Source organism: Dyella solisilvae (assembly GCF_003351225.1).
In the GTDB taxonomy this organism is placed as follows: Bacteria; Pseudomonadota; Gammaproteobacteria; order Xanthomonadales; family Rhodanobacteraceae; genus Dyella; species Dyella solisilvae.
In genome coordinates this window covers 1,564,276-1,618,883 of record NZ_QQSY01000001.1, presented here as the reverse complement: position 1 = coordinate 1,618,883, position 54,608 = coordinate 1,564,276, and the positions used below count along the sequence as shown (strand labels likewise).

Below are 54,608 nucleotides of genomic sequence, written 5' to 3'. Positions count from 1 at the left end.
AGCGAGGTCGCGGGCGTGGTAACGGAAGCCCTCCTGCTGCTTGTAGGCGCCGTCGTGCTCCTCATCGACCACGATCAGCCCGGCCTGCGGCAGCGGCGTGAACACCGCCGAGCGCGTTCCGAGAATCACCTTTGCCTCGCCCGAGCGGGCGCGCAGCCAGGCGCGCGCGCGGTCACCCTCGGCCAGGTTGGAGTGCAGCACCTGCACGGCGACGCCGAGGCGCTCGCGCAGGCGGCGCACGGTCTGCGGGGCCAGGCCGATCTCGGGCACCAGCAGCAGGGCCTGCTTGCCCTGAGCGATGACCTGCTCGATCAGCGCGAGATAGACCTCGGTCTTGCCGCTGCCGGTGACGCCATCCAGCAGGAATGGCTGGAACCGGCCCAGCGCCTCGCCGACGGACTGCACGGCCTGCCGTTGTTCGTCTGTGAGGGCGGGGGCGGCGGTCGTGGGGGCGGGCAGGGCGCCTGTTGTTTCCGCGCGTTCGATCAGGCCCGCCGCATCGAGTCGCCGCGCCGCATCGCGCCAGCCGGGCAGCATCTCGTGCAGCAGGTCGGCGCTCTGTGGTCCGCGCGCCAGCGCTTCCAGCAGGGCCCGGCTGCCGCCCCGGCGACTGCCGGCGTCGAGCGCACTGCGCCCCGCGGCGGTGAGCGCCCACGCTTCTTCCCGCAGCTCGGGCAGGGGGCGATCCTCGCGCAGGGCCAGCGGCAGCGCGTTGGCGTAGGCCTCGCCCGGGGCGCCCAGCCAGTAGTCGGCGGCGCGCGCGAGCGTGGCCATCAGTTCGGCATCGAGCAGCGGGGCGTCGTCCAGTACGCGCAGCACCCGCTTGAGCCGGGTGCTGCCCACCGCGGCTTCGGCGCCAACCTCGACCACCACGCCTACCGCCTTGCCTTTGCCGAACGGCGCCAGCACGCGACTGCCCACTTCGGCCTGGCCCGCCGCGGGGGGCAGGTAGTCGAACAGGGTCGGCAAGGGGACAGGCAGGGCGACGCGAAGGACAGCGGGCATGGATACCTCGTGGCGGCTCAGTGTAACCGTCCTGTTATCCAGCGCGGCGGTACGGGGAGCGGCGGCAATGCGGTGGCGAATGGTGGGGCCGCCGGGGCTTGCCGGGGGTTGCTGCCGTGTCATCTAGGAAGCGGACCTAAGTGGCTCTCCCTAGGGCGCTTTTGCGTTTATCCACAGCACCTGTGGATAAGTCTGTGGATCGTGCGTTGAAGGAGGCCTTTCAGGCGCATGAAATCGCCCTTCATGACGTCCTGTACAACTTTTAACCATGAAAAAAGACAGCGAAAATTCAGTGACTTACACGGGCCAATCGGCTGGCGTTCATACAATTGCCATAGGCGGGAGACCTGCCTTGACAGGTACATGACGCTGTGTAAAACCCCGGCCGGGCGTGTCGAAAAGCCGTCGCAAACCCGCGCCGTTGCGCGGTTTGTGTGTGATTTGTGTCACAAAAGTGGCTGGGCTGGCGCTTCAGTTCGTCATACCCAGCGCGGCGGCGCAAACGACCGCAACGCTGACCATCGTGAAATAGACCCAGCCCAGGAAACCGTACTTCACGAGGGTCATGAACCAGCCCTGGCGATACACGCGTTTCTGCATGAGCAGCAGGTAGAGCAGCGACCAGATTTCCAGCGCCCATCCCATGACCCGGAACAGTCCACCCGACCAGGCAGCGTGGGTGGCTACCCAGCCGTGCAGCAGGTACAGCAGCATGCCGAGCAGCAGCGTCAGGAACAGGAATGCATGGCTGTGCAGGGCCACGATGAGGTGTTCCATGTACAGCCGGCGCTTGAAGATATAGGTGAACTTCAGCAGCAGGGCGAACAGCGGCATCAGTACGAACATGGTCTGCGGCAGCACGTGGAACGTCGAGGCAACCATGCGCTCCCTCGCCTCGGCGCCTTGTTCGCCGCCGTTCTTCATGGCCATCACATTGGCCGCTGCACGGGCGGCAGAGCGAGTGAGGCTGTGATTGAGTGCGTCGGGCAGCCAGCTAATATTTACTGGTTTCGATTCGAAGCCGATGTCCGGGTTGGACTCGGCGGGGATTGGTCGGGCGCCCAGCTCGGACAGGCGATGGTTGGCGTGATCGCGTTCGATCTCGACCAGCTTGTTGAATACCTTGTTGCCAGTCGTCGTGGATTGCCCCGACTGCTGCAACATATCCTTGCGCTCCTGCTCGAAACGCGCTCGCACGTCGCTGGGCGTGAGGTCCTTGGCGAAATTGCCGGTACCGGCGCTGGCCTCCGTCTGGACCTTCATGATGTCCAGGTTGTCCACCGCCAGGTGGCACACGAAGAACGCCAGCAGGGACAGCACGAACATCAGGCGGAACGGCGCCACGTAGCGCTGCCGACGCCCGGCGAAATATTCCATCGTGAGGAAGCCCGGACGCAGGAACAGCGGCGGCAGCGTGTGGAATACGCGGCCGTCCACGTGAAACACCATGTCCAGTGTGTCCTCCACCATGTGATGCATGGGGCGCAGCACGGTATGGATGGACTGTCCGCACTCATGGCAGAACTCACCCTGCATGGGCGCACTGCAATTGGCGCAGTGCACGCCCTCGAACGACACCAGTTCCTTCTTCATGTGTCTCCCCCGAGCGGATCAGCCCGGGATCTTGGCATAAGCCGGTGACAGCGGCAGCTGCCGGCCCGCCCGGATCGCCTGGTTGTGACCCAGGCCCGCCGGAAGGCCCCCGGCATGACTCCTGTAGACTGTCGCCTCCAGGAGTCTCCCCTATGTTGTCTTTACGCCCCGATCGCGCCAGGGTGGCGCACGAGGTCGGCGCCACGGTGCGCCTTGCCCTGCCTCTCATTGCCGCGCAGCTTGCCGCGGTGGGTCCGAACTTCGTGGACGCCGTACTGGCCGGTCACCTCAGCGCGCATGTGCAGGCGGCCGTCACCACGGCCGTCAGCATCTGGGCGCTGGCCCTGGTCAGCGGTCTCGGCATGATGATGGCGGTGCCACCGTCAGTAGCGCAGCTCGATGGCGCCGGCCGCCGCCACGAAGTGGGCGCCGTGTTCGTGCAGGCGCTGTGGCTGGCCTGGGGCATGGGCATCGTCATGTGGTTCCTGGTGCGCAACGCCACACCGATGCTCGACTGGATCGGCGTGGTGCCGACCTTGCGCACCGATGTCATGCACTTCCTGCACGCGATCAGTTGGGCAGGGCCGGCGCTGACCAGCTATTTCGCGCTGCGCGGCCTCTCCGAGGGCCTGTCGATGACGCGCCCCTCGATGTATTTCAGCTTCGGCGGACTGCTGATCCTCGCGCCGCTCGGCTACATCCTGATGTACGGCAAGTTCGGCCTGCCGGCGCTCGGCTCGCTGGGCAGCGGCATCGCCACGGCGACCGTGCTGTGGCTGGAGATGGCGGGCTTTGCGCTGTATGTGGCGCTGCATCCGGCTTACCGCGACCTGGGCCTGCGCGAGGGCATCGCCTGGCCGAAGCCGAAGATGCTGCTGGATCTGCTCAAGATTGGTGGTCCCATGGCGGTGACCCTGCTCGCCGAAGGCGGCCTGTTCGTGGCGGTGGCGCTGGTTATCGCAACCCTGGGCGAGACGGTGGTGGCCAGCCACCAGGTGGCGCTGAGCGTGGCCACGGTGGCCTTCATGATTCCGCTGGGCCTGTCGATGGCCATCACCGTGCGCGTGGGTAATGCAGTGGGCCGCGGGGACGCGCGCGGCGTTCGCTACGCCGGCTTCTGCGGCATCGCGCTGGCGCTGTGCGCGCAGACCGTGTCCTCCTCGGTGATGCTGGGCATCCCGCATCTGCTGGCGCGGCTGTATACCCACGACGCGGCGGTGATCGCGCTGGCCGCGCAGCTGATGCTGCTGGCAGGTTTCTTCCAGTTCTCCGATGGCATCCAGGTCAGTTCCAATGGCGCCTTGCGCGGCCTCAAGGACACCCGCGTGCCGATGGTGATCACCTTGTTCGCCTACTGGGGCGTGGGCATGCCGGTGGGCTGGTGGCTGGGGTTCCGCCAGGGCCTGGGCGCGCGCGGCATGTGGATGGGGCTGATCGCTGGCCTCAGCATGGCGGCGGTGCTCTTGTTCACCCGCTTCTGGCGCAATGCGTTTCGTGAGAAATGGCGAAGGCCGGCCTGACGAGTACCACATGACCTTCGCAGCGCGAAACGCTACGCTGTTGCAGGCCTCCTGAGGAACCTCGCATGACGGAACGTCGCCCCAACGGTTTCTGGGCTTTTCTCCGCGCCCTCGGGCGTGGCATCAACGTGGTCAGGCTGATCATCCTCAACCTGGTCTTCTTCTTCTTCTTCTTCATCCTTGCGCTGCTCGTGCTCGGCGGTTACCTCGGGGCCCGCGGCGCGCGCTATATCCAGAACGACACCGTGCTGGTGATCAGGCCCAAGGGCGAGCTGGTCGAGCAGTACAGCATCGATCCGCTGCAGCGCGCCCTGGCGCGCCTATCCGGCAATGCACCGCGCCAGGTGCAACTGCGCGATCTGGTGGCGGCCATCGACACCGCCGCCAAGGACAACCGCATCTCGCGCATCCTGCTGCTGCCCGATGACCTCGAGGGCGGCGGCTTCGCCGCGCTGCGCGAAGTGGGCGCGGCGCTCGACCGCTTCCGCGCCGCCGGCAAGCCGGTCATCGTGTGGGGCGCGAGCCTGGACCAGGGGCAGTACTACCTCGCCGCGCATGCCGACCGCATCCTGGTCGATCCGCAGGGCGGGGTAATGATCACCGGCCTGGCCAACTACCGGCTGTTCTACAAGGACCTGCTCGACAAGCTCGGCGTGGACGTGCACCTGTTCCGCGTGGGCCAGTTCAAGAGCGCGGCCGAGCCTTACATCCTCAACCACGCCTCGCCGGAAGCCAAGGAAGCGGACAGCTTCTGGATGGGCGGGCTGTGGGACACCTACATCAATGAAGTGGCCAAGCTGCGCAAGCTCGACGCCGCCACCCTGCGCACCGACATCGACAGCCTGCCGGCCCAGATCGCCAGCTCGCGCGGCGACCTCGGCCAGCTTTCACTCGACCAGCACCTGGTCGATGGCCTGGCCACGCCGGCCGAGCTGGAAGCGATGATGCGCAAGGAAGGCGTGCCCGCCGGCAAGAAGGGCGAGAGCTTCCGCCAGGTGTCGCTGCAGAACTATGGCGAGGTCGTTCCCGACGACAGCGCCGGCATCGCGCCCGGCGTGTCGGTGGTGGTGGCCGAAGGCGAGATCTCCGGCGGCAAGCAGCCGCAGGGCGAGGTGGGTGGCGAATCGACCGCCGCGCTGGTGCGCGCCGCGCGCGAGGACAAGCGCACCAAGGCGCTGGTGTTGCGCGTGAACTCGCCGGGCGGCGAGGTCTATGCGGCCGAGCAGATCCGGCGCGAAGTGGCGCTGACCCGTGCGGCCGGCATTCCGGTGGTGGTGTCGATGGGCAACGTGGCCGCCAGTGGCGGTTACTGGATCTCGATGAATGCCGATCGCATCTTCGCCGAGCCGAACACCATCACCGGTTCCATCGGCATCTTCGGCATGGTGCTCACCGTGCCGGGCACGCTCGACAAGCTGGGTGTGCGGAGCGACGGCGTGGGCACCGCGCCGCTGGCCGGCGCGTTCGACATTACCCGTCCGCTGGATCCCAAGGTGGGTCAAGTCATCCAGGCGACCATCGACAAGGGCTATCGCGATTTCGTGGGCCAGGTGGCCAAGGCCCGCGGCAAGGCCTACGACGCCGTCGACACCGTGGCGCAGGGGCGCGTGTGGACCGGCCAGCAGGCGCTGGATCGCGGGCTGGTCGACCAATTGGGCGGCCTGGGCGACGCCATCAGCGAGGCGGCCAGCCGCGCCAAGCTCGGCAAGGCGTATCCGGTGCGTTATGTCGAGGAGCCGCTCGGTGGCCTGGAGCAGTTCCTGATCGGCCTCAACGAGAACGCGATGGTGCAAGCGGCGCAGGTCTATGGCGTGCGCCTGCCGTCTTGGGTCGCGCACATCGACACGCTGGCCCCGGAACTCAAGTTGCTGCGCAGCGCGCAGTCCGGACGGACGAACGTCTACGCGTACTGTTTCTGCTCGCCGCGTTGAGCACCAGAAGCGGGAGCGAGTGAAGAAGAGTGAGTAGCGAGAGCGGCCGGAAGGCTGCTCTCGCTGCTTGCAGTGCTCGTCTTACCCTTCGATGTGGGCGCTGTAGTAGTCGCCCGTGCGCCGCACCTTCACGGGCATGCCGAAGGTGTCCGAAAGCGCGGCGTCGGTCAGGACCTCGTCCTTGTCGCCATGGCGGAGCAGCCGGCCGTCGCGCAACAGGACGACGTGCCTGATCTCCGGCAGGATCTCTTCGATGTGGTGCGTCACCAGCAACAAGGTGGTCCCGTGCCGCGCCAGTTCGCGCAGGCTTTCCAGGAACTGGCGTCGGCTGGCCAGGTCCAGTCCTGCGCAGGGTTCGTCCAGCAGCAGGGCGCGGGGGCGATGCACCAGCGCCCGCGCAATCAGCACGCGGCGCGCCTCGCCAGTGGAAAGACTGGCCATGTGGCGGCCGACCAGGTGTGAGGCGCCAGCCTGCACCAGCGCCTCGTTCGCACGCTCGCGCATGGCGGCGGTGACGCGATGATCGAGCCCGAGCCGCTGGGCGGCGAAGAAGTTCGACAGCACCGCCTCGGTCACTTCCAGCGTGGCGTCGCCGGTGCAGTCCTGCTGCAGCGAGGGCGACACGATGCCAAGCAGGCCGCGCAGCTCCGAAACCTGCCAGCGATCGCGCCCAAACACCCGCATGGCGGCGCGCCCGTCGCCACGCGCAAGCGGATAGAGCTCACGCGTGACCAGACGCACCAGCGTGGACTTGCCGGCGCCGTTGGCGCCGAGGATGGCCGTGTGTTCGCCCGCGCCGATGCGCAGGCTGAAGCGCTCGAGCACCAGGCGATCACCGCGCATCACGCTGGCGTCGTCTATGTCGATCAGGGAGGTGTCGTGAAGGAGGTCGGAAGGATGGGCGTTCATCCACCCACCATGCCCCGTCGCTGCACCCTTGCCAAGACCCTGCAGGAGCGCACGCCGCGCGTGACAGACGTAGCGGTCAGCGTTTGCGCCCCATGATCGCGCAGAGAGTGCTCCTCTATAGATGCGCTGCGAAGCTTATTGCTCCTGCGCCTCGATCTGCTGGCGCTGCTTCTCCGCCTGCTGGTCGACGGTCTTCTGCACGTCGCGGGCGCGTTGCTCGTCCTTCTTCATGTCATCCCACGGCGTGGCCACGCGCGCGGTGCTGGCGGCGGCAGGGTGGGACTCGGGCGCCGGCGGCTTGCCGGAACAGGCGACCAGCGCACACGCGCACCACAACACGGCAAGCCTTTTCATGGATGAGCCTCCCCCGGGAATGGCGCCAGTGTCCCGTGCGGGGCAGCGGCGGGCAAGCGTGGCGCAGGACACGGACAGGCTCTAAGCTCGCGGCATGAATGCACGCATCGACGCCTGGCAGCTGCAAGGCCACACCGCTCTGATCACCGGAGCCAGCAAGGGCATTGGCTACGCCACTGCCCGCGAACTGGCGGGGCTGGGCGCGAACCTGTTGCTGGTGGCGCGCGATGCGGATTACCTCGAACAGGTTCGCGTGGAGTTGCTCGACGACTTCCCGGGCATCGAAGTGCTCGCCTTCGGCGCGGACCTCAGCGAGCAGGAAGAGCGGCTTGCGGTGTTCGACTGGATCGCCGACCTCGCCGCGCCGGTTTCGCTGCTGGTCAACAACGCCGGCGGCAACCATCCTGCCGCCACGCTGGCCTACCGCGAGGACGAGTACCGGGCGATCTTCGAGCAGAACCTGTTCTCGGCTTTCGAGATGTGCCGCCTGGCGCATCCGCAGCTCGTGCAGCACGCGCATGCGGCCATCGTGAACGTGGGCTCGGTGTCCGGCGTGACCCACGTGCGCACCGGCTCTCCGTATGGCATGACCAAGGCCGCCCTGCATCAGCTCACCCGCAACCTGGCTGCCGAGTGGGCCGCCGATGGCATTCGCGTGAACGCGGTGGCGCCGTGGTACATCCGCACCCAGCGCACGGATCCAGCGCTCGCCAACGACGAATACCTCGACGAGGTGCTGGACCGCACGCCGCTGCGGCGCATCGGCGAGCCCGAGGAAGTGGCCGCCGCGATCGCCTTCCTGTGCCTGCCGGCGGCGAGCTATGTCACCGGCCAGGTGCTGGCGGTGGACGGCGGCTTCCTCAACTACGGGTTTTAGTTACCACCACTCGCCGCGCATCAGGTTTTCCACAGCGGATGTGGACCGAGCTGGGGCAAGCCTGTGGATAGATGCGCCAAGTGCCTGCTGGCGCATGCGTTTCATCATCCTGGGCAAATTCGCAGCAGCGCGTCGTGGTTTTTCCACAGGCGATGGGGAAAGGCTGGTGGCAAGCCTGTGGACAACCGCGCGAAGCGCTTGCCTGGCAGGCACTTGCATCCCATTGCGCAAAGAGTGCTCAGCGCTTCAGCAATTGCGCAGCTGGGCGAGCAACTGGGCTTCCCGCTCCTCCAGCGGTGGTCGGTCACTCTTGAACGCGCGCTTGAGCTTGGTTTCGTTCGCGTCGTAGGCGTTGCGCAGGGCGTGGCAGGTTTCCGCGTAGGTGAGCGCGTGGCATTGGTCCTGCACCCAGACGTAGTTGTTGGCGATCAGGCCTGGCCTGATGCGACCGCGGTTGAGCTCGGGCGCCGAGGCGCCGGCGCTGTTGGGCGGTCCATACACGCTCGATAGCGGCAATTGCGAGGCGCCGAGGATGCCGTAAGGCACCTGGTAGGGATCAGGATTGCCGTTTTCGCTGAGATAGTGCTTGCCGTCGGTGGCGCTGATGCAGGTGTACATCACCGGCAGTGGCGTCTCCGGTTCCGCGGGTGGCGGTGGTGGCGCAGGCTCCGCGACGGCGCGGACGGGCGGCGGCGCCGGCGGTGGCGCGATGGTGGGCTGCGATTCGTCGAGCTGCAGCGTCTGCTGGCGCTGGCCGGATGCGCATGGCTTGTCCTGGTAGGACACCCGGCCATCGGCGCCCGTGCATTGGTAGGTGATGGCGGCCGAGGCGGGTGCGCTGGCGATGACCAGCAGGAGCAGGGCGCAAGGTCGGATCATGCGGACACCTCCTGTGGCGGCCCCAACCGCCGTGTTGGCCTGACTCAGAATTCGGCGACGTGTTCCTCGGCGGCGAAGCCCAGCGACACGGCGCCCACGCCGACGTTGACCATGCCGGTGATGCTCATGGGCGCTTCCATCAGCTCCACGCCGCACTCCTCGCAAGCCGTGCGCAGCGCCGTGTAGCCCGGCAGCTTGGCCAGTTCGGACACGTCGCCGCCATAGCTCACGCACACCACCGGCACCAGCAGGCCTGCGTGCACGCGTTGGGCGGCGTAGGCGAACAGGGTCTCGGCGCCGTGCTCGAAGCCGCGGACCTTGCCCACCGGGCTGGTCTCGCCGCGATAGCCGCGTAGCAGCGGCTTGATGTCCAGCGCCGAGCCGAGCATGGCGCTGACCAGGCCCACGCTGCGATCGCCCCGCTTGCGCGCGCGCGCGCGCAGGTAGTAGAGGTCGCGCGGCAGCATGTAGCCGTACGAATTGTTGGCGACGTAGGTGAGGCGTTCGCGGATCGCCGCAGGCGTTTCTCCGGCCTCGATCAGGCGCATGGCTTCGACGATGGCGGGGGCCGAGCCGGCGAACAGGCTGCGTGTGTCGATCACGCGCATCAGGAATGGGCCGGCGACGCCGTGCTTGTCGCGCGCCGCGCGGTAGTTCTTCAGCACCGCGAAGCTGGCCTTGATCACGTGGTCGTTGATGGCGCTGCGGGTGGCGGTGATGGTGAGGCAGAACACGCAGTCCTGCTCCAGCACCAGCTTGTCCAGGAACAGGTGCTGGACGTCCTCGATCGAGCACGGGACGGTCTCGGCCGAGTGGCTGCGGCTGCCCATGTCGCGGTCGAGGAAGCGGTGCAGTTCCACCTGGCTGCGGTCATCCATGAAGACCTCGTCATCGACGCGGATGCTGATCGGCATCACGGCGATGTTGTGCTTCTGCAGGAATGCCTGCGAGACGTCGCAAGCCGCATCGATGGCCAGACCCATCCGCATCGTGTTTCCCCCCCAAGAATGGCGCAGCCAACATAACATGCGTCTCGATGGCTGCCGACCCCTGCCTCCGGCGCGATCGCTGCACGATCGTCATGCACTGCAACATGCACGTGGCATCCATCGATGCTTATCGACGAGGGAGACGTCGACTTGAATCGTCGTGTCGAGCATCCGGATGGCGGGCTCGGGCGTCTCGTCCTGCACGTGGGTAACGAGACCGTCGATGCGTGCGGGTGCGGCCGCTCCATGGCGCACTGCACGACATGAGCCGGCGGTGGCGCGCCTCATCGCCGTGGCGCTCGCTCATGCCATGCGTCAAGCGGGAGAAGCGGGATGCCGCGAGCCCGACGGGTTATCGCGACGACCATCTGGTTACAAATGCAACCGCGCCCTTCGCGAATAGCAGTCCATATATATGCATGCGTACGCGACATATATATATGTGCGCGCCCGGCATCGCTCCGACGCCTGACCGCAGGGCCACGACTTGGTGGCAGCGTCCCCCGGCAAAGGCGAGTACAGCGAAGGCCTGCCGCTCGGGCATGCAGTTGGATGCAGGCATGCGGTCGGTTCGCCGGAGCGGCCACCGTCACGGAACGGCAGGGAAGCTCCACGCAACGGACCCCCTTGTTGGCCGACCGGCCGTGGCGACCCGCTAAGATGCGCGCACTACCTTTGGCATCTTGCCGGCGTGGCGTCGCCGGTAACGCGCAGTGAACGACACGCTGCGCCGACCTCATGGGGTCTTATGAAGGAAAAACACGAGATCGTCTCCAACTGGCTGCCGCGCTATACCGGCACGCCGCTGGAGCAGTTCGGGCAGCACATCCTGCTGACCAATTTCGGCCACTACGTGGATCTGTTCGCCCAATGGCATGGCGTGGAAGTGCAGGGCCGCGACCGGCCCATGCCCAATGCCACCGCCGACGGCATCACCCTGATCAACTTCGGCATGGGCAGCCCCAATGCCGCCACGGTGATGGACCTGCTCAGCGCGATCCGCCCGAAGGCCGCGCTGTTCCTCGGCAAGTGCGGTGGGCTCAAGAAGAAGAACGCGATCGGCGACCTGGTGCTGCCGATCGCCGCCATCCGCGGCGAGGGCACCTCCAACGACTACCTGCTGCCCGAGGTGCCGGCGTTGCCGGCGTTCCAGCTGCAGCGCGGCGTCTCCACCATGATCCGCGACCTCGGCTACGACTACTGGACCGGCACGGTGTACACCACCAACCGGCGCGTGTGGGAGCACGACGAGCAGTTCAAGGACTACCTGCGGCGCACCCGCTGCATGGCCGTGGACATGGAGACGGCCACCATCTTCGCGGCGGGGTTCGCCAACAAGATCCCCTGTGGCGCCCTGCTGCTGGTCTCCGACCAGCCGATGATTCCGGAGGGCGTTAAGACGGAATTAAGCGACCGGACGGTGACGACGCAATTTGTTGAACGCCATATACGCATCGGGATCGAGGCTCTGAAGCTCGTCCGTCGCAATGGACGCAGCGTAAAACACCTGCGTTTCGAGGACGACGCGGCGCTGGACTGATCCGTCGCCAAATCAGCGGCCTGGCCCTCGTGGGGTGCTTCAGGCCGGGCCGCTTTCACTCTGGCTTCACCGGCCTTAAACGATGTTCAGCCTGTCGAGATGAAGGACGGGGTCGCAGGGAGGGGCTTGGAATACCCGATGGGTATCGCAAGAAAATACGATTACTGTCAGGTGATGGTATTTTCTTGCTGTATAGATTTTATTGACTATCTGTAAGTAAAGCGTGATAAATGCGCAGCGCTGTAGACCTTAAGGTCTACCCCTATTTGCTTTGGGTGACTCGGGCGCGGGTTTGAGGCGGGGATCTCTTTCAAACCCAGTCATAAATAAATAACGGGAGGGTGTTCTCATGAAGTTCGGGGAAAACAAACTGTGCACGTCGGTGCGCCTGGCTCTGTCGCTGGGCATGCTCGCCGCTAGCGCCTACGGCACCACAGCTTTCGCGCAGGACGCGCAGTCCAGCACCACGCCGCCGCCGGATCAGGCCAAGAGCAAGACGCTCGAAACGGTCACCGTCACCGGCTCGCTGATTCGCCGCGTGGACGTGGAAACGGCCAGCCCGGTCGTGACCATTGACCGCGCCGCCATTCAGGCCACCGGCAAGCAGACGCTCGGCGACCTGGTGCAGCAGCTGCCGGCGATGACCGGCGGTAACGTCAACCCGCAGACCAACAACGGTGGCGGTACCGGTGGTTCGTCCATCAACCTGCGCGGTCTGGGCTCCAAGCGCACGCTGATCCTGATCGACGGCCAGCGCCTGCTCAGCAAGGACCCGAACGCCATCCCGGCCGATGCCATCGAGCGCATCGAAGTGCTGCCGACCGGCGCTTCGGCGACCTACGGTTCTGACGCCATCGGCGGCGTGGTGAACTTCATCACCCGCAAGAACTACCAGGGCGCCACCTTCACCGCCAACGTCGGCCAGTCCGACCACAATGACGGTGAGCAGAGCGGCTATACGTTCACGTTCGGCCAGACGTCCGACAAGGGCTGCATCATGGCTGGCCTGAACTACAACAAGCAGGACGGCGTCGAGTCGGCCAACCGCGCATTCTCCAAGAACGCGCTGAGCCTGTCCGGCTCGACGGTCAGCATCGGTGGCTCGTCTTCGACCCCGGTCGGCCGCATCCAGATCCCGGGCGTTGACCAGAGCGGCAACATCATCGCGGGTACGCCGGCGGCGACCTTCGGCTGCGACCATGTTTCGCTGAGCGCCGGTGGCAACCCGACGGTGCTGAGCCCGGCGAACTATCACTGCTACAGCGGCAAGGACAAGTACAACTACGCGGCGGTCAACCTGATCATGACCCCGCAGGAGCGCACCGGCGGCTTCATCAACGGTGACTACCACCTCGGCGATCACGTCACCGCCTATGTCGAAGCGGTCTACCAGAAGACCTCGGCCAACTTCCAGCTGGCCCCGGCCGTGTACGGTTCGACCTCGACCGGCGCCTCGGTGGATCCGGCCAATGCGTTCAACGTGTTCGGCCAAGGCGCCGGCTACGGTACGGCCAATGGCCTTGCCTTCTCGCAGCGCCTGACCTCGGCCGGCAACCGCCAAGCGTTCAGCGGCCGCACCGACGCCCAGATCAATACCGGTTTCAAGGGTGACTTCACCGTTTGGGACAAGAACTGGAACTGGGACGTCGGCATGAACTACGGTCACGAGAGCATCGTGACCACCACGGAAGGCCTGGTCGACCAGACCAAGCTGTACACCGGTCCGTCCACCCTCAACGCCGACGGCACGGCGACCTGCCCGGCCGGCGTCGATCCGGTGGCCTGCCAGTTCAATCCGTTCCAGCCCAATGCCACCGCCGCCAGCGCTGCTGCCGTCAGGGCCGCCAGCGTGACGGCGCCGTCCAACAGCTACCTGATCGAGAAGACCTGGCACGCCGGTCTGAGCGGTGAAGTGTTCAACCTGCCGGCAGGCGCCGTGCAGCTGGCTGGTGGCTTCGAGTACCGCACGGAGTACCAGCGCACCGTTCCGGCTCCGCAGTTGGTCATCGATCCGACGACCGGTAGCTGTATCCTGGGCAGCCAGTGCCTGAGCGCGGTGCAGGGTGGTTACAACACCAAGGACCTGTTCGCGGAAGCGTTCTTCCCGATCCTGTCCGGCGTGACGGGCGCCCAGTCGCTGAACGTGACCATCGGCGACCGTTACTCGCGCATCCAGACCTTCGGCAGCACGAACAACTTCAAGTTCGCGATCGAGTGGAAGCCGATCGACGACCTGTTGCTGCGTGGCACGATGGAAGACGTGTTCCGCGCTCCCAGCCTGAGCGAGCTGTATTTCTCGGGTTCGGACGCTCCGCTGATCCACACCGACCCGTGCACGAACTTCGCCGGCGCTCCGGCGGGTTCGCCGCTGGCTCTGGCCTGCCAGAACGTGCCGCCCACCGGTACCTTCCAGAACCAGTACGTTGTGTCGCAGACCCAGGCCAACGCCGTCGTGCAGGGTTCGCGCGTCGCCAACTTCCCGGTCAAGCCGGAGCACGGCAAGTCCTATGACTTCGGCTTCGTGTACAGCCCGTCCTATGTGGCCGGCCTGTCGACGACCGTCGACTTCTGGCGCGTGAACCTCAACGACACGATCACCACGGTGGGTCTGCAGAGCCTGCTTAACCTCTGCGCCGCCGGTTCGACGGTGTACTGCCAGTACATCAACCGCCAGGCGGGTGGTCCGAACGCGGGTCAGCTGAACGTTTCGGTTGAGCCGACCGGCAACCTGGGCAGCCTGAACACCTCCGGTATCGACTGGTCCGCCAACTACAAGCTGCCGCAGTTCTCCTTCGGCCAGTTCAACGTTGGCGTCAACGCGACCTACCTGAAGTACTACGACCAGGTCACCGCACCGGGCGTGGAAGGCAGCGTCACGTACCACAACGCCGGTCACTTCCTGCCGTACGGCTCCGCCGCTTCGGCCGCCTGCCCGGACAACGTCGGCGTCTGCTTGTTCCCGCGCTGGCGCGCCCAGGGCTTCGTGAACTGGCAGCTTGAGAACTGGAGTGCCGAGTGGCGCATGCGCTACATCGGTACCTTCCAGAACGGTGGTCCGGCCGGTTCGCCGCAGGACAGCTTCCCGAACGGTATCTCCGGCACGATCCTCAAGTACCCGTCGACGATCTACAACGACGTGTCGATCGGTTACAACATCACCCCGATCAATACGCGTCTGGACTTCGGCATCAACAACCTGTTCGACAGGCAGCCGCCCATGCTGTACGCGAACAACACGCTGAATGCCAACACCGATCCGAGCGACTTCGACCTGATGGGCCGCTACTTCTGGGCTCGCGTGACGGTCAAGTTCTAAATCGTTGATTTAAGCGTTAACCTTGAGGGCCGCGTGATTCATCACGCGGCCCTTTTTTATGCGTGAAGCCATGGCCTCGAACGAACTCGCGCCGATTGCGGCAGCCATCCAGAGCGGTCAACCGGGGCGTGCCGAACAGCTGAGCCGCGCTGCGCTGATCAACCACCCCGACCATGCAGACCTGAAGCTGATGCTTGCCCTCAGTCTGCATATGCAGCAGCGCCTGGGCGAAGCCTTGCCCGTCTATGCGGAACTGGCGCGAGGTTCCGACAGCAGCGTGCATTGGAACAACTACGCGACCGCCCTGGCGGAGTCGGGCAACCAGGCGGAGTCGGCCAGGGCATTTGCCCGAGCGATCGAGTTGGACCCGGCCAACATCACGCCCAAAAGCCAGCTCGGGCTGCTCTTGATCGACATGCGCGACTATCTGGCGGCGCGCGAGTTGCTGCTCGACGTCGTCAAGGCGCAACCGAATTCACTGGCTGCCCGCGTCGATGCCGCCCGCGCCTGTTGCCTGTGCCAGGACGTGGAAGGCGCGGCGGACCTCCTTCGCCGGTGGCGCCAGTGGGTCCCTCTCAACGACGACAACCTGCAACTGTCCCTGGCGCAGGTGCTGACCCTCAAAGACGAAGTGCCTGACGCCGTCGAGGTGCTGGAGGATCTGCTGGCCCGCTGGCCGCGTCAGTTCGATGTGCGTCTGCTGCTGGCCAACCACTACGAACGGCTCAATCGCCTGGCCGATGCGGATGCCGTGCTTTCGCCATTGCTGCAAGACGGCTCGGGCGCGACGGACATCCAGAGAAACGAGGCCCAGCATGTCCTCGCAACGCTGGCGCTGCGCAGCGGAGACGCCGCCACGGCGCACGATCTGCTGGAGCGTGCCGGGCCCGAGGCGGAGAACAGCTACAGCCACTATTTCCTGTTGGCGTCGGCGCGCGACAAGCTTGGCGACACCGCCGGGACGATGGACGCCCTGCACGTGGCGCATCGCATCGAGGCAGGCGAACGCCGTTTCGACTCTCCCGAATTCTTCACGCCGGGAGCGCCGGCGATGCCGGTGGACGCGCCGCGCGTCAACGCTGAGCAGTTCGCGCGATGGCCCGAGCTGATCGCGCCGGAATTGCACGATTCGCCGATCTTCGTCGTGGGCTTCCCACGCTCGGGCACCACCTTGCTGGAGCAGGTGCTGGACGCGCATCCGGGCCTGCAATCGATGGACGAAAATCCGTTCTTCAACCGGCTCGCCGGCATCCTCGGCAATCATAACCGCCGCATTCTCGATGACCTGAGCGTGCTGCGTCAGTTCGACGTGGATGAATTGCGCAAGCGCTACCACGCGATGGTGGATGAGCGCATTCGTCGAAACTGGGATGCACGCCTGGTCGACAAGAATCCGTTGAACATGCACTGGCTGCCGATGATGCATCGGCTGTTTCCGAAGGCGCGCTACATCCTCGCCATACGCCATCCGTGTGACGTGCTGTTGAGCTGCTACATGCACAGCTTCCGTTCCAGTGCGCTGGCGGCGGCCTGCAGCAACCTCGAGCGGCTCGCCCACGCCTATGTGGAAACCATGCAGCGCTGGCTGGGCGAGGCGGACGTCATGCATCCGTCGGTGATGGTGTCCCGCTACGAGGATCTGGTCGACGAATTCCCGCAACAGGTGGAGCGTATCGCCGCGTTCCTCGAACTGGACGATGCAGCGCCCATGCTCGGCTTCGACCAGCACGCGCGCAGCAAGACGTTCATCGCGACGCCGAGTTACTCGCAGGTGATCGAGCCGATCAATCGCAGGGCGGTGGGGCGCTGGCACAAATATCGCGAGGCGTTCGAACCGTTGCTTCCGATACTCGAACCCATGCTCCAGCACTGGGGCTACAGCACCGACGCGCCGGCCTGAGCCGGCGCAACGCCACCTCAATGTTCCGGCAGCTTGAGCAGTTCCGGCAGGTAGGGCGCATAGTGGCGCCAGCGGCCTGCTGAGCGCGTGTATACCGGCTGGCGCGCCTGCCACGCGCTTGCGGTGCTGATGCTGCCTTCGTGCGGCTGCGCGTTCGCCATTGCTGAAGCCGGCAGGCCCAGCCATGGCAGCAGGTCGCCCAGGGTCTGCTCGGGCGCCTCGACCAGCGCTTCGTAACTCACCGAGCGAACTGCTTCGGGGTAGCGGGCCAGCCAGTGCGCGCCCAGTCGCGCGCAACCGTGGATCACCGCCGCGATGTCGTCGAAGTCGTAGGCGTAGTCGTGCGCGGCGTCGTGGAAGGACTGCGACCACAGCGACAGCGCGGTGTCGCGTGCGCCCCGCGTGCACCACAGCACGCGAGCGTTGGGCCACATCGCCATGATCAGGTCGACGTGCAGCAGGTTGAGCGGTTGCTTGTCGATCAACCAGCGTGCCTGGGCATCGTCCTGCCGCAGGTGCATGGCATACCGCGCAGCGGCATCCTGCAGCGCTTGCCGCTGTCCCGACGGCGTCGACCCGAGTCGCTGGGCCACGACGTCGAGCCAGCCCAGTTCGCCGCGGTTGCACACCTCGGAGTGGCGGGCGAGCAGGCGAGCGAGCAGGGTGGTGCCGGAGCGTGGCGCGCCGACCACGAAGATGGGCGTCCAGTCGGTGGGAGCTTCCAGTGTGACCGCGTTGGTTGGCGCGGCGAGCCGAGCCTCGACACTGCGCTTCCACAGTTTGCGGGACCACTGGCTGTGTGCGTGGACCGAGGCGTTGGCCTGGCGCAACACATCGACTGCGCGGGCGTAGTCGCCGAGGTCGTCGTACGCCTTGCCGAGGGCGAACAACGTGGAGAAGCGAGTGCGCTCGGGAAGTCCGGGGCGCTGCAGCACCTCGCGAAACAGCGCCAGGTCCGGATGCGCCTCGTCGGCATAGCGCTGCAGCCCCGCGAGTCCCAGCGGGATGTTCCAGTTCACCGCATCAGGGTGGTGCGCCAGCGCGTAGCCGTAGCGTTCGCGCACCCGCGCGAACTGCCCGAGCTGGATGGCCAGCATGCCGGCATAGGCGTAGAGGCGCGCATCTTCAGCGCCAGCGGCGATGGCTTCCTCGCAGATGGCGGCGGCGTCTTGCGGCCGCCCATAGTCATCCAGCAACTCGACCGCATCGATGACCGTGTCGGTATCGTGCGGGCCGTGCGCGAACAGCTGCCGCATCACTTCGGCCGCGGCCTGCAGGCGTCCGCGTTCACGCAGGAACCGCGTGAGCAAAAATGCGGCCGCCGCGTCGCCCGGGCGCATCGTCAGCCAGTCGCGCAGCACGGCTTCCGCCTCGGCATGCGCGGCGCGCTGCCAAAGCAGGCCGGCCAGTCCCAGCCGCACGTCCAGCGAATCGGGAAAACGGAGCGCCGCCTGCGAGTACACCGCCAGCGCCGATTCCGCGGCGCCTTGCAGCGTCAGCGCGCGGCCTCGCTCCAGCCAATCGGCCTCAGGCGCCTCGGCCAGCGCGTCCAGTTCACCTTGCCAGCGGGCGGAGTCCGACCCAGTGGGCGTCATGGCGCGTAAGCGGGCAGGCCGAGCGCCTGGCGCAGCGGATCAAGCAGGGCGCCGTAGCGCTGCGAGCGTGCGGTGTCGCGGCGCAGCGGCTGGCGCACCTGGGTGGCGCTGGGCGAGCGCACCTCGCGCTGGTTCTCGTGGAAGTTCAGGCAGGCTTCCTCGAACGGCAGCTGGCAGAACGCCAGCAGTTCGCGGATCTGCTCCTGCGGGTCGGTGACCAGCGCCTCATAGCTGTTTTCCCGCACGAAGCCCGGGTGCAGGGCCGCACTGCGGGACACGCTGCGATCGAAGTCCCGCCAGAACGTGGCCAGGTCCGCGAAGGTGCGCGTGTAACCGTTGTTGGCGTCCAGCTGCTGCCGGTAGCAGGAGAAGCAGGTCTCCAGCGGATCGCGCCGGCAGACCACGATGCGCGCCGCCGGCAGCATGGCGCGGATGGCCCCGATGTAGATCCAGTTGTTCGGCAGCTTGTCGGTGAACACCGGGCGCTCGCGACGCCAGTGCGCGGTGCGTTCCAGATAGCGCTGGCCCAGCCGCCGCCAGTCGGCCGGCTGCATCTCGCTGACCCACTGCGGAAATGGCTTGCCCCGGCGGCGAGACTCCTCGGCCAGCACTTGCGGCATGTCCGGCAACTCACCGGCGCCTTCCACCGACGAGTGCGAGGCAAGGATCTGCTCGACCAGGGTGGAGCCCGAGCGCGGCAGGCTGACGATGAAAATCACCTCGCGTCCCAGTGCCTGCTCCGGCGCGCCATGGGGCGCCGGCTCGAAGGCATCGGAGATGGCCGCGACGCTGGCCGAGAAGGCCGGGGCATTCCACACCAGGTGGCGCCGCGCGACTGCATTGGCCTGTGCCAGGGAGTCCAGCGATTCGGCGTAGCGTCCGGCGTCGTCCAGCGCCTTGGCCAGGGCGAAGCCGATGCCGATCCGGTCGTTCTCGCTGGCTTCGCGGCGCTGGAGAGCGGCGCGCATCTGCGCGATGTCGTTGTCGTCGAAGCGCTGGGTCTTGATGTCCGCCAGGCCCCACCAGGCGATGCCGGCGGTGGGCTGTGCGGCGAGCAGGCGACGGTATTCGGCGGCCGCTTCCTCGACCTTGCCGCGCGTACGCAGCAGATCGGCCAGCAGCGCGCGCGCGCCGGTGTGCGTCGGCGCCAGCGCCACGGCGCGTTGCAGCGCATCGGTGGCCTCCTCGTTGCGCACGCATTTGGTCAGCATCACGCCGAGGTTGTACCAGGCCAGCGCCAGCCCGGGCTGCAGCTCGCAGGTCTGGCGCAGGGCCCGGATGGCGCCTTCGTAGTCGCCGGCCGTGCCGAGCAGCGAGCCCATGGTGTTGTGGTACAGCGCATCCTGCGGCCGCTGCGCCAGCGCGCGCTGCATGGTGCGGATGGCTTCGGGGTGCAGGCCGCGCATGCTGAGGATGCCGGCCTTCATGCGCAGTACTTCGGGGTGCTCGGGATAGGCGGCCAGCGCCTTGGCGAGATGGTGATCCGCCTCATCCACCCGACCGGCGTCCAGCGCCTGTCCGGCGTTCATGACGTACTGGGTGGCGTTGGGTCCCAACCCCTGCAAACGCGGGTTCATCAAGGTGATCGACTCCGGATGGCGTGGCTGCGGCGCATTGTCCCGCGGTAGCGGCGCGTGCGCGCTCGGCCACTCAAAACACGTCTATTATGCCTGCAGCCTCGCCGGGGAACCGGCGATGGTCTCAATCGGGGATGCAACGGGGCGGGGTCGTAGAAAAGGCAATGAACAGCGGGCTTCAAGATGGCGCCATGGCGCTACGCGAGTTGGCGCTCAACGGGTTGCGGCAGGGCAATGTAGTGCTGGCCGAGCAGTACTTCGCGCAGCTGCTGGAGGTGGCGCCCGACGACGTGGAGGCGCTGCAGTTCCTGGCCAGCCGGCATTTCCAGCGCGGCGACGCGTCGCGCGCCATGGCGATGCTGCAAGCGGCGGCCAAGGCCCACCCGGACAACGCCAACACCCTGCACCAGCTGGGCGCGACCCAGATGGCCGCCGGCGACCTGCCGGGCGCCGCGGCCAGCCTGAGGCGTTGCCTGGACCGCGCGCCGGATCATTTCGTGGCGCGCCTTCGGCTGGGCAATGTGCTGGAGCAACTGGGCGACACGCACGGGGCGCTGCTGGCCTACTTCGGCGCGGTCAACACCGCGCAGTCCCAGGGGCGCTGGATGAGCGACGCCACCACGGCAGCCGGCCTGCAGGAGGCGGTGAAGCACGCCATGCGTTTCATCGACGCCGGCCGCCATCGCACCTTTGACGCCGTGCTGGAGCCGCTGCGCCAGCGCTACGGCCGCTCGGAGCTGGCCCGCGTCGAGCAATGCCTGGCCATCTACCTGGGCGCCCAGCCGGCGAACCTGCCCGATCCGCGCCAGAAGCCCAAATTCCTGTATTTCCCGGGCGTTCCCAGCCAGGCGTATTACCCGACGTCGCGTTTCCCCTGGCAGGCGGAGCTGGAGGCCGCGACCGACATGGTGCGCGAGGAGCTGCGCGCGGTGCTGGCCGAGAACGATACGCTGCAGCCCTTCCTTGGCGAGCAGTCGACCGAGCAGCTGGAAGGTTACCTGGGCGCCTCGGGAAGCACGGCGGCGGCCTGGGATGCGTATTTCTTCTACCGCCATGGCGAGCGCTTCGACGAGCACCATGCGCGCTGCCCGCGCACCTCGGCCCTGATCGACTCGCTGCCGCTGGTGCGGATCGCCGATCACGGTCCGGAGATCCTGTTCTCCGTGCTGCGTCCCGGCACCCACATCCTGCCGCATCGCGGCGTCACCAACACGCGCCTGGTCACCCACCTGCCGCTGATCGTGCCGCCCGACTGCGCGATCAACGTGGGCGGCGAGCTGCACGAGTGGAAGGAGGGGCGCTGCGTCACGTTCGACGACACCTTCGAGCACGAGGCATGGAACCGCAGCGACGCGACCCGCGTGATCGTGCTGATGGACAGCTGGAATCCCGACCTGACCGAGGTCGAACGCGTGGCCGTGACCGATCTGGTCGAGGCCATCGGTGTGTTCAACCGCGCCAGCGAAGTGCCGGTGCCGGCCGGCTGAGCACCGGCCACGGTCAGCTTGCCCTGGCCGCCCTGGAGGTATAGGCGAGGCGCAGCCGGGGCGCCGCGGCCGCGCTGCCGCGGCCCTGGCTGTCGCGCCAGCGTCCACGCAGATCGTCGTAGGAGGCCAGGTTGGACTGCATCCAGCGCAGCATCTGCGGGCCGTACAGACGATCCACCTTCTGGTCGGCCTTGCGCACCTGGCCGTTCACCGCGGCCACCTTCCACGGCTCGTGATTCAGGTCGGCGATGGTCTGCTGGCAGGCGTCGTCGACCGGGACCTCGGTAGGCAGATCAAGGAAGGCGCACAGGCGAACCCACTCGGCCTCCGGGTCCTGCACCAGGTCTTCGAGAAACACGAAGTGGTGCTGGGGGCGGCCGATGTGCTTGCCGTGGATTTCCACTGCCCGGTTCCAGCGCCGTGCCCAATGCACGGTGCCGCCGCCGAATACGGAGTCATTCTCGAAGCGCAGGTACGCGTCGGTCAGTGAGGCGAGCACGTCCTGGCCGCGGCGCACCACGTGGACAAAGCGTGCATCGGGCAGCTGCGCCTCGATCTCGTCGATGTACAACAAATGGTTGGGCGTCTTCTCCAGCCACATGTCGCGGCCGGCTTCCTGCGCTGAACGGTCCAGCATCGCCACGAACTGCCGCGCGAGACGCAGGCGAAGCAGTGGGACGCCCAATGGCCGGCGCGATCCCGCCACCAACTGCTCGCGCAGCCCGGCAAAGATTTTTCGCACGCGGCGGCGGGCAAACCCCACCCGGTTGCGCCAGTGGCGCTGTTGCGACTTGGCTCGGGAGTCGCGCCAGCGCCACTCCAGGTCGCCATGGAGCTCCTCGAAGAACCCCGTTTCCGGCAGGGTGAAAATCGCCGGATGCCGCGCCAGCAGGGCCTGGACAATGGTGGTGCCGGAACGTGGACATCCCACGACAAAGGTGCGCCGCATGGCGTCTCTCCATGAACTAGGGGCCGCGGGCATCCCGGCCGGTCAACGTGAAGAACGCGTGATGGTACGTAAGGTTGACGTAATACTACAGCTTCGCGCAAGGTTCGGGCGCCTAGCCGTTCTCGGCTGCCGCCACGCGGCGCCCGGCGCCGGGCAAAACTGGCATGCTGGGCCGCCTTCTCGGCCAGGACATCCACCATGCACGCGCTGACCTTCGACCATTTCGGCCCGGCCGACGTGCTGCGCTGGAACGAGCATCCCGACCCCGCGCCCGGCCCGGGCCAGGTGCTGGTGCGGATGCGCCGGGTGGGGCTGAACTTTGCTGACGTGTACCGCCGCAACGGCAACTATCACCTGGCCGGCGCCGCGCCCTGGGTGCTGGGTTACGAGGGCGCCGGCGTGGTGGAGCGGCCGGTGGCCGGTGACGCGCTGTTTCCCGCCGGCGCCCGCGTGGGCTTCGCCGACATGCCGCATGCCAACGCCGAGCTGGTCGCGGTGGACCGCGACCGCCTGATCGCGCTGCCGGACGACATCAGCGACGACGTCGCCGCGGCGGTGCTGCTGCAGGGGCTCACCGCGCAATACCTAGTCACAGACAGCTTCGCCGTGCGGCCGGACGATGTGGCGGTGGTGCATGCCGCCGCCGGCGGGGTCGGGCTGCTGCTGGTGCAGATGCTAAAGACGCTAGGCGCCGTGGTGCTGGGCGTCGCCTCCAGCGAGGCCCGGCGTGACGCCGTGATCGCGGCCGGCGCCGACGTGGCGGTGGGTTACGGCGAATGGGTAGATGCCGCGCGCGCGCTGAGTGGCGGCCATGGCGCCGATGTGGTCTACGACTCGGTGGGCCGCACCCTGCCGGACAGCCTTGCCGCGGCGCGTATCGGCGGCACGGTGGTGTTCTACGGCATGGCCGCCGGCGATCCGGACCCGGTGGATCCGCGCCTGCTGATGGATCGCTCGCTGACCCTTACCGGCGGTGACCTGTGGAACGTACTGACCGGCCCGGAGGCCCGTCGCGAGCGCGCCAGCGCGCTGTTCGAACAGATCCGCCGGGGCGCGCTGGCCCCACGCATCGCCGCACGCTTCGCGCTGCGCGACGGCGCCCTGGCGCATGCCTTCCTTGAAAGTCGTACCGCGATAGGCAAGGTGTTGCTCACGCTGTCCTAGCGCTCCCCAAGCGGGCAGGGCGGCGTTGCGCCGCTAGCGCGGGTCTTCTTCCCCCTCCAGCGGCATCACGTCGTGGAACACGCCGTAGTCGATGTGGCTCACGCCGTGTTCGTCGTCGTGGACCAGGTCGAGGTAGCGGTGGTTCCAGCGCCACTCGCGCCAGTTCCACTGGTGCCGCGCCAGCATCGCCTGCGAGGTGGTCTCGTCGATGCCTTCGATCGAGAGCAGCAGCATGGCCTCGTTCTCCCGCAGCGACTCGTCAGTCAGACCATGCAGTGGGCTGTGCTCGTCGATCACGTGCATCAGGCTCCAGCTGAGGTTGAACACCGGATGTTGGTCCCGTATCAGCTTGAGGTCGTAGATGCGCCGCATGCGGAAACCTTCCGGCGACACTTCGCGCAGCAGCACGTGCAGCTGCGCCGAGGCGGCGGCGATCACGTTTTGCCGTGCATTGGCGGCGCGGATCATCAGGGTTTGCTGGCCGTGGATGCGGCGGATCACCGGATGCTCGGCGAAGATGATCTTTGCGCGCGGTCGCGAAAAACGCGCAAACACCAGGCCCGTGATCAAGGCGATGCTCAGCATGCCGAGGAAGATCTCCAGCGTGGCTACCATGTGGCCGTAGAACGTCTGCGGGTGCATGTCGCCGTAACCCACCGTGGCCAGCGTCTCCACGCTGAAGAAGAACGCGCCGCTGAATCCGGCTGGATACTGGTTGGCGATCGCGTGGTCGCCCAACTCGTACAGCGCGCCGAACACGGTGTTGGTCGCCAGAAATACGGCTGCGGCCAGGCCGAAAAAGGTGGGCCAGCGAATGGTCAGGGCGACGTGATAGATGTCGTCCCAGAAGCGGCGCATCAGCCCATGGCTGACGAACTGGCGGTCGCCGATGAAGATCGTGCGGGCAGGGCGCTGGAACAGCTGCTGAAACGCTCGGGGCATGGCGCAGGGCATTCCGTGGAGGGTTGCCTGCGCATTCTATCGCGCCGCGCGCGCGCTCAAGCGGCGCGCGAGGCCAGCACGTCGCGCCAGGTCAGGTGCAGGCGCAGGTCGAATTCCTGCTGGTGGTAATCCGGCTGCATGTATTCGCACAGCTGGTAGAACTGCTTGTTGTGCTCGGCTTCCTTCAGGTGCGCCAGTTCGTGCACCACGATCATCTCGAGGAACTCCGGCGCGGTGTCGCGAAACAGCGCGGCGATGCGGATCTCCTTGCGCGCCTTCAGTCGCCCGCCGTGCACGTGCGAGATGGCCGTATGCAGGCCGAGCGCGCGGCCGATGACGTCGAGCTTGCTGTCGTACCACACGCGATCGATGCCCGGCGCATGGCGCAGGTGCTCCTGGCGCAGCGCGTTGACGTAGGCGTATAGCGCCTTGTCGTTCTGGATCGCATGGCGCCCGGGATGGCGCCTGGCCAGGTAGTCGCCAAGCTCATCGCGGTCGATCAGCTGGCGCGCTTTGTCCAGCACGGCCGGGGGATAGCCGCCGAGGTACTTCAGCGGGTTCATGCGGTCGGTGGAGCGTCGTCGAAACCGGTGTAGTCCTCGGGGAACACAGGCGTGCCGTCGCCCTCCAGCGTGAGGATCGCCGCCAGCGCATCGGCTGCCGCCTGCTCGGCCAGCTCCTGCTGGCGGAAGCTGCGGTTCTCGCATACGGCGTAATACACCGGAAAGCCGTGGCGGGCGCGCGGTGTGACCACGATGCAGGCGGCAAAGCGCGAACCCTCGGCGACCGCGGTCGAGCGGGCGATGTAGTCGTCGAAGAGGCGTTCGGTCATGGCGGCGTTCCGCAGGCTGGGGCGCCTATTCTAACCGGCGCCGGTGGCGACCCTACCGTTCGCCTGTGCGACCATGCGCGCCATGCAAGCCCCGCCGCCCCGTCTCGTGCTCGATACCAATGTCGCCCTGGACCTGTTCGTGTTCGAGGATGCCGCCATCGCCGCGCTGCGCGAGGCGTTGGAGCGGGGCCGGGTGGAAGCGGTGGTCGACGAGGCGTGCCGCGCCGAGTGGCTGGCGGTGCTTGAGTACCCGGCGCTGGCGTTGGCGCCCGAGGCGCGCGACTTGGCGCTGGCGACTTTCGATCGATGCACCCGCCTGCTGTCCGCCACGCAACTGTCCGCGCCGGCTGCGGTGAAGCTGCCGCGTTGTGCGGATCCGGATGACCAGAAATTCCTCGAACTGGCGTTGGCGGCCGGGGCGCAGTGGCTGCTCAGCAAGGACAAGGCCGTGTTGAAGCTTGCCCGCCGCACCGCGCGGGAAGGCTGGTTCCAGATCCTGCCCCCGGACGCATGGCTGCCGCCGGCGTGAAGCGCTGGTTCACGCAGGGTTGATCGCACACTGGCGATGCTCGAAGCCCTCGATCGACAGCAGGAGCGCGGCGATGAAGACGATGGCAGGAGCAATGGCGGCGGCGATGGCGGCGGCCGTGCTGGCCGGTTGCGGTGTGGAAGGCAACCACGATTCGATGATCCGCGATGCGGTGGCCAATCGCGTATTCCTCTTCCAGACCCCTGGCGCCGGTGACGCCACGCTGCAGGTCGTGCGCGCCAACGGCTTCTTCGGCGGCGGCTGCTCCAGCCAGATCATGATCGACGACAAGTTCGCCGCGCAGCTGGAAACCGGCGAGCAGGTGGCGTTCAACCTGCCGACCGGTACCCACGTGGTGACGCTGCAGAATTCCGGCGCCTGCCGCAAGCCGGGGGACGACGCACGCGTGGAACTCAGCCTGCAGCCCGGCGAAAGCGCGCTGGCCGAGGTCAACAAGTGGGGTTCGTCGTTGTCGCTCGCCAAGCGCTGAGTGACTGCAAGCCCGGCGTGGGCCGTGTCCGCGCCCGGGCAGGTAGATGCCATGGACATGCTTGAGCCCGTGCAGATCCATTGCCCGTATTGCGGTGAGCCGATGCAGATCCTGGTCGACGCCTCGGTGGACAGCCAGCGCTACATCGAGGACTGCCAGGTTTGCTGCTGCCCGATCGAGGTCGCCGTGGCGATCGACGATGAGGGCGTGCCGCACGTGGACGTCGCCACTGAAAACGACGGGTGAAGCACCAGGGCAACACTGATTAAGTCTCGCCGTCGCCACCCGTCCTGTCTGTGCGCAGGACACAGGGCCGTTGGTGAAGGCAGACTGGCTGTCTGTCGAACCAGCGGACCGAAGTCCTGCGGACAGACAGGACGGGCCCCAATGAATGAAATTCCAAGTGATGGGGTGATGCCTGGAAGGCCGCCCGGCTGCGCCGCACGGCTTGGCAAGACGGCCAGTCTTCCCGGCGCCGCGCGACTCACCCGGCCGGCCTTCCAGGCATCATGACGACGGCGATACTTAATCAGTGTTGCCCTAAATCCGCTGATGCGCCGCGCGCATCGCGCCCGACGGACGCGCCGGGCCGCCCAGTTCACTGGAATCGAGAATGTCCACGCCCAGCTGGTCGTAGCGGATGCGCGTGGGGATGTCCGAATCGGGTGAGACCGGGCGGGTCAGGTCCCACAGCACGTGGGTGCGGTAGCCCAGATCCACCGAGTCCTGCGCCGTCCATAGCACGCACACCTCGCGCGCCAGGCCGCACAGGTAGACCTCGTCCACGCCGCGCTCGCGCAGCCACTCGGCCAGGCCGGTAGTGGGCCGGCGGCCGGCTGGGCCATGGTTCTCGCGGAAGCCGCTATAGGAGTCCACCTGAGGGTCGTCGCCCTTGCGGATCACCTTGTCCACCATCGACCAGTCGATCGCCGGGTGTAGCGCGGCCCCCGTCGTGCCCTGCACGCAATGCGCGGGCCATAGCGTCTGGGCGTGGCCGTGCAGCGGAATGCGTTCGAACGGCTGGCGGCCGGGATGCGCGTCCACGAACGAAACGTGGTTGGCCGGATGCCAGTCCTGGGTGGCCACCACATGGCGGAACTGATGGCTGCGCAGCAGTCGGTCGATGCCGGGCACGATGGCGTCGCCCTCGTGGCAGGCCAGGGCTCCGCCGGGCATGAAATCCGGCTGCACGTCGACAACGATAAGGGCGGCGCGATGGCTGATGGGCAGGCTCATGGTCGCGTCAGGACTCGCAAGAGGTTACGTCTATCAAGTCTAGACGGGTCGAGCCTACGGCGATGTGATGGGTTCGACGGCTGACTTGTAGGGGACACACGGGATTCAGGCTAGGAGAAGTCCTACGCAAGAATCCGTCCCTACGTGCGGGTTGGCATAATGGATGGAAACAACGACAAAGGTGGACAGGGGCATGCCTTACGACCAGTCATGGATGGGATTTGGGCTGACCGGCGCCCTGGAGGCCGGCATCATCGTGGTGGTGGCCGGCGTGGTGGCTTACGGGCTGCTGCACTGGATCGGTCGCGGCCAGGGCTGGAGCCTGGCGCGGGAGCTTGGCCTGGCTTACGTGGCGGCTGTATTGCTCGCCGGCGGGCACGATCTGTGGAACCTCTTCTACTTCAATTACGGGCGGCTGCAGTCGCTGCAGCTGCTGCGACTGCGGCTGGCCGAGGTGCATGACCCGGACAACCTCGGCCTGCGCGTGGTGTTTGAATTCGTGGGCGCGGCCGTCGGCGTCTACCTGGGCTGGCTGCTGTTCGCGCGCCGGCGTCCCACCACCTAAGCCGCGGCTGCCGGTGGTCGATTTCCCCTTTCCCCCGATGTCGTGTTGATGAAGACCGAACCTCAAGCGCAGGCCGGCGGCCTGCCGCTGACCCTGCGCATCGTCCAGATCGTGAGCTTCACGTTCCTGGCCTATCTCGTGATTGGCCTGCAGCTGGCCGTGCTGCCGCCCTTCGTGCATGACGACCTGGGCTACGGCGCCGTGCTGGCGGGGCTGGTGATCAGCACGCAGTACGTCGCCACGCTGTTGAGCCGCGGCTTTGCCGGCCGCACCGCGGACACTGCCGGGCCCAAGCGCACTGCGCTGATCGGCCTGCTCGCCTGCGGCGCCTGTGGTTTGCTGCTGGCGGCCGCGGCGTTGCTGCATGCATGGCCCGCGCTGTCGCTGGCCGTGATGCTGGTGGCGCGCCTGGCTCTCGGCATGGGCGAGAGCTGCGTGGCGACGGGCTGCATCATGTGGGGCATCGGGATCGTGGGCAACGAGCACACCGCCCGAGTGATTTCGTGGAACGGTGTGGCCACCTACGGCGCCTTGGCCGTTGGCGCTCCGCTCGGCGTGCTGCTGGCGCGCGGCGGTGGCTTCGTCATCATCGGCCTCGCCAGCGTGCTGCTGATGGTGACGGCGCTGGTGCTGGCCTGGCGGCGGCCCGCGGTGCATGTGGAAGCTGGCGAACGCCTGCCGATGCGCCACGTATTCGGGCGGGTGGCGCCGTACGGCACAGGTCTGGCGCTGGGCGCCGTGGGTTTCGGCGTGATCGCCACCTTCATCACGCTCTACTACGCCAGCCGTGGCTGGGCCGGCGCGGCGCCCACGCTCAGCGTGTTCGGCATCTGCTTCGTGGGCGTGCGCCTGCTGCTCGGCTGGACCATCGCCGCGTTCGGCGGTTACCGGGTGGCGCTGGTGTCGTTGCTGGTCGAATGCGCGGGCTTGTGGGTGCTGGCCGTGGCGGACCACGTGGCGGTGGCGATGCTTGGCGCGGCGCTCTGCGGCATCGGCTTTTCGCTGGTGTTTCCCTCGCTCGGCGTGGTGGCGGTGGAGCGCGTCAGCGCGAGCAATCGCGGCGCGGCGTTGGCCGCCTATTCGGTGTTCATCGATGTGGCCTTGGGCCTCACCGGTCCGCTCGGCGGCTGGATCGCCTCGGGCGGTCGCTACGGACCGATGTTCGTGGTGGCCGCGGCGTTGGCGCTGGCATCGGCGCTGCTGACCGGCGGTCTGTATATCAGCTACGGAAAATCACGAGGCTGAATTTTCCCGCGGGGACTCTCGAGAACCGCACCTTTGCGCGTCTTGTCCGAGGCTCCCTACAACACCGGATCGAACAGACGCGCCACGTGCATGGCCAGGCGTCGCAGGTAGGGCGCCTTCAGGTACTCCGCCTCGGTTACCTCATGCGCATGCTCGAAATCCTCCTGCAGCATCGCCTCCACCTGGGAAGCGAAATCGCGATCGACACTGAGCGCGCCGATTTCGAAGTTGAGGCGGAACGATCGATTGTCCAGGTTCATGCTGCCGACCGATGCGGTGTCGTCGTCGACCAGCAACACCTTCTCGTGCACGAAGCCGGGCTGGTAGCGGAACACGCGAATGCCTGCGCGCACCGCGTCGTGCGCGTACAGCCCGCTGGCGAGGAACACCGCATGGTGGTCGGGACGCGACGGAATCAGCACACGCACATCCACGCCGCGAAACACCGCCAGCCGCAACGCGGACATCACTGCCTGGTCGGGTACGAAGTAGGGCGTGGTGATCCACAGGCGCCGACGCGCGGCATGGATGGCGGCGACGAAGAACAGCGAGCAGGTTTCCTGCCGGTCGGCCGGGCCGGTGGCGACGATCAGCGTGTGCGCGCTGCCAGGTCCGGGCCGAGCCGGGCGCAGTGGCGGCAAGGCGCCCGTGACCCAGTGCCAGTCTTCGGCAAAGCTGCGTTGAAGGTCGGCCACGGCGGGCCCTTCGATCTCCAGGTGCGTGTCGCGCCATGGCGACAGCGGCGGCTTCATGCCCAGGTACTCGTCGCCCACGTTGAGTCCGCCGACGAAGCCGCGCGTGCCGTCCACCACGACGATCTTGCGGTGGTTGCGGAAGTTGAGCTGGAAGCGGTTGCTGCGCCGCTGGGTGGCGAAGGGATGGATGTGCACGCCGGCGTCCTGCAGCGTCTGTACGAACTGGTGGGGCAGGGCATGGCTGCCAATGCCGTCGTACAGCACGCAGACTTCCACACCGGCGCGCACGCGCTCGAGCAGCACTTGCTGCAATCGCCGTCCGAGCAGGTCGTCGTGAATGATGAAGAACTGCACCAGTACGCAATGGCGCGCTTCGCCGATGACGCGCAGGATGGCGTTGAAGGTGGCCTCGCCATTGACCAGCAGACGCAGCTGCTGGCCCTCGTGAAACTGCGCGCCAAGCATGTGCGCGATCTCGCCGTAGCGGGCGCAGGCGCCGGGCGCCGCAGGCCCCGCCGACAGCTGGGTATTGGCGAGCGTCTGCATCTGTTCGCGGCGCAGGCGATGCAGGTCGACGTAGCCGTGGAAGCGGCTGCGCCCCAGGTACAGATAGGGCACCAGCGTCACGTAAGGCAGCAGCACCAGGCCCAGCGCCCAGGCGAACGCGCCCTGCGGCGTACGGGTGTTCATCACCGCATGCATGGCGGCCAGCACGCCGGCCACGTGCAGCATCACGACGAGTGTGCCGATGAGCGTGGTCAGCACGACGGGCGTCCCGTTCCCGTGGGGCCGATGGCGCGAACGCGTTTCCTCATGCAGTCCTCCCGGCGGCGTGGCTTCAGGTCATCGCGTGGCGCACGGTGTCCAGCACGTCGTGCTCGCGTCGCTGCAGTTCCTGTTGCAGATGATCCACGAATAGCCGGATGCGTGCAGGCAGGTAGCGCCGGCTGGGGTAGATGGCGTAGATGTGCGCGTCGGGCATGATCACCTCGCCCGACAGCGGGACCAGCCGCCCGGCCCGCACGTCTTCGGCGATGTCCCAGGCCGACTTGAAGGCCAGGCCGTGTCCGGCCACGGCCAGGGCGCGCATCAGGTCGCCGTTGTCGCAGGTAATCGAGCCTTCCATGCGCAGCGGGCGCGGTCCCTCCGGCGTCTGCACGATCCACGGCAGGATGCCGTGGCCGGGCCGGTGCAGCATCAGGCAGTCGTGCGCGGAGAGGTCGTCCACGCTGAGGGGGCGGCCGCGCCGCTCCAGGTAGGACGGCGCCGCGCACAGCACGCGGAAATTGTTGGTGAGCAGCCGCGAGACCAGGCGCGAATCGGTCATGGCGCCGCCGCGCACGGCCACGTCCACCCCTTGCTCGAACAGGTCGAGCATGGCGTCGGTATGGGTCAGGCGCAGCGTCAGCCGCGGGTAGGGCGCGACGAAATCGGCGGCGATGGGGCCGATGTACTGGCGCCCCATGTCGACCGAGGCGGACACGTGCAGCTGCCCGCGCACCTCCTGCTGGCCCTGGCCCACCGCTGCGTTGGCGTCGTCCACGTCGGCGAGGATCGCCAGGCAGCGCTCGAAGTAGATGCTGCCTTCGGCGGTCAGCGCCAGCCGGCGCGAACTGCGTTGCAGCAGGCGCACGCCCAGCGCCTGCTCGAGCCGGGTCAGGCGCTTGCTGGCGGCCGCCGGCGACAGGCTGAGCTCCCGCCCGGCGGCCGAGAGGCTGCCGTCGGTGACCGCGCGGACGAACAGCCGCATGTCTTCAAAATCAATCATCTTTAACTTTCTGGAAAAGATGCCTCTCTAGTTTGCTCAATTCACTGGAGCTGAGACAAGGTGCAAAGTGCCGCCCTCTTCCTCCAGGGCCGCTTCCATGCACCCCCAGTCTCCCCGAGAGGCCGCCAACGGCATTTCCGCCCCAGTGGCACAGGCTTCGTCCCGGCTGGCGCTGCTGGCCTTGTCCGTCGCCGCCTTCGCCATCGGCACCACCGAGTTCGTGATCATGGGCTTGCTGCCCGAAGTGGCGGCCGACCTGAAAGTGAGCATCCCTTCGGCGGGCCTGCTGGTGTCCGGCTACGCCCTGGGCGTGGCCGCCGGCGCGCCGGTGCTGGCGGCGCTTACCGCGCGCATGGAACGGCGCAATGCGCTGCTGTTGCTGCTGGGCCTGTTCATCCTCGGCAACGCGCTTTGCGCCGTGGCCCCGAACTACGGCGTGCTGATGGTGGCGCGCGTGGTGGCCGCGTTCTGTCACGGCTCGTTCTTCGGCATCGGCGCGGTGGTCGCCTCGCATCTCGTGCCGCGCGGGCAGGCGGCGCGCGCCATCGCGCTGATGTTCACCGGGCTGACCCTGGCCAATGTGCTCGGTGTACCCTTCGGCACCTTCCTGGGTCAATGGGCCGGCTGGCGAGCCACCTTCATGGCGGTCACCGGGCTGGGCGTGGTCGCCGCCATCGCCGTGTGGCGACTGGTGCCTGCGTCACCCGGGTTGCCCTCGCCGCATATGGGGCGCGAGCTGCGCGTGCTGCGCCAGCCACAGGTGCTGCTGGCGCTGGCCATGACCGTGCTGGGCTTCGGCGGCGTGTTCACCGTGTTCACCTATATCGCGCCGATCCTGCAGCAGGTATCGCAGGTGAGCGCCGGCGCCACCGGCTGGGTGCTGATCCTGTTCGGCGTCGGCACCACGGTCGGCAACATGTTGGGCGGCCGGCTCGCCGACTGGCGCCTGATGCCGTCGCTGAGCGGCGTGCTGGTGGTGCTGTCGCTGGTGATGCTGGCGTTTGCCTGGACCATGCACAGCACCGTGGCCGCGATCGTCACGGTGTTCGTGTGGGGCGTGGCCGCGTTCGCCACCGTGGCGCCTTTGCAGATGCGCGTGGTGCAGCAGGCCAGTGAAGGGCCGCATCTGGCGTCCACCCTCAATATCGCCGCGTTCAATCTTGGCAACGCCATGGGCGCCTTCATCGGCGGCGCCATGATCGACCTCGGGCTTGGCCTGCCGTCCGTCAGCGTCGCGGGCGCGGTGGTGACCCTGCTCGGCTTGCTGGTCACCCTCATCAGCGCCGCGCTGGAACGACGTCGCGCCGAGGCCTCGTCCGTTTGCGTGGCTGGCGCCTGATGCAGGACATGACGCTGAGACCTGGTCTGGTCCATCACGGCGCCTGCGTTGTCCACGCGACTGTTCGATGACGTTTGGCGGCGCAGAATCCCTTCCCTGACTGCTTCGACCTTGTCCCCGGAGACCTGCATGAAAGCCGTTGCCTATCGACACATCCTGCCCATCAGCGATCCGAACAGCCTGCTCGACGTCGAACTGCCCACGCCGGTGGCGCAGGGGCGGGACCTGCTGGTGAAGGTGGAGGCCATTTCGGTCAACCCAGTCGACACCAAGGTGCGCAAGCGCGCCGACCCGCAGGGCGCCGACAAGGTGCTCGGTTGGGATGCGGCTGGCGTCGTGACGGCCGTGGGTGGTGACGTCACCTTGTTCAAGCCAGGCGACCGGGTCTTCTACGCCGGAGCGATCGACCGCGCAGGCAGCAATGCCGAGTATCAACTCGTCGACGAGCGCATCGTGGGGCGCATGCCGTCCACGCTCGATGTTGTGCATGCCGCGGCGATGCCGCTCACTACCATCACCGCGTGGGAACTGTTGTTCGATCGGCTTGGCGTGCCGCGCGGAAGCACCGCGCGCAGTGGCGTCATCCTGGTGGTCGGCGGCGCCGGAGGCGTGGGCTCGATGGCGATCCAGCTGGCGCGTCGACTGACCAACTTCACTGTAATCGGCACGGCTTCGCGCGACGACAGTCGACACTGGGTGCAGGAGATGGGCGCGCATCACGTGGTCGACCATCGCGGTGACCTGGTGGCCGCGGTCAAGGCGGTGTCACCGCAGGGCATCGACTATGCGCTGAGCCTGACGCACACCGATCAGCACTTCGTCGCGCTCACCGAACTGCTCAAGCCGCAGGGCAAGCTCGGCCTGATCGACGACCCGGCTTCGCCGCCAGACATCCGCCTGCTCAAGGCCAAGAGCCAGTCATTGCATTGGGAGTCGATGTTCACGCGCTCGCTGTTCCACACCGAAGACATGCAGGCGCAGCACCAGTTACTCAACGAGGCTGCGGACCTCGTCGACGCCGGCGTGCTGCGCAGCACGCTGCGGGAGAACCTCGGGACCATCAACGCGGCGAACCTGCGTCGCGCGCACGCGCAGCTGGAAAGCGCCAGCACCATCGGCAAGCTGGTGCTGAGCGGTTTCGAATAAGACGAAAAGCAGAAGTGAGGGGTTGGAAGTTGGAGTGGCTCTCTCTCACTCCTCACTTCTCTTCACTCACTTCTTCTGCTTTACCCCTCCAGCAGCCGGTCCGCCAGATGCCGCGCCTGCTGCCGGATTTCCGGCATCGCGGTCGATTCCCACAGCACGCCACGCAGCAGCGTGCCGATGGCGTAGAAGTGCGGCCAGGTGTCGCCGTTGTGCTGCAGGCGGCCTTCCGGCGTGGCCATGCAACCCAGTCCGAGCGCATCGGGCGCCACGTGCTGGTTGGTGGCCAGCTGACGCACCAGCGGGTGGCGCGTGCGCAGTACGTCGGTATTGAGTCCCACAGTCTGGATCACCAGGTCGGCGTCCAGCGTTTCAAACCCATGGCCGTGGGGACGACGAAGGGTCAGATGCAGCTTGCCATCCTCCATCTCCACCGCCTGCAATCGTCCGCGCCGGCGATGCAGACGGCCTGACTGCTCCAGCGCCTGCATCGAGGTCATCACCTGGGGTGGCATGCGATGGCGCACACGCTCCCACGCCCAGCGCGCGTGACGCAGAAAGCGCGAGCGCTCGATCGGTGGCAGCAACGCCCACAGTGATGGTGTATGCGGGCGCAGGCTGTCGATCACGGTGCGCCAGTCTTCGCTGTGCGCCATCGCCTCGCGCAGCAGGCGGAACCAGCTGCGAATGCCCGGTGCGTCGTGCATGGCGGCGATGAGGTCGCTGCCGTCGTCGCTCGGCGCCGAGGCGGCAGGCAGGTGGGGCTCAGGCAGCAGGCCGTGGCGCGAGATCGCTTCGAAACTCGCGTTGGGCCACAGCGCCGCCAGTTCCAGCAGCACGTCGACCGCGGTAAGGCCGAGACCGATGAGCACGACTTTGCGCGGGCTCGGATCGGGTTTGATCGAGGCGAGGAAACGCCACGGATCGGTGACGTACAACCCGCTCTCCAGCGCCGCTTCGCTGACGCCGGCGAGTGGTTGTGGCGGCAGCGCGCCAAGCGCGAGCACGGCCGCGTCGACGCGGCTGTTCTCCTCGCCATGGATCACGGTGACGCCATCGTTCTCCGGCACCAGCGCATCCACCGCGAACGGCAGCACGCGCACGTCATGCCCGGCGCTACGCGCGCGCTCGAGCGCACTCGCCACTTCGGCTTCCAGATAGTCGCCATACAGACGACGCGGCAGGAAATCCGTGCCGGCGATGGTGTGGTCGCCGCGCTGGGCGAAATCGAGAAAACCACGCGGCTTGGCCGCGAACATGCTCATCGACGCGGCGCGCACGTTGAGCAGGTGACGATCCGAACGCGTGCCGTAGGCGACACCGCGCGCCGGCGTGCCACCGCCGGTATACCAGTCCACGTGCAGCGAGTGCGGCGCCTGACGATCCAGCAGTTCGCTCAACAGCGCTGCCGCAGCCGCGCCGCCGCCGATGATGGCGACCCTTCGATACATGCCACTCCCTTAAAAAAGCTGAATTGTCAGACGCGACTCAAGCGTGCAGGCGGCCCGCGATGGCGCTGCGCTGCGGCTTGGCGAGCCATTGGCCGGCGAGTCCGGCTTCTTCGTATGTGAGGTACTGTGCCAGATCGCCACCGTAGACGTGAAGCGTCAGCGCTGTTTCGTGGCGGGACAGATTGCGGCAACGGCGAGCGTAGCGATCGTCCTCATCGAACCAGCTGGCGTCGCCGGGGCCCAGCCAGTTGCGTCCCGCCAGCCGCAGATCGTTGCCGATGCCGTCGTGATCCCACGACTGCACTTCGAGTGCGCCGTGCAGTGCAATCTCCAGGCCCCACAGGCCGCCGTGATTGTGGATGTGCGTGGTGTGATTGGCGGGCCACGCCGTAACCAGCACGCTGATCGACGGTTTGCCACGCCGGGCCACCAGCCAGTGCTCGAAGCCCTGGTTGCGGCTGCGCAGATCGGCGAGGTCGTCCGTCAGCGCGTGACGGTGCCGATGAACTTCGCGTCCCAGGTCCCTCGCCATCGCGGCGAGGTCTGGCTGTCCACTCACGCCATATCCGTATGCAATGTCACGCAGCGCCTTGAGATGTTGCATGTGTCTTGCCATGCGATGCCACTCAACGGAAACCGGCGCGCAGTGGAGCACGCGCTTCGTTAAAGTCCCGTAACCCGTCTGCATTGTCGCGGCGCATCATCGGCATGACTTTCGCGACATGCGCTCTTGCTCGCAAAAGCGCACGATGCTGTTCGTGAGGCCTTGAAAGTGGCATCGACCGCCTGCATGACGTTCGTTGCACGATGGCCGCCAGACGCAGACCGCAAGGAGGTACGTCATGATCGGAATGAGCGTGCTCTTGATGCTGGTGGTGGGCTTTTGGCTCGCCGCGTTGGTGATCGGCACCATGTTCAAATTGACCTTCGCGCTCATCGGGGGGCTGTTCCATCTGGTGGGCGCGGTGCTTGGCCTGGTGTTCGGTGGCGTGGCCTTGTTGATCATCGCGCCGGTGGTGGCCTTGGCGCTGTTGCCGGTGACCTTGCCAGTGATCCTGCTGGTGGCGGTGATCTGGGCGATCGCGCGCGCAGCACACCGCCCGGCGCCGGCGCCTGCGACGGTGCGCTGATCGAAGAAAGTTGCCGTGGAATGGCCCGACCTGGCGGTCAACGCAGGCCGGGCCTTTCCTTTTGCGGGGTCGTTCGACGCCGCGCGGTTACAGCTGGTTGAGATTGAACGTCACCGGCACCCGCGCCCACGCGCGCACTGCACGTCCGTTGACCATCGCCGGCTGGAACTTCCAGCCGCGCAGCACCTGGTCGTGCGCGCTGCGATCGAGCAGTGCATAGCCGCTGCTTTGTTCAATGTTCACTTCCTGCGGCACGCCTTGCTCGTCAACCAGCACCCGCAGCACCACGGTGCCCTGCATGTGCGTGCGCAACGCCTGTGTCGGGTAGCTGAGCGGCACGGCGCGATAGGCCAGCGTGGCCTCGATCGGCGCGTCGCCTGTGGTTGGCTCTGCGGCGGGCTCGACGGTGGGCGTGACGGGAGGGGCCGCGATGCTGCCCTGATCGTTGAGCGTCACCACGGGAGGCGTGACGGGCGGCGCCACCTGCGTATGCGGCACGGTTTTAGGGGGCGCGATCTTTTCCATCTTGATCGCCGGCGGGTCGGGCGCTTTCGGCGGCGGCGTGATCCAGCGGACCTGGGTCTGGGTCAGCTGCTGCACTTGTTCCACCCATTGCGGGGCCATGGGGCGCAGCACGGCGACCAGGGCCACCAGGTTGATGGCGATGGCGCCGCTCAGCGCGGCGATGCGAGCTGCATCGGGATGGGCGTGACGGGGTACGGCCAGGCTTGCGGACGACATAGGCGACCTCCTGACGTATCGATGTTGGGTTGTCGCACGGCGCGCCGCGGGGGGGCGCGGTGGGGTTCGAGCCGGTGCGAGTCCAGCCTATGATCGTCAAAAAGGCTTGCGCAAGTGGCCGTATGGAAGGCTATTCTTGGCGGAGTAGCCGGCGGTTCGGTGAAACGGCTTTTTTCAGTGCGCCACCAGCATGGGTACGTCACCGTGCATGAACAGGTGGCGGGTAGTGCCGCCGAGCACCATCTGCGCCAGGCGCGAACGGCTCCAGGCCCCCATCACGATCATGTCGGCGCCTTGCGCGTGCGCGGCGTCCAGCACGGCGGGACCCGCTGCATGGCTCGGGCCAGCATCGATGGTGTCGATGCGCGCGCGGATGCCGTGGCGCTGCAGCCAGTCGACCAGGCCCGGTGGGGGCAGCACCGGCAACAGGTCGGCGTTCATTTCGCTGCCATCGAGTATGTGGACTTCCTCGGCTTTCTGCAGGATCGGCACCGCCGCGGCCAACGCCAAGGCGGATTCGCGGCTGCCGTTCCACGCCACCAGCACCTTGGCGCCGATGCTTGCCACGGGCGCCAGGTCGGGCACCACCAGCACCGGCCGCCCGCTGGCGAACACGCTACGCGACACCGAGCCGAAGCCCACCGGCGCATCGCTGCGCTGTTGGCTGCGCTCCATCACCACGAAGTCGTAGCCTGACGCGGCCTGACTCACCGTCTGTACCGTGTCGCCCTGGCTTACCCGCCAGACGCCGGTGAGGCCATGCGTCTCGAGCGTTTGTCGCCAGACGCCCTCGTGCGCCTGCGCCTCGGCGACGCGGCGCTGGGTTTCCTCCAGCTGCACGGGCACGGCTTCCGGAAGACTGAAGGCGGTGGCTGGCAGGTCCGCCACGTAAAGCGCATCAAGGCGCGCGCCTAGACGCAGGGCGAGGCCCAATGCGGCGCGGGGCGCGGCGACAGCCAGGTCGAGATGGTCCAGATGCAAAAGCAGGTCGATGGTGGTCATCGCACGGGTCTCCTGATTCCTGGTCCGCGTCCAGCTTAGAACCTGCCGCCGATCGGCGTGTAGCCCACGTTGCCGCACGGGGCGTGGGCTGGGAAGATCGGCCCCAAAAAAAAGCCCCGCACAGGGTGGCGGGGCGGTAAGGCCGGACGTCGGGGGAGAGAGAGGGGACGCCCGGGTGTCCCATTCTCTAAGCGACTGGCTTGGCTCCGCGTACATCCGGGGTGAAGGGGGTATTCACGTGGCAGACGGTTCGCGGTTGCCAGAATCAAGTTCTCGCCAGGTGATGGCGAAAGTGGACTCAGGAGGCGGACATGGCGGTATGGAAATACCTGGGCGCGGCGGCGCTGGTGTTGGCCGGGACTGCGGCCACGTCCCCGGCGCGTGCCGGTGACCTCGAGTGCAAGATGAATTTCAGCCTGTCGGGCTGGTCGGTGTTCTACCAGACGGCCACCGGCAGCGGCACCGTCCACTGCAGCAACGGGCAGAGCATGGGCGTGCACATCCGCGTCAAGGGCGGCGGCCTCACCTTCGGCAAGAACGAAATCGACGACGGCGTCGGCAAGTTCTCCGGGATCACCAGCATCAGCGAGATCAAGGGTCACTATGCCGATGCGGGCGTGCATGCCGGCGCGTCCAAGTCCGCCGGCGCCCGCGTGATGACCAAGGGCAATGTCTCGCTTGCGCTCAGCGGCACCGGCAAGGGCTGGGATCTCGGTGTCGCGTTCGGCGCCTTCATCATCGAGTAGGGCTGACGGTGACAGCGCCCCGGCGGCGGCCGGAGAGGGTGAGCGGCCTGAAATCTGACCGGTTCACTTGCATTCGTTGGCGGGGCGGTTAAGGTGCTGGAATCCGTACGCCGCCGTACGCTTAAGTCCCATAAGGAATTCCCCATGTCCGCCACTTCCAGTGCGGCCCTTCCGCGCTATGCCTTCGGCGATGAACTTGCCAGCAGCGTCATCCATGGCATCGGCATCCTGCTCAGCATCGCCGGACTGGCCACGCTGGTGGCGTTCTCCGCGCTGTATGGCGATGTGCGGGCGGTGGTGGCCAGCGCGGTGTTCGGCGCCACGCTGATCCTTTGCTACACGGCATCCACGCTCTATCACTCCGTTTCCGGCCCGCTGGCCAAGCGGGTGCTGCGCACGTTTGACCACATCGCGATTTTCCTGCTGATCGCCGGCACCTATACGCCGTTCACCCTGGTCGCCTTGTCGGGCGCATGGGGCTGGAGCCTGTTCGTGGCGATCTGGACGATGGCGCTGATGGGCAGCGCGCTGGAGCTGGGCCTGCTCAAGCAGTACCGCAAACTCGCGGTGCTGATGTACGTGGGCATGGGCTGGGTCGGCCTGATCGCGTTCAAGCCGCTGTCCGAACACCTGCAGGCTGGCGGCATGACGCTGCTGATCGCCGGCGGCGTCACCTATACGCTGGGCGTGCCGTTCTACCTCTGGCGCAAGATGCCCTACCACCACTCGGTGTGGCACTTCTTCGTGCTTGCGGGCAGCGTGCTGCACTTCCTCGCCGTGCTGCTCTATGTGATTCCCCGCGCGCCGGCGTGAACCCCGCGCTGTCAGCGATGCGACGAGACCTGGAGGACGCCGCCACACATCTGGGGCGTCCCCACGATCTGCGCTTCCACCCGATGTTCGGCGGCTTGATGGCCTACTTCGATGAGAAGCCCTGTGCATGGCTATCGGCGCAGGGCCTGGCGCTCAAGCTCGCCAGCGCCGACGTGGAGTTGCTGCTGACCCACGAGGGCGCCACGCCTTTCCGCAATCGTCCTGATGCGCCGCCCAGCCGCGGCTACGTCATCGTGCCGCCGTCGATTCGCCAGGACACGCCACGGTTCGCCGAGTGGCTGGAACGCAGCGCCAGCGCCGCCGTCGCCCATAAGAAGAGGCCGCGCCCGAAGACGCGGCCCCGTTAGTACGGCGCGCTCGCCGGTTACTTGGTCGACTGCGTTTTCTGCTGCGACGGGATGAACTGGGTACGCACGGCTTCGGCCAGTTGTTCGGGCGGAAGCAGGCCCTGGCCGATCACGAAGTCGTTGAAGGCCTGGCGATTGAAGGCCTTGCCCAGCGCCAGTTCGGCATTCAGGCGCGTCTGCTGCAGGCGCATGTAACCGTAGAAGTACGCCGTGGCCTGGCCGGGACTGTTGAACGTGTAGCGATCCAGTTCCTCCTGGGTCAACGCCTCGGACAGACCCACATCGTTACGCAGCACGTCGTGCGCACGCTCCTTGCTGATCAGGCCCAGGTTGAGCATCGGATCCAGATAGGCACGGGCGGCACGCATCAGGCGGGCCTGCAGCGCCGCGAACTGACCGGACGGCGGCTCGTACGGCAGCATTTCCGACTCGGCATACAGCGCCCAGCCTTCCACGTTGACGCTGTTGAAGGCGAACAGGCTGCGCGCCAGCGATACGCCGCGCTCGACCATCGCCGCGAACTGCAGCTCATGGCCCGGGCGACCCTCATGCGCGGTCAGCGTCCAGGCGGCGGCCTTATAGGTGAAGTCGTCGTAGGAATCGGACTTGTTGCCGCTGGGGTTGCCCATGGTCAGCACGAAGGTGCCCTGTTCGCCATGGTTGTTGACGAGCGGCGGCGGATCCATGTGCGGCGCCGGCACAGCGGCGGTTTCGGCTTCCGAGGCAAGGCGCATCTGCATCTTGCGCTGCGGCAGCGTGATGATGTGCTCGCGGCGGATGGTGTCCTCGATCTTGCCGATGATCTCGTGGTACCACGGCACCACGTCATCCTTGCCCAGCTGCTGCTGCTTGAGCGCCTTCAGCACGTCGCGGTAATCGGTGGACTGGATGCCTTCTTCCTTCGCCACCACCGGCGCCAGCACCTGCATCTCCGAGCGCAGCTCGACGAACTCCAGCTGGGCCTGCTTGATGAGCTCTTCCGGCGGGATGTCGATGCCGACCTGCTTGAGGTTGTAGGCATACAGCGGCTCGGGCAGGCGGAAGTCCATGCGCTCGCGTGGCACGATGGTCGCGCGCACCCAGGTGTCGTAATCCTTCAGCTGGCTATCCATCGCATCGAGCGCGGCCTTGCCCTGCGCGTCGTCGAGCTTGTACTTGGCGAAGAGCTGGCGAATGCCCTGCGCGTAGCGCTGCGTGTTGGAGAGCTTCTGCTCGACCTCGTTCTTGTACGGGCCGATCAGCGCCTTCTCGCCGATGCGCTCCATGGTCTGCGCCTTGGCCAGCTCGACGATCGGCGTGCAGCCCGGCGCCTTACCGACGTAACATTCCAGGCGCTTGAGCGCGGACGGTCGGCGCTTGGCGTCGACATCATCTTTCAGCAGCGCAAACTCGCCCTGGAAGATGGTCTGTCCCACGTCCTGGTAGGGCAGCATGTATTTGTGGTTGAGATCGATGCCTTCGACCTGGTCGTTGACGGTCTTGAGCATGATCTGCAGGTCCTGGCGGACGTTCGGGTCCTTCTCGCCAGCCAGCATCTTGTCCAGCTTGCCCTTGGCGTCGACCAGCGCCGCCCGGAAACGTGCGTCGAGGTCCGGCTTGAGGTCAATCACCTTGTCGTCGTAGCCCGGCACGCCGATCTGCGAGGCGAACTCGGGATTGAAGCGCGCCAGGACATCGAGCAGCACCTTGGCGTCGGTGTTGCTGCGATCGACCCAGGTCGGGGTCTTGGTGTCGGCGTACGCGGATCCGGTGGCTGCGAGCGAGACTGCCAGGGCAAGGGCAAGGCGTTTGGACATGTCGGCTTCCGAGTGGATGTGGCCGCCCAAGCCTAAAGGGCTGGCCTGAGCCCGCGCCATGTGCCGAAGGTCGCGGCCGCGCAGGGTCTAGTCGACCAGCCAGGCAAAGGCGAACAGCCCGATCATCATGAAGGACAGCACCAGCTTCACCAGGACACCGCACAGCAGTCCCAGCCAGGTGGCGGCGCCCACATGGGCCGAGCGAAGCACGCTGGTGCCCGAGGCCAGTTCGCCGATCAGGGCTCCGACGAAGGGGCCTAGCAGCAGGCCGGGAATACCCAGGAACATGCCCACCAGGGTGCCGAGGCCGGCGCCGGTCAGCGCACGCGGGCTGGCGCCCACCCGCTTGGCGCCCAGGGTGGCGGAGACGAAGTCGACGATGATGCCCATGGCGGCCAGCGCGCCGATCACCACCAGCCACACCACGCCCACATGACGGTACTGGTCCACCGCGGCGGCCAGCCAGATGCCGCCGAAGATCATGGGGATGCCCGGTAGCGCGGGCACGATGTTGCCGACAACGCCTCCGATGATCAGCAGGGTGGCGAGCAGGTACAGCGCAATGTCCATCAGTGGCTTCCGGAGCGGCTTGTCGGATGGTGCAGCAGGCGGTGGTCGGATCGGTGACAATAATCCGCCCAGTGGCGAGCCGGCGAGTGCGGGCGGCCCAGCCTGACGGAACGTCTGTGAACACGACCCGCGACACCCTGCTCAAGGCCGACGAACTCGGCCGGATTGAACTGACCGAACGTGGCGGCGTCAGCGTGATCCGCCGCGATATCGGCGCTGCGCGCTGGTGGGCGCGCGCCTTTGCACGTCGCGCCGCGGCGCGCGAGGCCCGTGCGCTGGCCAAGCTGGCCGGCGTCGACGGCGTGCCGAGCCTGCTCGGCTGGAACGGCCACGAGCTGCTGCGCGGCTACATTGCCGGCGCCCCGATGCAGCAGGCGCAGCCGCGCGATCGCGCCTACTACCGTGATGCCTTGCGCCTGCTGGCGGTACTGCACCGACGCGGCATCGTGCACAACGACCTGGCCAAGGAACCGAACTGGCTGGTGCGCAGCGACGGCCGGCCGGCGCTGGTGGATTTCCAGATCGCGTGGACACGCGGTCGGCGCGGCGCCCTGTTCCGGCTGCTTGCGCGAGAGGATCTGCGTCACCTGCTCAAGCACAAGCGCACCTACTGTCCGGAAGCACTCAGTGCGCGCCAGCGCACCATCCTGGACCAGCCCGCGGCGCATTCGCGGCTATGGCGCGCGACCGGCAAGCGCCTGTACAAGCTCATTGCGCGCCGCGTGTTCGGCTACTGGGACAACGAAGGGCAGGGTCGCATCCGCGACTGAGTTCGTTCGCTCCTACTCGGCATGGCTTTGCTCGCTCCGTGCGCCGAAGCGCTCGAGCAGGAAGTCGATCATGCTGCGCAGCTTGGCCGTCGGGCGCCGATCCGGCGCATACAGCAGGTGCATCGGCGTCGCCGGTGGCGCCCAGCCGGGCAATACGGACTCGAGTCGCCCGGCTTCCAGGTCATCGGCCAGCAATACCTCGGGCTGCAGCACGATGCCGGCGTCGTGCAGGGCAGCCACCCGCAGTGCATCGCCGTGGTCGACCGACAGCCGACCGTGCACCGGCACGTCGCAGATCTCGCCATCCGCGCCGGTCAGGCGCCATTGGTCGCGTCGCCGCCAGTTGGACAGGCCCAGGCAGACATGCGTTGAGAGATCCCGTGGATGCTGCGGCGTACCGTGGCGCGCCAGGTAGCCCGGCGAGGCGACCAGCAGCATGCGGTAGGGCAGGAGCGGGCGCGCCACCAGTTGCGGGTCGTCGATGGCGCCGATGCGGATGGCCAGCTCGTAGCCCTCGCCAACCACGTCGACCACGCGGTTATCCAGCGTCAGGTCCACGCTCACGTCCGGGTACCGTTGCAGATAGTCGGTGAGCGCCGGCGTCAGTCGCCGGCTGCCAAAGCTCATCGGCGCCGTCAGGCGCAGGCGGCCGCGAGGCGTGGCCTGCAGTTCGGATGCGCTGGCCTCGGCCAGCTCGACGTCCGCCAACACCTGCTTGCAGCGCTCGTAGTACAGCCGGCCGACTTCAGTCAGCTGCTGGCGGCGGGTGGTGCGATGGAGCAACCGCGCGCCGAGCCGCTGCTCGATGGCGCGGATGTGCTTGCCGGCCATGGTCGGTGACACCCCGCTGGCGTCCGCGGCGGCGCTGAAGCTGCCGCTTTCCACCACGCGCACGAACATCGCCATGCTCGCCAAGGCATCCATGATTCAAAACCCATGGTTTGTAATGGGTCAAATCATGGCACGTTTATCGCCCTGCGGTTTGTGGGGAAACTGCGGACAGCCGGCCCGCCGGGTCGGATCATCCAAGGACCATCCCATGCGACTCCTGCTTGTCGGCGCCAGCGGCACGGTTGGCCAGGCCGTGGCCAATGAACTGGCCCCATATCACGAACTGATCCGGGCCGGCCGTCACTCCGGCGACCTGCGCGTGGACCTGACCGACATGGCCAGCGTCGAGCGCATGTACGAGGCGGCGGGTCCGCTGGACGGCGTCATCACCACCGCCGGCAACGTGCACTTCGGCGAACTGGCGCAGACCACGCCCGCACAATTCAACCTGGGCCTGCAGGACAAGCTCATGGGGCAGGTCAACGTGGTGCTGGCGGGCATCCGCCACCTGCGCGACGGCGGCTCGTTCACTTTGACCAGCGGCATCACCGGCGCCGAGCCGATCCGGCTGGGTGCAAACGCCACCACGGTGAATGCTGCGATCGAAGGCTTCGTGCGCGCCGCCGCCACCGAGTTGCCGCGAGGCCTGCGCATCAATGTGGTGAGCGCGACCCTGCTCACCGAATCGCAGGACGCCTATGGCCCGTATTTCCCGGGCTTCGAGGCGGTGCCGGGCGCGCGGGTGGCGCTGGCTTATCGACGCAGCGTGGAAGGCGTAGGCAGCGGGCGCGTCTACACCGTCTGGCAATAAGCGCATCACTCGGCGCGTAGGAGCGCACCTTGTGCGCTCCTACAGGAAAGACCATTTCTACTTGTCGACGAACGCGCGCTCGATCACGTAGTCGCCGGGCTCGCGAGTGCGCGGGGAAACCTGGAAACCGCGCGCATCGAGCAGGTCGCAGGTGTCGTCCAGCATCTGCGGGCTGCCGCAGAGCATGGCGCGATCGACGGCCGGATCCAGCGGCGGCAGACCGACAGCCGCGCTCATGGCGCCGTTCACGATGGCATCGGTGAGACGGCCCTCGTTGCGGAACGGCTCGCGCGTCACCGTGGGGAAGTAGATCAGCTTCTCGCGAACCAGCTCACCGAGATACTCGTGTTTCGGCAGCTCGTTCTCGATGTAGTCGCGGTAGGCGAGGTCATTGATGTTGCGCACGCCGTGCGCGATCACGATCTTTTCGTAGCGCTCGTAGGTTTCCGGATCGCGCGCCAGGCTCATGAATGGCGCCAGGCCGGTGCCCGTGCCCAGCAGGTAGAGGTGCTTGCCAGGCTTGAGGTCGTTGAGCACCAGCGTGCCGGTCGGCTTGCGGCTGACGATGATCGGATCGCCGGGCTTGAGGTGCTGCAGGCGCGAGGTCAGCGGGCCGTTGGGCACCTTGATGCTGAAGAACTCCAGGTGCTCTTCGTAATTGGCGCTGGCGATCGAATACGCGCGCATCAGCGGGCGGCCGTCCACCTCCAGTCCGATCATCACGAACTGGCCGCTGTCGAAGCGGAAGCCAGGATCGCGCGTCGTGCGGAAACTGAAGAGGCTGTCATTCCAGTGGTGCACGTCGATCACGTGCTCCGTCGCCAATGCCACCATTGCCGGGTACCGTCGTAGATAAGTGAAGCTGCAGGCAACCGCGCCGGCCAGAGGGCCGGAGCCGGACTCGCGTGGGGAGGGCGATGGTCCGCTGCGCCTGACGAGTGCTGCCTTGGGTGCAGCGTATGGGTGCGCATTATGCCATCGGGGGCCGCTTCGTTCATGATCGGGCTCAGGCCGCGGCAAGGCGTCGGCCTGACAGCCAAGTGCTGCCGCGGCGCGGTCTGGCGAGGATCGGGCACACACGGGTCGCGCGCGGCACTCGCTCGGGCTAGAGCGCTGCGTCATCATGACGCGCGACCGGCGCAGCCCGGCGGCGATGCACCACCGAAGCCTGTTTCGTACTGCACGGGAGACTGGGCAATGACGCAGGACGAGGAAGTCCCGGAGATTTCGAAGCATCTGGATCGGCTGGTCCTCCTGTCCGATGGCGTCTTCGCCATCGCCATCACGCTGTCGGCGATCGAGATCCATCCGGAGCTGACGGCCGGCATCACGCTGTGGCAGGCGTGGGGACCGCCGCTGCTGACCTATTTCGTCAGCTTCCTGCTGATCGGCGTGGTGTGGCTGATGCACCGGCGCATGCTGGCCTACCTCCGCCACATTGACGGGCCAGGCACCCTGCTCAACTTGCTGGTGCTGAGTCTCGTGGCGCTGGTGCCGGTGGTGGTGCGCTTTTGGATCACCCATCCCGAGAAGGAAGGCGGCGTACTTGTCTATGCCGTGGCGTTCGCCGTGCTGTACACGTGCCTGGCCCTGTCGTGGGGCTACCTGGCCTTCATCGCGAGGCTGGCGCAGGGGGTGACGCGCGAGGCGGCGATGCAGCTGCTGGCCAAGCAGTGCTTTGTGGTGGCGGCGTTCGCGGCGATGGCGATGTACCAGCTGGGCTGGATGATCCCGGCCGTGCTATTCGCGGTGGCGGCGGTGCCCTTGCGCTGGCTGGCCTGGCGGTACGGACGGGGCGGCGGCCCGGCGCCCTGAGCCAGCCGGTACAATAGGCCGCATGTCAGCCCCCGCCGAATATCCACGCCAGCCGCTGCAAAAGGAGGACTGGCGCCTCACCGTCGCGCCCATGATGGACTGGACCGACCGCCACTGCCGGTATTTCCACCGGTTGCTGTCGCCGCATGCCCGTTTGTATACGGAGATGGTGACCAGCGCTGCGCTCGTGCGCGGCCAGCAGCTGCGCCTGCTCGAACATAGCCAGCAGGAACACCCGGTGGCGCTGCAGCTGGGTGGCAGCGAGCCGACGGAACTGGCGGTGGCGGCGCGCTACGGCGCCGACGCCGGCTACGACGAGATCAACCTCAACGTCGGCTGCCCCTCCGATCGCGTGCAGTCCGGCCGTTTCGGGGCCTGCCTGATGCGCGAGCCGGCCCTGGTGGGCGATTGCGTGAAGGCCATGCGTGACGCGGTGGACGTTCAGGTGACGGTGAAGTGCCGCATCGGCGTGGACGACCAGGACGACTACGCCGACCTGCAGCACTTCACCGAGACCATGCTCGGCGCGGGCGTGGAGGTGCTGGTGGTGCACGCGCGCAAGGCCTGGTTGCAGGGCCTCAGTCCCAAGGAAAATCGCGAGATCCCGCCGCTGGATTACCAGCGGGTGTACCGCCTCAAGCGCGAGTTTCCCGAGTTGGTGGTGGTCATCAACGGCGGCATCACCACGGTGGAGCAGGTGCGCGACCACCTCGCCCAGGTCGATGGCGTGATGCTGGGCCGCGCGGCCTATCACGATCCGTATGTGCTGGCCCGGGTCGAGGCCGAGCTCTACGGGGAGCCGCTCCCCACCCGTGAGGACGTGCTGCTGCGCCTGCGTCCCTACATCGAGGCCGAACTGGCCCGCGGCACGTCGCTCAAGCACATCAGCCGCCACCTGCTGGGCCTTTATCAGGGCGAGCCCGGCGCGCGCGGGTTCCGCCGGCGCCTGAGCGAGGGCGCCCAACTGCCGGGCGCGGGCTGGCCACTGCTTGAACAGGCCGTGGCCCAACCCCGGGTCGCCGCGTGACGGCGCACGTTTGTCCGGTCAATATTCAGGCCAGATTCCATAGTCTGAACGACGATGGCGTATCGCCCCGCAGGTCATCGAGTTTGCTTAACGAAATGAAAACATTCCTGCGCGCCACCCCCCTGCTGCTGATGCTGACGACGGCGGCTGCCGCCGAGGCGGCGCAGTCGGCCGAGCCGGCCATGTCGCTGGAGCAGGCGGTGACCCAGGTGCAGCAGGAAACGGGCGGCAAGGTGTTGTCGGCCACGACCGTGCGTCGTGGACGCAGCTCCTTCGAGCATCGGGTGAAGGTGCTGACGCCCGAGGGGCACGTGCGGGTGGTGACCGTAACCACGGAAGCCAGCAAGCCGGCTACCAACGATTCGACCAAGAACCCGTCCAATGACGGCGAAAGCAACAAGGAGAAACACTGATGCGCATCCTTTTGGTTGAGGACGAGGCGCCGCTGCGCGAAACGCTCGCCGCCCGCCTGAAGCGCGATGGTTTTGCCGTCGATGCAGCCCAGGATGGTGAGGAAGGCATGTATCTCGGTCGTGAGGTGCCGTTCGACCTGGCGATCATCGACCTGGGCCTGCCCAAGATGTCGGGCATGGACCTGATCAAGTCGTTGCGCGAAGCCGGCCAGCGCTACCCGATCCTGATCCTCACCGCCCGCGGCGGCTGGCAGGACAAGGTGGAAGGCCTCAAGCACGGCGCCGACGACTACCTGGTCAAGCCCTTCCACGTCGAGGAGCTGCTGGCGCGCATCAACGCGCTGGTGCGTCGCGCCAGCGGCTGGTCCAAACCGGTGCTCGCCTGTGGCCCGATCAAGCTGGACACCACCGCGCAGACGGTGACGGTGGAAGGCAAGGTGGTCGACCTGACCAGCTACGAATACAAGGTGCTCGAATACCTGATGCTGCATGCGGGTGAGCTGGTCTCCAAGGCCGACCTCACCGAGCACATTTACCAGCAGGACTTCGATCGCGATTCCAACGTGCTGGAGGTCTTCATCGGCCGTCTGCGCAGGAAGCTGGACCCCGAAGGCAACCTCAAGCCCATCGAGACGGTACGTGGACGCGGATACCGCTTTGCCATCCCTCGCAGCGAAGCCGAAGACGAGTGATTCTCCGCCCCCGCGCCGCCCGTTTTCGCTGGCGGCGCGCGCGGCGCTGGCCACTGGCTTCGTGCTGGCGGCGTTCCTGGGCGTGGTGGGCCTGACGCTCACCCGCACCGCTTCGGACAGTGCACTCAAGGGGCTGCAGGATCGCCTGCAGAATTTCGTCGTGGCCTACCTGGCCGGCACCGAAGTGGGCCGCTCGGGCAAGGTGCTGCTGCCCGACACGCCGCCGGACCCGAGCTTCTCACGGCCCGGCTCGGGCCTGTATGCCGTGGCCATCGGCGACAACGGCTTCAAGTGGGAGTCGCCCTCGGCGATCGGCCGTGATTTCAGTTTCCTGCGTCCGCTCGCTCCCGGCGAAGGCCAGTTCGTCGGTCCCGTCGATACGCGCATGGGCCGCCTGTACTACTACACCTATGGCGTGGCGCTCGACACCGCCGAGAAGAAGTCGGTGCATCTCACCTTCATGGTGGCGCAGACCGAAGACCAGCTCGAAGGACGCAATGCGGTATTCCGGCGCAGCCTGATCTTCTGGCTGGCCTCGCTGGGCGTGATGCTGATCCTGCTGCAGCTGCTGTTGCTGCGCTGGAGCCTGACGCCGCTGCGCAAGGTGGCCAACGAGATGTCGCGCGTGGAGCGTGGCGAACGCGACCACCTGGGCGATCAGTACCCGGCCGAGCTCACCGGTCTCACCGAGCGCATCAACGCCTTCATCGACAGCGAGCGCGAGCAGCGCGTTCGCACGCGCAACACGCTGGCCGATCTCGCGCACAGCCTGAAGACGCCGCTGGCGGTGATCCGCTCCAGCCTGGAGAGCGCCCGCGACGAGGCCGGCCAGCGCGACCCGATGCTGGAGCAGGTGCGCAAGATGGATGAACTGGTCGCTTACCAGCTCGCGCGCGCGGCCACCTCGGGCCGCCAGACGTTCGCGGCCACGGCGATCCCGATTGCCGGCCATGCCGAAGACCTGGTGCAGAGCCTGGAGAAGGTCTACGCCGCCAAGAACGTGCTGTGCGAATTCGACATCGACGACAACGCCTCCTTCTACGGCGAGCAGGGCGACCTGCTGGAGATGATGGGCAACCTGCTCGAGAACGCCTTCAAGTGGGCGCGCCATCGGGTCTTGTTGGTGGTGAAGATGCGCCCCGTCGCCGGCCGCCAGCGTCCGGGCCTGTGGCTGAGCGTGGAAGACGATGGCCCCGGCATCGACGACGACAAGATCGATAGCGTGCTGCAGCGTGGCGTGCGCGGCGACGAGCGCGTGCAGGGCCATGGCATCGGCCTGTCGATCGTGCAAGACATCATCCGCGCCTACGGCGGCGAGCTGGTGGTCGACCGCTCCCCCGAATTCAACGGCGCCCGCTTCAGCGTGAAGTTGCCGCCGAGCTAATCCGCCGTCTTGCTCTGGGAGCGCACGCCATGCGCGACCGCGGCGCGGCGGCATCTTCATGCCATTTCGTTATCGCGCCGTCCCGCACGGCGGCATCACCGCTCCATAGGCTTTTCGTGCGCAAGGTGCGCTCCTGCTAGCGAGTGCTTCAACGCGGTGCAGGCGAAGGCCCGTAGTACGCCTCGAGCAAATCCGCCACTTGGGCATCCGCGCGACGCAGCACGCCAGGCTGCGACCAGTGCAGCTCGCTCACTACCGCGAAAAACTCGTCGGCGCCCTCGGCTGCATAGGGATCGATCAGCGTGTCGCGGCCGCGCGCCACCTCGTTGGAGAGGTGGTCGAAGGCGCGCTGGAAGGACACGATCCACTGCCGTCGCGGAATCGATGGCGGCAGCGGCGGCACGCCGTCGGCCGGCCCGTCGAGCATGTCGAGTTTGTGGGCGATCTCGTGCACGACCACGTTGAAGCCATCCCACGGGTGCTCGAGATCCAGCTGCACGTCCGCCAGCGACAGCACCAGCGGGCCGCGCTCCCAGGATTCACCGATCAGAACTTCCTCGCCCTCGCTGACCACGCCGCTGGGTTCGTCGTGGTAGTGGCGCCGCACTTTGAATTCGCCCGGATAGATCAGCACATTGCGCCAGCCGCGCAGCGCCTTGGGGCCTTGCTGCAGCGCCGGGATGCAGGCCTGCATGGCGATCACCACGCGCATGGCGTCGGTAAGTTCGGCGCCGGCCAGCGCATGAAAGCGCTTTCTGGCGAGGAACACGGCCACGAGGCGGCGCAGCTCGTCCTGACGCGCCGACTCGAGGCGTCGCGCCAGGGCGCAGTCAGACAACGCCTGTTGCCAGGGAGCGTCGGCGAGGGGAGGAGGAGTCAGGTAGGCGCTGAAGCGCCGCCACCAGGACGCCGGCACGGCCGGTTACTGGATGGACCCGGGCAGCAGCGATTGCCAGCCGAGGTTGGCGCGGCGATTGCGGGCCGACGGGGCCGGGGCCGCGCTGGGGCAGTTGTCGTTGCTGGAGGACGAAGAGGAGCCCGGCTGCGTGTTGCTTTCGCGCGAGACACCCAGGGCGTCGCCACCGGAACTGCTGTTGCCGGCGCCCTCGTGGCTGCCCATGTTGCCGTCCAGGTTGCGCTGCATGGAGCCCAGATCCTGGCCGTCCGCGTCCATGGCCGATGCAGCACCTACGCCGCCGACGCACAGAACACCAACAATCAAGATCTTTCCGAAGCCCATGGCGGCTCAACCCCTTGATCCGCAAATCAAGCGTTGGATGCTGGCAGAAACGGAGGGCCGATACCAGTGCCATCGCAGGTAGCTGCGGCCCCAAGGCGAGTCCCAGAAGTCATGGGATGGCAAAGTCTCGCGTCCGATGTGAGCGTGGCGCCGGCAGGCTAGAATTGCCGGATGCCTCTCTTCCTCTCCTCGTCCGAACTTTCGATCGTTGGCCGCGGACGCCGCGCCTGTCTCGGCGTGCGCTGATGCAGGCGCAGGAGCTGCTGAACGTGCTGGCGGATGGCCAAACGGTGTCGGGCGCGGCCTTGGCCGAGCGTGCGGGAGTAACCCGGGCCGCCATCTGGAAACAGATCGAAGCGTTGCGCGCCCGCGGCGTGCCGGTGGAGTCGCGCGGCACAGCCGGGTATCAGTTGCCCTGGCCGATCCAGTTGCTGTCCGACACTGCCCTGCGCGCGGCGCTGCCAGCGTCGCTGCGCAAGCGCTTGGGCAAACTGGAACTGCACTGGGAGCTGGACTCAACGTCCAGTGAGATCCAGCGCCGCGCCGCAGATTTGCCTGACCTCACCTTGATCCTCGCCGAGACCCAGTCCGCCGGACGCGGTCGGCGCGGGCGCAGCTGGCTGTCTCCGCCGGGGCTGAACATCTATCTGTCCTGCCTCAAGCGCTTCGACGGCGGCTTTGCGACGCTTTCCGGCCTGTCGCTCGCCGTGGGCGTGATCGTGATGCGCGCACTGGCTTCCCTGGGCCTGCATGGCGCGGGCCTGAAGTGGCCCAACGACGTGCTGAGCGGGCAGGGCAAGTTGGCGGGCATCCTGGTGGAGCTGGCCGGGGAGTATCAGGGGCCGTGCGCCGCCATCATCGGCGTAGGCATCAATGTCCGCCTGACCGCTAGCCTGCATGAACAGGCCGGGCAACCCATCCATGATTTGGCCAGTCTGGCCGGTGGCGTGGCGCCCGACCGCAACCGTGTGGCCGCCGCGCTGATCAGCGCACTGGTTGAAGGGCTGGAGCAGTTCGAGCGCGAGGGGTTCACCCCCTTCGCCGAGGAATACGCGCAGTACGACCTGCTGCGCGGCAAGCCGCTGCGTCTGCAGGGAGCTCTGGGTGAGGTTGATGGCGTCGGGGCCGGCGTGGATGCGCGCGGCGCGTTGCTGCTGCAGACCCGGGAGGGCCTGCGTGCAGTGGACAGCGCCGACGTCACGGTGCGCCGCGCATGAGGTTGCTGCTCGATCTCGGCAATACTCGCCTCAAGTGGGCCTTGCGCGACAGCGACGGCTGGCATGCGCAGGGCGCTGTCGGCTGGAACGAGGACGTCGCGCTGTCCCTGCATGAGGCCTGGCGCGGATTCGACGCGCCGCGGGACGTGTTCGGCGCCTCGGTGGTCGATGGCGCCCGCGAAGCGCAGGTGGCCGCCGTTGTCGCGGCGTGCTTTTCGCGCACTCTTGAGTGGCTGCGCACGCCATCGATGGCTTGCGGGGTCATCAATGCCTATCCCGAGCCTGCGCGACTGGGCGTGGACCGCTTTCTTGCGATGGTGGCCGCGCATGCCGAAGGTCTGGCGCCCTGCGTACTTGCGGGCGCCGGTACGGCGCTGACGCTGGATGCGCTCACGGCCGAAGGTCGCCATCTCGGCGGCCTGATTGCGCCGGGACCGCAACTGATGCAGCAGGCCCTCCTGGGCGCCACCGCGCGCGTGCTGGTCGATCGCCCGGGCGAGGTGCTCGAGGTGGCCGACAACACGCCCGATGCGGTGGCCTCCGGCTGCTGGCAAGCGGCGGCGGCGCTGATCGAACGCTTCGTCGCGCACATGTCGCCCGAGCTCGGCGGCGCGCCGCAGCTGGTGCTGGGCGGCGGCGATGCCGAGGCGTTGCAGCCGCTGCTGTCGATGCCCACCACGCTCAGCCCCGACAGCGTGCTGCGCGGACTCGCCGTGTGGTCCGATGCACACTCACCCTTTGTGCCGGCTCTCTAGAATGCCGGTTCCCGCCGTTTGCCAGTCGGATCAACGATGTTCCTGCGCCTGCTGTTCGTCCTGCTGATTGCCCTCAACATCGCGGTGGGCGCCTGGCTGCTGCTGGGGCAGGACGACGTGCACGGGCGCAGCGCCACCGACCCGGGCGTGCCCACCTTGAAACTGCTGTCGGAGCGGCCGGCGCCGCTTGCCAGCGTGGCGCCGGCAGGCAGCGCCACGACCAGCGTTGCGGCCGCAGCTACCGCAGCAGCTCCGGCCTCGGCGTCCACCGTTGCTTCGACTTCATCGACGCCCGCCACGCCGGCGCCTGTGGAACCGCCTCCGGCCCCGACGCCTCCGCGCCCGACCACCTACACCTGCATGGCGCTGGGCCCGTTCGCCACGCCGATCGATCTGCGCACTGCGCGCAGCGCGCTGAGCAGCCAGACGGCGCGCATGCGCTCGCGCCAGGAACAGACCACCCAGACCACCGGATGGTGGGTCTACCTCCCGGGCGGCGGCAGCCGCGACAAGGCGCTTGAACTGGGGCGTCGCCTCGCCGCGGCCAACGTGGGCGAATACTTCATCGTGAGCACCGGCGACCAGTCCAACACGATCTCGCTGGGCCTGTTCAAGGACCCGGCCAATGCGCGCCGCCGTCGCGACCAGGTCGTGGCCGCCGGCTTCC

54 protein-coding genes (2 of these 54 only partly in view) are annotated in these 54,608 nt (G+C 67.1%); 29 read left to right on the top strand and 25 right to left on the bottom strand.

Features of this window, described 5'->3' with window-relative positions:
- Positions 1 to 1,005 carry the 5' portion of a primosomal protein N' gene (locus tag DVT68_RS07145; protein WP_114824282.1) on the bottom strand. 1,164 nt of this gene lie to the left of the window's left edge, so the window shows 1,005 of its 2,169 coding nt (coding positions 1-1,005); its start codon is at positions 1,003 to 1,005; its stop codon lies beyond the left edge, outside the window.
- 471 nt (positions 1,006 to 1,476) lie between these two features.
- Positions 1,477 to 2,598, bottom strand: coding sequence for a DUF3667 domain-containing protein (locus DVT68_RS07140; protein WP_114824281.1), 1,122 nt, complete (start codon positions 2,596 to 2,598; stop codon positions 1,477 to 1,479).
- A 152-nt stretch (positions 2,599 to 2,750) separates the two neighbouring features.
- Between DVT68_RS07140 and DVT68_RS07135 the strand changes: the two genes are divergently transcribed.
- Complete coding sequence (locus tag DVT68_RS07135; protein ID WP_114824280.1) at positions 2,751 to 4,118, top strand: MATE family efflux transporter; 1,368 nt, start codon at positions 2,751 to 2,753, stop codon at positions 4,116 to 4,118.
- Between the two features lie 65 nt (positions 4,119 to 4,183).
- On the top strand, positions 4,184 to 6,049 hold the full coding sequence (gene sppA / locus DVT68_RS07130) for a signal peptide peptidase SppA (protein ID WP_114824279.1): 1,866 nt from the start codon (positions 4,184 to 4,186) through the stop codon (positions 6,047 to 6,049).
- Between the two features lie 81 nt (positions 6,050 to 6,130).
- Here the strand turns inward: sppA and DVT68_RS07125 are convergent, their stop codons facing one another.
- Together DVT68_RS07125 and DVT68_RS07120 are read right to left on the bottom strand one after the other, a co-directional pair.
- Entirely contained in the window at positions 6,131 to 6,958 is an 828-nt protein-coding gene (locus DVT68_RS07125) for an ABC transporter ATP-binding protein (protein WP_114824278.1), read from the bottom strand.
- A 135-nt stretch (positions 6,959 to 7,093) separates the two neighbouring features.
- Positions 7,094 to 7,312, bottom strand: coding sequence for a hypothetical protein (locus DVT68_RS07120; RefSeq protein ID WP_114824277.1), 219 nt, complete (start codon positions 7,310 to 7,312; stop codon positions 7,094 to 7,096).
- 94 nt (positions 7,313 to 7,406) lie between these two features.
- On the opposite strand from DVT68_RS07120, the gene DVT68_RS07115 reads away from it, so the two are divergent.
- A complete protein-coding gene (locus tag DVT68_RS07115; protein ID WP_114824276.1) occupies positions 7,407 to 8,189 on the top strand; it encodes an SDR family oxidoreductase in 783 nt (260 codons plus the stop codon).
- Between the two features lie 246 nt (positions 8,190 to 8,435).
- On the opposite strand, the gene DVT68_RS07110 is transcribed toward DVT68_RS07115, so the two are convergent.
- Together DVT68_RS07110 and DVT68_RS07105 are read right to left on the bottom strand one after the other, a co-directional pair.
- On the bottom strand, positions 8,436 to 9,068 hold the full coding sequence (locus DVT68_RS07110) for a DUF4124 domain-containing protein (protein WP_114824275.1): 633 nt from the start codon (positions 9,066 to 9,068) through the stop codon (positions 8,436 to 8,438).
- Positions 9,069 to 9,112: 44 nt separating this feature from the next.
- Positions 9,113 to 10,057, bottom strand: a complete 945-nt coding sequence (locus DVT68_RS07105) for a DegV family protein (RefSeq protein ID WP_199535972.1) — start codon at positions 10,055 to 10,057, stop codon at positions 9,113 to 9,115.
- A 748-nt stretch (positions 10,058 to 10,805) separates the two neighbouring features.
- Between DVT68_RS07105 and DVT68_RS07100 the strand changes: the two genes are divergently transcribed.
- The 3 genes from DVT68_RS07100 (at position 10,806) to DVT68_RS07090 (ending at position 16,813) form a co-directional block, all read left to right on the top strand.
- Positions 10,806 to 11,597 (top strand): AMP nucleosidase, encoded by a 792-nt coding sequence (locus DVT68_RS07100; RefSeq protein ID WP_114824273.1) that lies wholly within the window; start codon positions 10,806 to 10,808, stop codon positions 11,595 to 11,597.
- 349 nt (positions 11,598 to 11,946) lie between these two features.
- The gene (locus DVT68_RS07095) at positions 11,947 to 14,913 is read left to right on the top strand and encodes a TonB-dependent receptor plug domain-containing protein (RefSeq protein ID WP_114824272.1); all 2,967 of its coding nucleotides are present in this window, start codon (positions 11,947 to 11,949) and stop codon (positions 14,911 to 14,913) included.
- A 70-nt stretch (positions 14,914 to 14,983) separates the two neighbouring features.
- A complete protein-coding gene (locus DVT68_RS07090) occupies positions 14,984 to 16,813 on the top strand; it encodes a tetratricopeptide repeat-containing sulfotransferase family protein (RefSeq protein WP_114824441.1) in 1,830 nt (609 codons plus the stop codon).
- A gap of 17 nt (positions 16,814 to 16,830) precedes the next feature.
- Here the strand turns inward: DVT68_RS07090 and DVT68_RS07085 are convergent, their stop codons facing one another.
- The gene (locus tag DVT68_RS07085) at positions 16,831 to 18,408 is read right to left on the bottom strand and encodes a tetratricopeptide repeat-containing sulfotransferase family protein (protein WP_114824271.1); all 1,578 of its coding nucleotides are present in this window, start codon (positions 18,406 to 18,408) and stop codon (positions 16,831 to 16,833) included.
- Positions 18,405 to 19,985, bottom strand: coding sequence for a tetratricopeptide repeat-containing sulfotransferase family protein (locus DVT68_RS07080; protein WP_199535971.1), 1,581 nt, complete (start codon positions 19,983 to 19,985; stop codon positions 18,405 to 18,407). Before DVT68_RS07080 ends, DVT68_RS07085 begins: the two co-directional genes overlap by 4 nt.
- Positions 19,986 to 20,149: 164 nt before the next feature.
- On the opposite strand from DVT68_RS07080, the gene DVT68_RS07075 reads away from it, so the two are divergent.
- Positions 20,150 to 21,472 carry an aspartyl/asparaginyl beta-hydroxylase domain-containing protein gene (locus tag DVT68_RS07075; RefSeq protein ID WP_114824270.1) on the top strand — a complete coding sequence of 441 codons (1,323 nt, stop codon included), beginning with the start codon at positions 20,150 to 20,152 and terminating at the stop codon, positions 21,470 to 21,472.
- 13 nt (positions 21,473 to 21,485) lie between these two features.
- On the opposite strand, the gene DVT68_RS07070 is transcribed toward DVT68_RS07075, so the two are convergent.
- Positions 21,486 to 22,421: a sulfotransferase family protein gene (locus DVT68_RS07070; RefSeq protein WP_114824269.1), complete on the bottom strand. Its 936-nt coding sequence runs from the start codon at positions 22,419 to 22,421 to the stop codon at positions 21,486 to 21,488.
- A gap of 198 nt (positions 22,422 to 22,619) precedes the next feature.
- Here DVT68_RS07070 and DVT68_RS07065 point away from each other — a divergent pair, with 198 nt between their 5' ends.
- A complete protein-coding gene (locus DVT68_RS07065) occupies positions 22,620 to 23,585 on the top strand; it encodes a quinone oxidoreductase family protein (protein ID WP_114824268.1) in 966 nt (321 codons plus the stop codon).
- A gap of 33 nt (positions 23,586 to 23,618) precedes the next feature.
- Here DVT68_RS07065 and DVT68_RS07060 read toward each other — a convergent pair whose 3' ends face one another.
- The 3 genes from DVT68_RS07060 to DVT68_RS07050 are packed head-to-tail and all read right to left on the bottom strand — an operon-like array spanning position 23,619 to position 25,359.
- A complete protein-coding gene (locus DVT68_RS07060; protein WP_114824267.1) occupies positions 23,619 to 24,527 on the bottom strand; it encodes an ion channel in 909 nt (302 codons plus the stop codon).
- A gap of 56 nt (positions 24,528 to 24,583) precedes the next feature.
- Positions 24,584 to 25,090, bottom strand: coding sequence for a M48 metallopeptidase family protein (locus DVT68_RS07055; protein WP_114824266.1), 507 nt, complete (start codon positions 25,088 to 25,090; stop codon positions 24,584 to 24,586).
- The gene (locus DVT68_RS07050; RefSeq protein WP_114824265.1) at positions 25,087 to 25,359 is read right to left on the bottom strand and encodes a hypothetical protein; all 273 of its coding nucleotides are present in this window, start codon (positions 25,357 to 25,359) and stop codon (positions 25,087 to 25,089) included. The genes DVT68_RS07055 and DVT68_RS07050 overlap by 4 nt, the downstream gene beginning before the upstream one ends.
- Before the next feature lie 82 nt (positions 25,360 to 25,441).
- Here DVT68_RS07050 and DVT68_RS07045 point away from each other — a divergent pair, with 82 nt between their 5' ends.
- The 3 genes from DVT68_RS07045 to DVT68_RS07035 all read left to right on the top strand — a co-directional run bounded on the left by DVT68_RS07045 (position 25,442) and on the right by DVT68_RS07035 (position 26,624).
- On the top strand, positions 25,442 to 25,888 hold the full coding sequence (locus DVT68_RS07045) for a PIN domain-containing protein (protein WP_325050416.1): 447 nt from the start codon (positions 25,442 to 25,444) through the stop codon (positions 25,886 to 25,888).
- A 73-nt stretch (positions 25,889 to 25,961) separates the two neighbouring features.
- Positions 25,962 to 26,378: a hypothetical protein gene (locus DVT68_RS07040; RefSeq protein ID WP_147281680.1), complete on the top strand. Its 417-nt coding sequence runs from the start codon at positions 25,962 to 25,964 to the stop codon at positions 26,376 to 26,378.
- Positions 26,379 to 26,429: 51 nt separating this feature from the next.
- Positions 26,430 to 26,624 carry a CPXCG motif-containing cysteine-rich protein gene (locus DVT68_RS07035; protein WP_425477447.1) on the top strand — a complete coding sequence of 65 codons (195 nt, stop codon included), beginning with the start codon at positions 26,430 to 26,432 and terminating at the stop codon, positions 26,622 to 26,624.
- Between the two features lie 294 nt (positions 26,625 to 26,918).
- Here DVT68_RS07035 and pncA read toward each other — a convergent pair whose 3' ends face one another.
- Complete coding sequence (pncA, locus tag DVT68_RS07030; protein WP_114824262.1) at positions 26,919 to 27,614, bottom strand: bifunctional nicotinamidase/pyrazinamidase; 696 nt, start codon at positions 27,612 to 27,614, stop codon at positions 26,919 to 26,921.
- A gap of 193 nt (positions 27,615 to 27,807) precedes the next feature.
- On the opposite strand from pncA, the gene DVT68_RS07025 reads away from it, so the two are divergent.
- Positions 27,808 to 28,179 (top strand): hypothetical protein, encoded by a 372-nt coding sequence (locus DVT68_RS07025; protein WP_114824261.1) that lies wholly within the window; start codon positions 27,808 to 27,810, stop codon positions 28,177 to 28,179.
- A gap of 48 nt (positions 28,180 to 28,227) precedes the next feature.
- A complete protein-coding gene (locus DVT68_RS07020; protein WP_114824260.1) occupies positions 28,228 to 29,424 on the top strand; it encodes an MFS transporter in 1,197 nt (398 codons plus the stop codon).
- Positions 29,425 to 29,480: 56 nt separating this feature from the next.
- Here the strand turns inward: DVT68_RS07020 and cls are convergent, their stop codons facing one another.
- Positions 29,481 to 30,884 (bottom strand): cardiolipin synthase, encoded by a 1,404-nt coding sequence (gene cls / locus DVT68_RS07015; RefSeq protein ID WP_114824259.1) that lies wholly within the window; start codon positions 30,882 to 30,884, stop codon positions 29,481 to 29,483.
- A 73-nt stretch (positions 30,885 to 30,957) separates the two neighbouring features.
- Positions 30,958 to 31,887 (bottom strand): LysR family transcriptional regulator, encoded by a 930-nt coding sequence (locus DVT68_RS07010; protein ID WP_114824258.1) that lies wholly within the window; start codon positions 31,885 to 31,887, stop codon positions 30,958 to 30,960.
- Positions 31,888 to 31,984: 97 nt separating this feature from the next.
- Between DVT68_RS07010 and DVT68_RS07005 the strand changes: the two genes are divergently transcribed.
- Both DVT68_RS07005 and DVT68_RS07000 read left to right on the top strand, forming a co-directional pair.
- On the top strand, positions 31,985 to 33,226 hold the full coding sequence (locus DVT68_RS07005; RefSeq protein WP_233523371.1) for an MFS transporter: 1,242 nt from the start codon (positions 31,985 to 31,987) through the stop codon (positions 33,224 to 33,226).
- Positions 33,227 to 33,355: 129 nt separating this feature from the next.
- On the top strand, positions 33,356 to 34,372 hold the full coding sequence (locus tag DVT68_RS07000; RefSeq protein WP_114824256.1) for a zinc-binding alcohol dehydrogenase family protein: 1,017 nt from the start codon (positions 33,356 to 33,358) through the stop codon (positions 34,370 to 34,372).
- 80 nt (positions 34,373 to 34,452) lie between these two features.
- On the opposite strand, the gene DVT68_RS06995 is transcribed toward DVT68_RS07000, so the two are convergent.
- Complete coding sequence (locus DVT68_RS06995; protein WP_114824255.1) at positions 34,453 to 35,820, bottom strand: FAD/NAD(P)-binding protein; 1,368 nt, start codon at positions 35,818 to 35,820, stop codon at positions 34,453 to 34,455.
- Positions 35,821 to 35,857: 37 nt separating this feature from the next.
- A complete protein-coding gene (locus DVT68_RS06990; protein ID WP_233523370.1) occupies positions 35,858 to 36,379 on the bottom strand; it encodes a cupin domain-containing protein in 522 nt (173 codons plus the stop codon).
- Between the two features lie 283 nt (positions 36,380 to 36,662).
- On the opposite strand from DVT68_RS06990, the gene DVT68_RS06985 reads away from it, so the two are divergent.
- Complete coding sequence (locus DVT68_RS06985; RefSeq protein WP_114824253.1) at positions 36,663 to 36,950, top strand: hypothetical protein; 288 nt, start codon at positions 36,663 to 36,665, stop codon at positions 36,948 to 36,950.
- An 87-nt stretch (positions 36,951 to 37,037) separates the two neighbouring features.
- On the opposite strand, the gene DVT68_RS06980 is transcribed toward DVT68_RS06985, so the two are convergent.
- Positions 37,038 to 37,691 carry an energy transducer TonB gene (locus DVT68_RS06980; RefSeq protein WP_114824252.1) on the bottom strand — a complete coding sequence of 218 codons (654 nt, stop codon included), beginning with the start codon at positions 37,689 to 37,691 and terminating at the stop codon, positions 37,038 to 37,040.
- A 174-nt stretch (positions 37,692 to 37,865) separates the two neighbouring features.
- Complete coding sequence (locus tag DVT68_RS06975) at positions 37,866 to 38,693, bottom strand: universal stress protein (RefSeq protein ID WP_158543462.1); 828 nt, start codon at positions 38,691 to 38,693, stop codon at positions 37,866 to 37,868.
- Positions 38,694 to 39,004: 311 nt separating this feature from the next.
- On the opposite strand from DVT68_RS06975, the gene DVT68_RS06970 reads away from it, so the two are divergent.
- From DVT68_RS06970 to DVT68_RS06960, 3 genes are all read left to right on the top strand, one after another.
- Entirely contained in the window at positions 39,005 to 39,439 is a 435-nt protein-coding gene (locus DVT68_RS06970; RefSeq protein ID WP_114824250.1) for a hypothetical protein, read from the top strand.
- A gap of 144 nt (positions 39,440 to 39,583) precedes the next feature.
- Positions 39,584 to 40,252 (top strand): PAQR family membrane homeostasis protein TrhA, encoded by a 669-nt coding sequence (trhA, locus tag DVT68_RS06965; protein ID WP_114824249.1) that lies wholly within the window; start codon positions 39,584 to 39,586, stop codon positions 40,250 to 40,252.
- 17 nt (positions 40,253 to 40,269) lie between these two features.
- A complete protein-coding gene (locus DVT68_RS06960) occupies positions 40,270 to 40,620 on the top strand; it encodes a TfoX/Sxy family protein (RefSeq protein WP_114824248.1) in 351 nt (116 codons plus the stop codon).
- A gap of 17 nt (positions 40,621 to 40,637) precedes the next feature.
- Here the strand turns inward: DVT68_RS06960 and DVT68_RS06955 are convergent, their stop codons facing one another.
- Positions 40,638 to 42,416 (bottom strand): DUF885 domain-containing protein, encoded by a 1,779-nt coding sequence (locus DVT68_RS06955; RefSeq protein ID WP_114824247.1) that lies wholly within the window; start codon positions 42,414 to 42,416, stop codon positions 40,638 to 40,640.
- Between the two features lie 87 nt (positions 42,417 to 42,503).
- On the bottom strand, positions 42,504 to 42,986 hold the full coding sequence (locus tag DVT68_RS06950; RefSeq protein WP_114824246.1) for a DUF456 domain-containing protein: 483 nt from the start codon (positions 42,984 to 42,986) through the stop codon (positions 42,504 to 42,506).
- A gap of 116 nt (positions 42,987 to 43,102) precedes the next feature.
- Here DVT68_RS06950 and DVT68_RS06945 point away from each other — a divergent pair, with 116 nt between their 5' ends.
- Positions 43,103 to 43,756: a protein kinase family protein gene (locus DVT68_RS06945; RefSeq protein ID WP_233523369.1), complete on the top strand. Its 654-nt coding sequence runs from the start codon at positions 43,103 to 43,105 to the stop codon at positions 43,754 to 43,756.
- A gap of 12 nt (positions 43,757 to 43,768) precedes the next feature.
- Here DVT68_RS06945 and DVT68_RS06940 read toward each other — a convergent pair whose 3' ends face one another.
- Positions 43,769 to 44,680 (bottom strand): LysR family transcriptional regulator, encoded by a 912-nt coding sequence (locus DVT68_RS06940; protein ID WP_114824245.1) that lies wholly within the window; start codon positions 44,678 to 44,680, stop codon positions 43,769 to 43,771.
- Between the two features lie 115 nt (positions 44,681 to 44,795).
- Between DVT68_RS06940 and DVT68_RS06935 the strand changes: the two genes are divergently transcribed.
- The gene (locus DVT68_RS06935; RefSeq protein WP_114824244.1) at positions 44,796 to 45,398 is read left to right on the top strand and encodes a short chain dehydrogenase; all 603 of its coding nucleotides are present in this window, start codon (positions 44,796 to 44,798) and stop codon (positions 45,396 to 45,398) included.
- Between the two features lie 57 nt (positions 45,399 to 45,455).
- Here the strand turns inward: DVT68_RS06935 and DVT68_RS06930 are convergent, their stop codons facing one another.
- Entirely contained in the window at positions 45,456 to 46,232 is a 777-nt protein-coding gene (locus tag DVT68_RS06930; protein WP_114824243.1) for a ferredoxin--NADP reductase, read from the bottom strand.
- 363 nt (positions 46,233 to 46,595) lie between these two features.
- Between DVT68_RS06930 and DVT68_RS06925 the strand changes: the two genes are divergently transcribed.
- The 5 genes from DVT68_RS06925 (at position 46,596) to DVT68_RS06905 (ending at position 50,729) form a co-directional block, all read left to right on the top strand.
- The gene (locus DVT68_RS06925; RefSeq protein WP_158543461.1) at positions 46,596 to 47,213 is read left to right on the top strand and encodes a TMEM175 family protein; all 618 of its coding nucleotides are present in this window, start codon (positions 46,596 to 46,598) and stop codon (positions 47,211 to 47,213) included.
- 22 nt (positions 47,214 to 47,235) lie between these two features.
- Complete coding sequence (dusA, locus tag DVT68_RS06920; RefSeq protein ID WP_114824241.1) at positions 47,236 to 48,240, top strand: tRNA dihydrouridine(20/20a) synthase DusA; 1,005 nt, start codon at positions 47,236 to 47,238, stop codon at positions 48,238 to 48,240.
- A gap of 95 nt (positions 48,241 to 48,335) precedes the next feature.
- Positions 48,336 to 48,653 (top strand): PepSY domain-containing protein, encoded by a 318-nt coding sequence (locus DVT68_RS06915; protein ID WP_114824240.1) that lies wholly within the window; start codon positions 48,336 to 48,338, stop codon positions 48,651 to 48,653.
- The gene (locus tag DVT68_RS06910; protein WP_114824239.1) at positions 48,653 to 49,345 is read left to right on the top strand and encodes a response regulator transcription factor; all 693 of its coding nucleotides are present in this window, start codon (positions 48,653 to 48,655) and stop codon (positions 49,343 to 49,345) included. Before DVT68_RS06915 ends, DVT68_RS06910 begins: the two co-directional genes overlap by 1 nt.
- Complete coding sequence (locus DVT68_RS06905; protein WP_114824238.1) at positions 49,311 to 50,729, top strand: ATP-binding protein; 1,419 nt, start codon at positions 49,311 to 49,313, stop codon at positions 50,727 to 50,729. The genes DVT68_RS06910 and DVT68_RS06905 overlap by 35 nt, the downstream gene beginning before the upstream one ends.
- A 148-nt stretch (positions 50,730 to 50,877) precedes the next feature.
- On the opposite strand, the gene DVT68_RS06900 is transcribed toward DVT68_RS06905, so the two are convergent.
- Complete coding sequence (locus DVT68_RS06900; protein ID WP_114824237.1) at positions 50,878 to 51,645, bottom strand: M90 family metallopeptidase; 768 nt, start codon at positions 51,643 to 51,645, stop codon at positions 50,878 to 50,880.
- A 6-nt stretch (positions 51,646 to 51,651) separates the two neighbouring features.
- Positions 51,652 to 51,873, bottom strand: coding sequence for a hypothetical protein (locus tag DVT68_RS06895; RefSeq protein ID WP_114824437.1), 222 nt, complete (start codon positions 51,871 to 51,873; stop codon positions 51,652 to 51,654).
- Positions 51,874 to 52,214: 341 nt separating this feature from the next.
- Here DVT68_RS06895 and DVT68_RS06890 point away from each other — a divergent pair, with 341 nt between their 5' ends.
- The 3 genes in view from DVT68_RS06890 to DVT68_RS06880 are tightly spaced (at most 36 nt apart) and all read left to right on the top strand, a layout consistent with a single transcriptional unit that may run on beyond the window.
- Positions 52,215 to 53,186: a biotin--[acetyl-CoA-carboxylase] ligase gene (locus DVT68_RS06890; RefSeq protein WP_114824236.1), complete on the top strand. Its 972-nt coding sequence runs from the start codon at positions 52,215 to 52,217 to the stop codon at positions 53,184 to 53,186.
- Positions 53,183 to 53,941 carry a type III pantothenate kinase gene (locus DVT68_RS06885; protein ID WP_114824235.1) on the top strand — a complete coding sequence of 253 codons (759 nt, stop codon included), beginning with the start codon at positions 53,183 to 53,185 and terminating at the stop codon, positions 53,939 to 53,941. The genes DVT68_RS06890 and DVT68_RS06885 overlap by 4 nt, the downstream gene beginning before the upstream one ends.
- Before the next feature lie 36 nt (positions 53,942 to 53,977).
- A protein-coding gene (locus DVT68_RS06880) for an SPOR domain-containing protein (protein ID WP_114824234.1) crosses the window boundary here: on the top strand, positions 53,978 to 54,608 show its 5' portion. The gene runs 131 nt beyond the window's last position; only the first 631 of its 762 coding nucleotides appear in the window; the start codon lies at positions 53,978 to 53,980; the stop codon falls past the right edge of the window.

Excerpts from the sequence above, each read along its gene's own strand:
- DVT68_RS06940 (WP_114824245.1), bottom strand. The coding sequence starts at position 44,680 with ATGGATGCCTTGGCGAGCATGGCGATGTTCGTGCGCGTGGTGGAAAGC.
- DVT68_RS07070 (WP_114824269.1), bottom strand. The coding sequence starts at position 22,421 with ATGCGGCGCACCTTTGTCGTGGGATGTCCACGTTCCGGCACCACCATT.
- DVT68_RS07020 (WP_114824260.1), top strand. The coding sequence starts at position 28,228 with ATGAAGACCGAACCTCAAGCGCAGGCCGGCGGCCTGCCGCTGACCCTG.
- sppA (WP_114824279.1), top strand. The coding sequence starts at position 4,184 with ATGACGGAACGTCGCCCCAACGGTTTCTGGGCTTTTCTCCGCGCCCTC.
- DVT68_RS07140 (WP_114824281.1), bottom strand. The coding sequence starts at position 2,598 with ATGAAGAAGGAACTGGTGTCGTTCGAGGGCGTGCACTGCGCCAATTGC.
- DVT68_RS06975 (WP_158543462.1), bottom strand. The coding sequence starts at position 38,693 with ATGACCACCATCGACCTGCTTTTGCATCTGGACCATCTCGACCTGGCT.
- DVT68_RS07110 (WP_114824275.1), bottom strand. The coding sequence starts at position 9,068 with ATGATCCGACCTTGCGCCCTGCTCCTGCTGGTCATCGCCAGCGCACCC.
- DVT68_RS07040 (WP_147281680.1), top strand. The coding sequence starts at position 25,962 with ATGAAGACGATGGCAGGAGCAATGGCGGCGGCGATGGCGGCGGCCGTG.
- DVT68_RS06930 (WP_114824243.1), bottom strand. The coding sequence starts at position 46,232 with ATGGTGGCATTGGCGACGGAGCACGTGATCGACGTGCACCACTGGAAT.
- DVT68_RS06960 (WP_114824248.1), top strand. The coding sequence starts at position 40,270 with ATGCGACGAGACCTGGAGGACGCCGCCACACATCTGGGGCGTCCCCAC.
- DVT68_RS06895 (WP_114824437.1), bottom strand. The coding sequence starts at position 51,873 with ATGCAGCGCAACCTGGACGGCAACATGGGCAGCCACGAGGGCGCCGGC.
- trhA (WP_114824249.1), top strand. The coding sequence starts at position 39,584 with ATGTCCGCCACTTCCAGTGCGGCCCTTCCGCGCTATGCCTTCGGCGAT.
- DVT68_RS07105 (WP_199535972.1), bottom strand. The coding sequence starts at position 10,057 with ATGCGGATGGGTCTGGCCATCGATGCGGCTTGCGACGTCTCGCAGGCA.
- DVT68_RS06950 (WP_114824246.1), bottom strand. The coding sequence starts at position 42,986 with ATGGACATTGCGCTGTACCTGCTCGCCACCCTGCTGATCATCGGAGGC.
- DVT68_RS06915 (WP_114824240.1), top strand. The coding sequence starts at position 48,336 with ATGAAAACATTCCTGCGCGCCACCCCCCTGCTGCTGATGCTGACGACG.
- DVT68_RS06925 (WP_158543461.1), top strand. The coding sequence starts at position 46,596 with ATGACGCAGGACGAGGAAGTCCCGGAGATTTCGAAGCATCTGGATCGG.
- DVT68_RS07035 (WP_425477447.1), top strand. The coding sequence starts at position 26,430 with ATGGACATGCTTGAGCCCGTGCAGATCCATTGCCCGTATTGCGGTGAG.
- DVT68_RS07115 (WP_114824276.1), top strand. The coding sequence starts at position 7,407 with ATGAATGCACGCATCGACGCCTGGCAGCTGCAAGGCCACACCGCTCTG.
- DVT68_RS07055 (WP_114824266.1), bottom strand. The coding sequence starts at position 25,090 with ATGAACCCGCTGAAGTACCTCGGCGGCTATCCCCCGGCCGTGCTGGAC.
- DVT68_RS06985 (WP_114824253.1), top strand. The coding sequence starts at position 36,663 with ATGATCGGAATGAGCGTGCTCTTGATGCTGGTGGTGGGCTTTTGGCTC.
- DVT68_RS07065 (WP_114824268.1), top strand. The coding sequence starts at position 22,620 with ATGCACGCGCTGACCTTCGACCATTTCGGCCCGGCCGACGTGCTGCGC.
- DVT68_RS07120 (WP_114824277.1), bottom strand. The coding sequence starts at position 7,312 with ATGAAAAGGCTTGCCGTGTTGTGGTGCGCGTGTGCGCTGGTCGCCTGT.
- DVT68_RS07060 (WP_114824267.1), bottom strand. The coding sequence starts at position 24,527 with ATGCCCCGAGCGTTTCAGCAGCTGTTCCAGCGCCCTGCCCGCACGATC.
- DVT68_RS07080 (WP_199535971.1), bottom strand. The coding sequence starts at position 19,985 with ATGAACCCGCGTTTGCAGGGGTTGGGACCCAACGCCACCCAGTACGTC.
- DVT68_RS06885 (WP_114824235.1), top strand. The coding sequence starts at position 53,183 with ATGAGGTTGCTGCTCGATCTCGGCAATACTCGCCTCAAGTGGGCCTTG.
- DVT68_RS07125 (WP_114824278.1), bottom strand. The coding sequence starts at position 6,958 with ATGAACGCCCATCCTTCCGACCTCCTTCACGACACCTCCCTGATCGAC.
- dusA (WP_114824241.1), top strand. The coding sequence starts at position 47,236 with ATGTCAGCCCCCGCCGAATATCCACGCCAGCCGCTGCAAAAGGAGGAC.
- DVT68_RS06980 (WP_114824252.1), bottom strand. The coding sequence starts at position 37,691 with ATGTCGTCCGCAAGCCTGGCCGTACCCCGTCACGCCCATCCCGATGCA.
- DVT68_RS07100 (WP_114824273.1), top strand. The coding sequence starts at position 10,806 with ATGAAGGAAAAACACGAGATCGTCTCCAACTGGCTGCCGCGCTATACC.
- DVT68_RS06935 (WP_114824244.1), top strand. The coding sequence starts at position 44,796 with ATGCGACTCCTGCTTGTCGGCGCCAGCGGCACGGTTGGCCAGGCCGTG.
- DVT68_RS06955 (WP_114824247.1), bottom strand. The coding sequence starts at position 42,416 with ATGTCCAAACGCCTTGCCCTTGCCCTGGCAGTCTCGCTCGCAGCCACC.
- DVT68_RS07050 (WP_114824265.1), bottom strand. The coding sequence starts at position 25,359 with ATGACCGAACGCCTCTTCGACGACTACATCGCCCGCTCGACCGCGGTC.
- DVT68_RS07075 (WP_114824270.1), top strand. The coding sequence starts at position 20,150 with ATGAACAGCGGGCTTCAAGATGGCGCCATGGCGCTACGCGAGTTGGCG.
- DVT68_RS06995 (WP_114824255.1), bottom strand. The coding sequence starts at position 35,820 with ATGTATCGAAGGGTCGCCATCATCGGCGGCGGCGCGGCTGCGGCAGCG.
- pncA (WP_114824262.1), bottom strand. The coding sequence starts at position 27,614 with ATGAGCCTGCCCATCAGCCATCGCGCCGCCCTTATCGTTGTCGACGTG.
- DVT68_RS07010 (WP_114824258.1), bottom strand. The coding sequence starts at position 31,887 with ATGATTGATTTTGAAGACATGCGGCTGTTCGTCCGCGCGGTCACCGAC.
- DVT68_RS07095 (WP_114824272.1), top strand. The coding sequence starts at position 11,947 with ATGAAGTTCGGGGAAAACAAACTGTGCACGTCGGTGCGCCTGGCTCTG.
- DVT68_RS07000 (WP_114824256.1), top strand. The coding sequence starts at position 33,356 with ATGAAAGCCGTTGCCTATCGACACATCCTGCCCATCAGCGATCCGAAC.
- DVT68_RS07045 (WP_325050416.1), top strand. The coding sequence starts at position 25,442 with ATGCAAGCCCCGCCGCCCCGTCTCGTGCTCGATACCAATGTCGCCCTG.
- DVT68_RS07025 (WP_114824261.1), top strand. The coding sequence starts at position 27,808 with ATGCCTTACGACCAGTCATGGATGGGATTTGGGCTGACCGGCGCCCTG.
- DVT68_RS06970 (WP_114824250.1), top strand. The coding sequence starts at position 39,005 with ATGGCGGTATGGAAATACCTGGGCGCGGCGGCGCTGGTGTTGGCCGGG.
- DVT68_RS07090 (WP_114824441.1), top strand. The coding sequence starts at position 14,984 with ATGGCCTCGAACGAACTCGCGCCGATTGCGGCAGCCATCCAGAGCGGT.
- DVT68_RS07005 (WP_233523371.1), top strand. The coding sequence starts at position 31,985 with ATGCACCCCCAGTCTCCCCGAGAGGCCGCCAACGGCATTTCCGCCCCA.
- DVT68_RS06910 (WP_114824239.1), top strand. The coding sequence starts at position 48,653 with ATGCGCATCCTTTTGGTTGAGGACGAGGCGCCGCTGCGCGAAACGCTC.
- DVT68_RS06890 (WP_114824236.1), top strand. The coding sequence starts at position 52,215 with ATGCAGGCGCAGGAGCTGCTGAACGTGCTGGCGGATGGCCAAACGGTG.
- DVT68_RS07135 (WP_114824280.1), top strand. The coding sequence starts at position 2,751 with ATGTTGTCTTTACGCCCCGATCGCGCCAGGGTGGCGCACGAGGTCGGC.
- DVT68_RS07085 (WP_114824271.1), bottom strand. The coding sequence starts at position 18,408 with ATGACGCCCACTGGGTCGGACTCCGCCCGCTGGCAAGGTGAACTGGAC.